Origin of the sequence: Nocardia caishijiensis NBRC 108228 (assembly GCF_001612825.1) — a bacterium.
Classification (GTDB): Bacteria; Actinomycetota; Actinomycetes; order Mycobacteriales; family Mycobacteriaceae; genus Nocardia; species Nocardia caishijiensis.
This window is the reverse complement of the sequence record NZ_BDBE01000007.1, coordinates 1-47322: the sequence shown is the minus strand read 5'-3', so window position 1 is coordinate 47322 and position 47322 is coordinate 1. Positions and strand designations below refer to the sequence as shown.

Below are 47322 nucleotides of genomic sequence, written 5' to 3'. Positions count from 1 at the left end.
AGTGCGGTAGGTGGCGGACTCGAGTGGTGCCACGTGGGCTGGGAGTGCGGTAGGTGGCGGACTCGAGTGGTGCCACGTGGGCTGGGAGTGCGGTAGGTGGCGGACTCGAGTGGTTCGGGGTGGCTGGGAGTGCGGTCGGTGCCGGACTCGAGTGTGCTGTGTGAGCGGGAGGCGGTGGCTCGTGGATTCAGGGTGCGGGTGGGCAGGTGGACGGGGTCGATTGCCGTGGTCAGGGGTGGGGGAGGGCCAGGTGGGTGGGTTTCAGGCGGCCTCGGAGGGTGACTTCTTCGCCGAGGGTCCAGTGGGTGGACTCGGTGGCGGCGGCCTTGGTGAGGGTGGTGCCGGAGGTGAGCAGGCGTTGTTCGTACTGCTTGGACAGTTCGCACAGGCGGGCTGCCTCGTTCACCGCGTCGCCGATGACGGTGAACTCGTAGCGGTTGTGGGTGCCGACGTTGCCCGCGACCACTCGGCCCGCGGCGACGCCGATGCCTGCGTCCAGGTCGGAGCTGTCGCGGAGGCGGCGTTGGATCGCCCGGGCGCACGAAAGGGCTGACCCCGCCGCGTCTTTCAAGGGGGCGGGGGTGCCGAAGATGGCCAGCGCGGCGTCGCCTTCGAACTTGTTGAGCAGGCCGCCGTGGCGTTCCACTTCGTCCACGACGATGTCGAAGAAGCGGTTGAGGATGCCGACGATCTCGGGGGCGGGCAGGGTGGCGGCCATGGTGGTGGAGCCGATGATGTCGATGAACAGGGCGGCGGCCTCGGTTTCGGTGCCGCCGAGGACGGGCTGCGAGGCGATGGCGGCCATGGCGACATCGTGGCCGACGTGTTTTCCGAACAGGTCCTCGATCATGGCGCGTTCGCGCAGGCCGTGCACCATGTGGTTGAAACCGCTCTGCAACTCGCCGAGTTCGGTGCCGTCGTAGAGGGCTATCTCGGCGTCGAGGTCGCCGTTCTCCACCCGGCGCAAGGCCTGGCGCACACCGCGGATCGGCGCGACCGTCGCGGCGACGACCTGGGCCATGAGCACCATCCCGAACAGCAGGGCCGAGCCGCCGAGACTGAGCACACACACCGCAAGCCGTGCCTTGCTCACCTGGGGATCGGCCAGCGCCCAGATGGCGACGACCATCGTCAACGCGACCGGCACACCCACCCCGACCAGCCACGACAGCATGGTCCGGCCGAACACGCCGATGCCGCGACGGCGCTGCGGATCGGCCTGCAGAACCCGCGCGGTGACGGGTCGCAGCGCGAACTCGACGATCAGATAACTGTTGGCGCACACCACGATGGCGGCCGACCCGATGGCGAGGATGAGTTTGGGGATGAGCCCCGGCTCGATCACCCCGTAGACGATGGTGAGCACGACGAGAGCCAGGGTCCACAGCATCGCCTGTTGCAGCACCATCCAGCGCGGCGCCGACGCGGTGACGCGCTGTTCGTGGGGTGTCGGCACACGGTCGTGGTCGGTCGCCCAGCGCATGGTTCGCAGCCCGGCCACGGTTCCCCACACGGTGCCGACGGCCAGTGCCATCAGCGCGCACAAGGGGGTGAACACAGCGTTCACCAGCAACAGTCGACCGCTGAACACACTCGGCCCGGGCAGAACGAAGCCCGCGAGTACGACGGTCATCGCGATACCGATGAGGTTCGCGATGAGTAGGGGCGCGGTGAGCAGCAGCTGCACCCGCACCCGGCGGATGGTCGCCTTTTCCTCGACAGGTCCGAGCAGGGGCGAACCCCAGGGCGAAGACGTCCCGGAGCGTACGTCGCTGATCACTCTCGAACTGTAAACCGAATCTGCCCGATCAGGCGAACCTGTTAGCCGGGTCACTCTCAGTTCGGGTAAGCATAACAACTGCTGAATACAGTTTTTGTCGTCCGCAACCGGAGTTGACCGGTGCGATCGATCACTGGCCATTCCGGTGTACAGATGTCCACTGAACTAGCGGGCAGGTGGCAGCTGACGTTGGTGACCGCCCGGCAGCTCCGGGGCGTCCGACCCGCCGAGCTCGCCCTGACCGGCGGCCGGAAGCGCGGAGCCCTGTCCGGCGGGCAGCGCGGTGTAGCTCGGCTGCCCAGGGTACTGACGCGGATCCGGGTGGTAACTGCGCCCGGGCGCGTCGACCACATTCGCCGCGATCTGCTGCGCGTACGGGTTGTACTGCGGCTGTGGATAACCGGGCGGCAGGTAGCCCTGCTGCCCGGGCGCCAGCTGGTACGGCTGCGGCGCCTGCTGGAACTGCTGCTGCGAGTCCTGGGTGTCGACGGTCACCTTGCGACTGCGCCGCAGCGTGAAGGTCACCTCCTCCACCTCTTCGAACGCCTGCCGCGCGGTCCGCAACGGATGCGTGGCCGAGTCGATGGCATTGGCGACGAAAGAGGGCACGAGCGGCCGGATCCAGCGCGCGGCGGTGTCGGTGAACGGCACGGTCCCGATGATCGGCAACTCCAACCCGCCGCCGGTCGGCGCCTGCGGCGGTGCCTGCTCGGCGGGAACAAGCGCACCGGCCTGGCCGTGCGGCAAGGCCTGCGGGAGGTACCCGGCGGGCAGCTGCTGCTGCGGGGTCGGTTCCAGAGCCACGGACTCGTCCTTTCGCTGCGGCTCGGTGTACCCGAGCTCGAAACCGCCGATCGCGGCGATGATCCTGGTTCGTTGACGTTCTCGATCGATCACACCGTCGGCCTCGATGGCCAGCCGCTGGGAATCGAGTTCCTGCTCGGCGCGCAGCACGGCCGCCTCGGTACGCACCTCGGCCTGTTTCACGGCGATGGCGGCGTCGGCGGCGCGTTCGGCCCGGTCGGCGATCTCCTCGGCGGCGACCTTACGGTCGAGCGCGGTCTCCCCGCGCCACCAGCGCAGCAGCAGGGGGAGCAGCGCCAGCGCGATACCGACCAGCAGCATCGCCAGGCGCAGTGCGGCGCCGCCGAGGTGGTCGGCGCTGTAGCCGTTCATCGCCAGCCAGCGTGCGCCGATCCCGCGATCACCGGCGGCGAAGGCGGCGGTGCGGGCGGCGGCCAGTTCGGTTGTCTCGGCGCGGACGCGCTGGTCGAGGCCGTCGGTGCGGGCCTGCGCGGCGGCGAGCTGCTTGCGCGCGTCGTCGAGCATGTCGTTGGCGGTCTGGGCCTCGGGTCCACGCCCTGGCACTCCGGTGATGCGGGTCTGCGGGCACTCCGGGGTCGGGTTGAACTCGCAGCGCGCGATCACGAGGTTGCGGTCGATATCGGCCTGCGCGGTCGCGATGGCGGTGTCGAGCGCGGCCCGATCGGCGACGGCGAGGTCGTATTCGGCCCGCGCGGTGACGACGGCGGGCGCGGTTTCGGCGGCGGTGTGGGCGCGCACGTCCAGTTCACGGTCGACGGTGCCGCCAAGCAATACGGTGGTGGCGAGCTCGGCGACGACCACCCCCGCCAGCACGCCGACGCCGACGCCGATGCGGGCGGCCGTGCCGCGCCGGTCGTCGGTGGTGTTCCTGGTGGCAAGCGCCCGCCCGATCGCGCCCGCGGCCACGGCGGCGAGCAGGGCGAGCACGGCGACGAAGAAGAACCCGATCCCGTCGGCGGCGGCGAGTGCGACGGCGGTGACCAGCCCCGCGACCACGGCGAACAACGCCACCGCGGCGCCGGTGACGACATACCCGGCGTCGTCGTTGTCGTCGCGCGCGGGCGTGCCGAGGCCGCCGCCGAGCCAGGCGAGTGTGCCGGTCATACCTTCTCCCCGGTTCTTTCGCGTGGCGAAACTGTCATGGATTCGTGGTGTCAGCGTGACAGGCGCGGCGCCGCCACACCGAGCGGCGAGGCGGTATTTGTGGTCAGCCTCACAGATCGGAAGTCACCGCATCGCGGCGGTGGCGCTGCGGGCCGCCGACCTCGGCGTGTCGGCCTCGGCGAGCCGCGGCGGCGCCCTAATCGGGCCGCTCATGTGGCGAACGACACTGCCGCGCAGTAGCTGGATATGTGCTGTGAAGAGTGTCTCACTCGCAGACCGTACGGTCGGCTGGCTGCCAGGGCATGTCGGGGCGCTGTCGGGAATATCTCACCCCCATCGGCCCCGGTTAGCGGGAAACCATAGGTTTGACCTGCGCTTTGCCGGGGAATCCTGCTGCGATGCAGGTGAGTTCGGTCGAAGGTCACGCACCTCCGGCCGGTTCCGGCTCGCTCGTCGACGATGTTCGCGCAGGTCGGCGCCGGTTCTGCGGGATCGATCCGGCCCCGCGCCTGCTTTACACTGGACGACGCGTGTGACGATACGAGCTGCCGTTACAAACCCCAGCTAGAGGGGTTTCTAAGCCCAACCTTAGTTGGTTGGGTCTGCGGTCTGACTTATCGTTTGCTCTTACGCCGAACGCACCCTTGTTCGGCACAACCACCTGTTCGGGGTCCGGTGAAACCGGGCCAAGAGTAGCGGGTGAAACCCCGCACGGAGGTAAGGGACAGGTAAGCGTCCCGTTACCTCTGAGCACCCCCACTACGTCAACGAAGCGGGTGGACAACTGGAGACGTGACTGCACGCCGCAAACCATCATCGCCGCTGGTTTCGGATCGTACGGACGCAGTCTTGACGGAGGCGAAACGACGAAGGGTCCACGCTCAGCTTGCTGGGTGGCCGATCATCGACAGCCGACTTTCTTGAAGGCAGAGGCATGACGCAACTTCCTGGCCACAGGTCACCCGGTGCCACCGGGCTCTACGATCCGGCATTCGAGCACGACGCCTGCGGCGTCGCGTTCGTCGCCGACATGCACGGACGACGCAGTCGAGACATCGTCGACAAGGCCATCACGGCACTGCTGAACCTGGAGCACCGAGGTGCCGCGGGCGCCGAGCCGAACTCCGGCGACGGCGCGGGCATCCTCATCCAGCTCCCGGACAAGTTCTTCCGCGCGGTCGTCGACTTCGAGTTGCCTGCAGCTGGTTCCTACGCCACCGGCATCGCCTTCCTCCCGCAGGCCCGCCGCGAAGCCGCGCGCGCCGCCTACGGCGTCGAGAAGATCGTCGCCGAAGAAGGCCTGGCCGTGCTCGGCTGGCGTGCGGTGCCGATCGACGAGTCCTCGCTCGGCGCGCTGGCCCGCGATGCCATGCCGACCTTCCGTCAGCTGTTCATCGGCTCGCCCAAGAACTCGGCCGAGCAGCTCTCGGGCATGGACCTGGAACGTCGCGCCTACGTGATCCGCAAGCGCATCGAGCACGAGCTCGGCAACGCGGGTCCCGGCGAGGGTGCGGTCGGCAAGGAGTCGGTGTACTTCCCGAGCCTGTCCGGCGAGACCTTCATCTACAAGGGCATGTTCACCACGCCGCAGCTACGCGCGTTCTACCTGGACTTACAGGACGAGCGCGTCGAGTCGGCCATCGGCATCGTGCACTCGCGCTTCTCCACCAACACCTTCCCGTCGTGGCCGCTGGCGCACCCGTTCCGCCGGGTCGCCCACAACGGTGAGATCAACACCGTCACCGGTAACGAGAACTGGATGCGCGCGCGTGAGGCGCTGCTGCGTTCGGACGTGTTCGGCAAGGACGAGGCGGGCAACAACCGCCTGAACAAGATCTTCCCCGTCTGTACCCCCGGCGCGAGCGACACCGCCCGCTTCGACGAGGTGCTCGAACTGCTGCACCTGGGCGGGCGCGACCTGCACCACGCGATCATGATGATGATCCCCGAGGCGTGGGAACGCAACGAGAACATGGACCCCGCGCTGCGGTCGTTCTACGAGTACCACTCGATGCTGATGGAGCCGTGGGACGGCCCGGCCTCGGTGTGCTTCTCCGACGGCAAGAAGATCGGCGCCGTGCTCGACCGCAACGGTCTGCGCCCGGGCCGCATCTGGGTCACCGAGGACGGTCTGGTCGTGCTGGCGTCCGAGGTCGGCGTGCTCGACATCGACCCGTCGACCGTGGTCCAGAAGATCCGCCTGCAGCCGGGCAAGATGTTCCTGGTCGACACCGAGCAGGGCCGCATCGTCACCGACGCCGAGATCAAGTCGGAACTGGCCGCCGCCGAGCCGTACCAGGAATGGCTGGACGCGGGCGTGAGCCGCCTGGCCGACCTGCCCGATCGCCCGCACGTGCACATGTCGCACGACCGCGTGCTCATCCGTCAGCAGATCTTCGGGTACACCACCGAGGACCTGAACCTGCTGATCACCCCGATGGCCAAGACCGGTGGTGAGGCGCTCGGCTCGATGGGCACCGATACACCGATCGCGGTGCTCTCGAACCGGTCGCGCCTGCTGTTCGACTACTTCTCGCAGCTGTTCGCGCAGGTCACCAACCCGCCGCTGGACGCCATCCGCGAGAAGGTCGTCACCAGCCTCAAGCGCAACATCGGTCCCGAGGCCGACCTGCTGCACCCCGGCCCGGAGTCGTGTAAGCAGATCGCGCTCGAGCAGCCGATCCTCGACAACGACGAGCTGGCCAAGCTCGTCCACATCAACGACGACGGCAGCCACCCCGAGCTGCGTTCGGTCGTGGTCCGTGGTCTGTACCCGGTCGCCGAGGGCGGCGCGGGCCTGCGCCGCGCGCTGGAGGCCATCAACATCCAGGTGTCGGCCGCGATCGACGGCGGCGCCCGCATCATCGTGCTGTCCGACCGTGAGTCCAACGAGAAGCTGGCGCCGATCCCGTCGCTGCTGCTCACCTCCTCGGTGCACCACCACCTGGTGCGCGAACGCACCCGCACCATGGTCGGCCTGGTCGTGGAGGCCGGTGACGCCCGCGAGGTGCACCACATGGCCGCCCTCGTCGGCTTCGGCGCCGCCGCGATCAACCCGTACATGGCCTTCGAGTCCATCGAGGACATGCTCGAGCGCGGTTCGCTCGCGCTGCCCGCCAGCACCGGCGACCTGGCCGCCGACTACCGCAAGGCCGTCGCGAACTACTGCACCGCGGCCAGCAACGGCGTGCTCAAGGTGATGTCGAAGATGGGCATCTCCACCCTCGCCTCCTACAACGGCGCCCAGCTGTACCAGGTGATCGGCCTGGCCCAGGATCTGGTCGACGAGTACTTCACCGGCCTGCGCTCGCCGCTGGGCGGTATCGGTCTCGACGAGATCGCCGAAGAGGTGGCCATCCGTCACCGCACCGCGTTCCTGGAGAACCGCAACGAGCGCGCCCACCGCGAGCTCGAGGTGGGCGGTGAGTACCAGTGGCGTCGCGAGGGCGAGTACCACCTGTTCAACCCGGACACGGTGTTCAAGCTGCAGCACGCCACCCGCACCGGCCAGTACTCGATCTTCAAGGAGTACACCAAGCTGGTCGACGACCAGTCCGAGCGTCTGGCCGCGCTGCGTGGTCTGTTCAAGTTCAAGAAGGGCCTGCGCGCGCCGATCTCCATCGACGAGGTCGAGCCCGCCTCCGAGATCGTGAAGCGGTTCTCGACCGGCGCGATGAGCTACGGCTCCATCTCGGCCGAGTCGCACGAGACCCTCGCGATCGCGATGAACCGACTCGGTGCCCGCTCCAACTCCGGTGAGGGTGGCGAGAGCCCCGCTCGCTTCGAGGTGGAGGAGAACGGTGACTGGCGTCGGTCGGCGATCAAGCAGGTCGCGTCGGGTCGCTTCGGTGTCACCGCGCACTACCTGACCAACGCCACCGACATCCAGATCAAGATGGCCCAGGGTGCCAAGCCGGGCGAGGGTGGTCAGCTGCCCGCGCACAAGGTGTACCCGTGGGTCGCCGAGGTGCGGCACTCCACGCCGGGCGTGGGTCTCATCTCCCCGCCGCCGCACCACGACATCTACTCCATCGAGGATCTGGCGCAGCTGATCCACGACCTGAAGAACGCGAACCCGCAGGCTCGGATTCACGTGAAACTTGTCGCGGAGCCGGGTGTCGGCACCGTCGCCACCGGTGTGTCCAAGGCGCACGCCGACGTTGTGCTCATCTCGGGCCACGACGGCGGTACCGGTGCTTCGCCGCTGACCTCGCTCAAGCACGCGGGTGGTCCCTGGGAGCTCGGCCTGGCCGAGACCCAGCAGACGCTGCTGCTCAACGGCCTGCGCGACCGCATCGTCGTCCAGGTCGACGGTCAGATGAAGACCGGCCGCGACGTGATGATCGCCGCCCTGCTCGGCGCCGAGGAGTTCGGTTTCGCGACCGCTCCGCTGGTCGTCTCGGGCTGCATCATGATGCGCGTGTGCCACCTCGACACCTGCCCGGTCGGCATCGCCACCCAGAACCCGGTGCTGCGCGAGCGCTTCTCGGGCAAGCCGGAGTTCGTCGAGAACTTCATGCTCTTCATCGCCGAGGAGGTGCGTGAGCTGCTCGCCGAGCTGGGCTTCCGCTCGCTCGACGAGGCCATCGGCCGGGTCGACCTGCTCGACACCGCCAAGGCCAAGGAGCACTTCAAGGCCGCCAAGCTCGACCTGTCCCCGATCCTGGACATGCCGGAGACGGCGTTCATGAACCAGGACACCCGCTGCACCGGCACCCAGGACCACGGTCTGGACAAGGCGCTGGACAACGAGCTGATCGCCCAGGCCGCGCCCGCCCTCGAGCGTGGCAAGGCCGTGAAGATCGAAACCAAGATCACCAACGTGAACCGCACGGTCGGCACCATGCTCGGCCACGAGGTGACCAAGCTCTACGGTGGCGCGGGCCTGCCCGACGACACCATCGACATCACCTTCAACGGTTCGGCGGGCAACAGCTTCGGCGCGTTCGTCCCGGCCGGTATCACGCTGCGCGTGCAGGGTGACGCCAACGACTATGTCGGCAAGGGTCTTTCGGGTGGCCACATCGTGGTGCGCCCGTCGCTGAACGCGCCCGCCGGTTTCGTCGCCGAGAACAACATCATCGCGGGCAACGTGATCATGTTCGGCGCCACCAGCGGTCGCATCCTGATCAACGGTGTCGCGGGCGAGCGCTTCGGCGTGCGCAACTCCGGCGCCACCGCGGTGGTCGAGGGTGTGGGCGACCACGCGCTCGAGTACATGACCGGTGGCCGGGTGGTCATCCTCGGTGGCACCGGCCGCAACCTCGGTGCCGGTATGTCCGGCGGTGTCGCGTTCGTCTACGACCCCGAGGGCACGCTGCCCAACCGGGTCAACCCGGACCAGGCCGATGCCATCGAGCAGCTCTCCGGTGACGACTTCACCTGGCTGCGCGACATCATCACCACCCACCGCGACGAGACGGGTTCGGCTGTGGCCGAACGCATCCTGAGCGACTGGTCCCAGCAGGTGAACCACTTCGTGAAGGTCATGCCCCGCGAATACAAGAAGGTTCTGCTCGCCATCTCCGAAGCCGAGAAGAGCGGCAAGGACGTTGACGAGGCGATTATGGAGGCGGCTCGTGGCTGACCCACAAGGATTTCTGAAGCACACCTCGCGGGAACTCCCGGCACGTCGACCGGTCGAGCTGCGTCTGCTCGACTGGAAAGAGGTCTACGAGGACAAGTTCTCCCACGAGACCCTGCAGAAGCAGGCCAGCCGCTGCATGGACTGCGGTATCCCCTTCTGCCACAACGGTTGTCCGCTCGGGAACCTGATCCCCGAGTGGAACGACCTGGTGTACAAGGACTCGTGGCGCGAGGGCATCGACCGCCTGCACGCCACCAACAACTTCCCGGAGTTCACCGGGCGGCTGTGCCCGGCGCCGTGTGAGGCGTCGTGCGTGCTCGGCATCAACCAGCAGCCGGTCACCATCAAGCAGGTCGAGGTCGAGCTCATCGAGAACGCTTTCGACGAGGGCTGGGTCACCCCGGTGTACCCGACCCGCCTGACCGGCAAGAAGATCGCCGTCGTCGGTTCGGGCCCGGCCGGTCTGGCCGCCGCCCAGCAGCTCACGCGGGCCGGTCACACCGTCACCGTGTTCGAGCGCGACGACCGCATCGGTGGTCTGATGCGCTACGGCATCCCGGAATTCAAGATGGAGAAGTCGGTCATCGATCGTCGTCTCGCGCAGATGGAAGCCGAAGGCACCATCTTCAAGACCGGTGTGAACGTTGGCGTCGACATCACCGCCGAGCAGCTGCGTGAGCGTTTCGACGCGATCGTGCTCGCCGGTGGCGCCACCATCGCCCGCGACCTGCCGATCCCGGGCCGCGAGCTCGACGGCATCCACCAGGCCATGGAGTTCCTGCCGCTGGCCAACCGCGTGCAGCTCGGCGACGACATCACCGACGAGGACGGCCTGCCGCCCATCCACGCCAAGGGCAAGAAGGTCGTCATCATCGGTGGCGGCGACACCGGTGCCGACTGCCTCGGCACCTCGCACCGCCACGGTGCCGAGTCGGTGCACCAGTTCGAGATCATGCCCCGTCCGCCGGAGGAGCGCGCCGGTTCCACCCCGTGGCCGACCTACCCGCTCATGTACCGGGTCTCCTCGGCGCACGAGGAGGGTGGCGAGCGGGTGTTCTCCGTGAACACCGAGCGTTTCGTCGGCAAGGACGGCAAGGTCACCGGCCTCGAAGCCCACGAGGTCAAGATGGTGAACGGCCGTTTCGAGAAGGTCGAAGGCACCGACTTCACCCTCGAAGCCGACCTGGTCCTGCTGGCCATGGGCTTCGTCGGCCCGCAGAAGCCGGGTCTGCTCACCGACCTGGGTGTCGGCTACGACGGCCGTGGCAACGTCCAGCGCGACAAGAGCTGGGCCACGAACATCCCCGGCGTCTTCGTCGCCGGTGACATGGGCCGAGGCCAGTCCCTGATCGTCTGGGCCATCGCCGAAGGCCGCGCCGCCGCGGCCGCCGTCGACAAGTACCTCGAGGGCGAAACCGCGCTCCCCGCGCCGATCCCCCCGACCGCTGTCGCCCAGCGGTAATCAGTTCGACCCAAAGCGCCCGCAGACTCGTCGAGTCTGCGGGCGCTTTGCGTTGAGCACTTCACGCATGAGCCGATCTGCGGTATCGGGCTCGGCCTGCGTTCTGCTCATGCGCTTCGCATCAACCGATTCTAATCTTTGGAAAACTGCTGCACTTTGTTATCGCACAGGCGTACAGTTGTCTGGAAATCAAGTGAAGGCGGGACAATGAACCACCAGATCAGCGTTGACGACGACGTCTACCAGGCACTTGTGCGCAATCGTCGGGGCTTCGAGCAGCCCAACGACGTGTTGCGGAGGTTGCTCCTGGATGGCGAGCCGCCGAATGCGCAGGGTCTGGTGATGGAGGCGATACCGCGAAGGGGTCGTCTCTCTGCGCTTGTCGACGCACGCTTGGTCGCTGCCGGAGATCAGTTGCGTCATGAGCGCGTTCGCAAGGGGCAGGTGGTCGTTGCCGAAATCGTCGAGGGCGGCTCGATTCGGACCGTGAACGGCCTGTACAGCGCCCCTTCGCCCGCACTCAAGGATCTGGTCGGCACCGATATCGACGGCTGGCACAACTGGATTCACGTGCCGTCGGGGCGGACTTTGCGTGAATTGCGGTCCGAGTTGGCGCTACAGGAGAGCCGGAAATAGAGAACCGACCAGCTACGACAAGCCGTACAAGACGCTGTCGGAGCAAATCGAGCTGCTCCGACAGCAGGGGATGGTGATCGCCGACGAGGATGCGGCGATCTCTCAGCTGCTGGCGATCGGGTACTACCGGCTCAGCGGCTACTGCTATACCTTCCGCGAACACGCCGTGCCCTGCGCATCGTCGTGCGATTGCCCTCGGCGTAGCGACATATTCGTGCCCGGCCCGACTCTGGAGCGAGTTGTCGAACTGTACGAGTTCGATCGCATGCTGCGGTTGCTCGTCTTGGACGGAATCGAACGAGTCGAAGTCGCGTTGCGGATGCGTTTGGGGTACATCGTCGGTGCTGGTGGTGCGTTCGCCCATCTCGATCCGGCAGGCTGGATGCAAAACCTCACCTATATCCGAAACATCTGCGCGCACCACGGCCGCCTTTGGAACAGGAACATTGCGGTGCAGCTCGGTCGGCTGGGCGACACCGCTGAACTCGTTCATGCGTCAGCGCCGCGATCCAAGTCCAGGGTGTACGCGTCGTTGGCAGTCCTCGCGTTCCTGACCACGCAGATCAGTCCGCGGTCGACCTGGCGTACTCGAGTCATCGACTTGATGAGCGGACAATTCGCTGGTCTCGGACTCCCGGTCGAGCAGATGGGTTTCCCGTTTGGCTGGGAGAACGAAACGATCTGGTCGGCGGGCTACCGTGCGAGCGCAGATCCGATACCGCCCGAGCACCGACAGATCCTGCGGCATTTCGAATGGGCGAGCACCGCCGAGGCGGGAAAACTCCTCGATACCAGCAATGTTGCGAAGCGTAGAACCAGTGCCGTGCGGTCGTTGCGCTCACCGACTCGGTCTACCTGTTGGTAGGTCTTTTCGGTTTCCCACCTTTCAGGTCGATGCGAGTCAGCCGGGCGTCTATCCGGAAGTCGCGCTGATCAATACAGCGTTGGACGCAGTTGAGCAGCCTTGGGAATGTGCCCGGTGGTGGGTCGAGGCCAACACTGGGATCGGAGGAGAAGCACCTGCCACGGATCGCAGCCGGGCAAGAGGAACCATTCGGGTGACCCGTCTGTAGAGTTTGCCGGGGGTGTGCGTTGGGAACTCAACAGTACAGGCGCTCAACGGGATTGGGTGCACGAAATCGACGTGGCCGATCTTCCTTGCAGCACATAGACTTTCCGTGACGAGGTGTACGGGAGATCCGAGGGGGAGCTGTGCCGTTGCCGCCGGGAACGTTGGCGTATCTGCGCCGCGCAGCAGAGCGCGGTGACGGTACCGCTATGCACAATCTCGCCCACTTCTACCACAACCACAGTGATTACGAGGGTGCGGAGTACTGGTTTCGGCGGGCGGCGGCGGCGGGGCACACGCGGTCGATGAACAATCTGGCGGTGTTGCTCGACCAGTTCGGGGAGCTGGCGGAGGCCGAGATCTGGTACCGGCGCGCGGCCGCGGGGGGCAACGGTAACGCCATGTACAACCTGGCGACCATGTTGTACCAGAGCGGTGAGATCGCCGAGGCCGAAACCTGGTACCACCACGCGGCACTCGCGGGGCACGTGGACGCCATGTACAACCTCGCGCGGTTGCTCGAGGACGACAACCGGCTCGACGACGCCGAAGCCTGGTACGACGAAGCGGCCGCCGCGGGCGACATCGACTCGATCAACAATCTCGGTCTGCTGCTGCGCCGCCGTGGCGCGATCACCGCGGCCCGGCGCTGCTTCCGGCGCGCCGCCGATCTCGGCCATCCGAAGGCGATGGCCAATCTCGCCGCGCTGCTCGAATCCGAAGGGGCGCACCGGGAAGCCGAATCCTGGTACCGCCGCGCCGCGGGCTGACCAGGTAGCGACTCGCCCGGGCGGCGCCGACTCGCCGACCACCACCCGAATCGGGGGCACCCGTCGGGTGGCGTCGGCGTGCATTCGCACTATGGCGAGTTCTGCGAAGATGAATAAAACGGAAGTTCGCCGCCGGGTCGCTGTACGACGGAAACCGGGAATGACCACGGGCTTCGGAGCATTCCGGCGAACCGGGTCGTTGGTTACCGAAAAGTATTGATACCGAGCGGTTTTCCAGCAACCACCAGCAAACTTTCCTGGCCCAGTGAATTTCCCGCGTTCGGGATGCGGAAATTTGCGGGCGGGTATAGCGTCTCGTGCTGTTGACCAATTTCGAGGACAGACCGGGGGTGCGGGTGAATTCTCTCGACGGCTGCCTGAAACGCATCATGGACATTCCCGGTGCGTGCGGCGTGACGCTGGTGGACGGCGCCAGCGGGCTGGCGGTGGCCGCCGTCGGTGCCCACGACATCGTCGACGAGCACGAGGACGCGGCGGGAACCACCGACGTCATGCGGACGGTGCTCGCGTGCAGTGCCCTCACCAGCGCTGCCGCCGATGACGAGGTCCGCGAACTGATCGTCTGCCGCGACACGGGTTTTCACCTACTGCACCTGCTCGACGGTGATTTCGAGGGCAGGCTTTTCGTCCACGCGGTATTCGACGGTGCGGCGGCGAATCTGGGAATGGCGCGCTACCAGCTCAAGGTCGCCCTGAAAGAATTGGCGGGCCGATGAGCGCGGCCCTCGCCGAAGAACTGCACCGGCTCGAAGAACAGGGTTGCACCGGCATATTGCGGGCGGGCGACGGCGAATTCCATTTGGCCCGTGGCACCATCGCCTCGGTGGTCTGCCGCCGCACGATAGGCCTCGACCGGCTTGCCGTCGAAGCGGGCGTCGCCACCGACGAAGACCTGCGCCGTGCGCGCGCGGGCGAGCCGGGGGCGCTGCTGCGCCGTCCACGCCTGGAAACCCTCGCACGACTCTCGGTCTACGACGCGGCCTACTTCCTGCTCGAATCCGAGGCGGAGTCGGAATTCGTGCCGACGGAGGAACATTGGCTCGCGCCGGTGTGTCGGATCGCCCCGCACGCCCTGGTGAGCGAATGCGCCCGCCGCCGACGCCCCGACGCGGGCCCGTGGACGGCCGACATGGTGTCGACTGTTCCCGTCGCACCCGCCGAACGCGCCCACCGGCAACGCGTGGTCCTGACCGCCGCCCAAGCCGAAGTCCTCGCCGCCGCCGACAACCACCGCACCATCGCCGACATCGCCCGCGAGCTGGGCCGCACCACCTACGGGTGCCTCGTCGCCGTCCGCGACCTGACCAGAGCCGGGCTGATCGCAGTACCGTCCGAGGCCGAACGCCGACGGCGGCAGTGGGTCGCCCGGTCAGTCGGCGACGACGTGGATGTGCCCGCCCCTTCGTCGACACCCCGCCCTGGACGCGGCCGCCACGCGGCCCGGAACCCGCTTCCCCGCCGCGTCCCCGCACCGGTGGCTCCACCGACTTCGGGCAGGCACGCGCTCGTCGAGGAAGCGAGCGCGGCCGCCCGAACTCCCGATGTGACCGATCCGAGTCCGGGCACGTCCGCCCGGACCACGAATCGGAACTCCCGCGGCGCGGACACCTACTCCTGGACACCTCCGGTGGACCGACCATGGCAGCAGGTGGATCGCGCACTCCTGATCCGCATCAAGACGGCGTTGGCGGAGCTGGCATGACCGGGCGCAGGAAGCTGCTCGGCGAGTGGAGGGGAAGGTTGACCAAAGTGCCGCTGCCCGAACGGAACACGACAGTTTCCGAACTCACGGGACCGGTCCCCTACGGGCGGGACCAGGCCACGCAACCACTACCGCAGGGGTATCCGGCCGTCCAGGCCGAACTCACCGGGCTGCGCGACCGCGTCCCCCACCTCACCGGCACGGTCGTCGCCTCCAGCGACGGCCTGCTCATCGAACACGACCTACCAGCCCATATCGAACCGGCCGGGATGGCGGCGCTGGCCGCCGCGCAGCTGTCGCTGTCGTACCGGCTGGCGAGCACCGCGCACGGCGGTGGCTTCAACGAGGTCGTCGTGCACGGCAGCGACGGGCAGGTGGTGATCTACGCCGCCGGGTACACCGCGCTCACCGTGCTCGCGGGCCCGGATGTGAACGTCGGCCGACTCCACCTGGAGTCGCGGCCGGTAGCTCGCGCCATCGCCGCTCATCTGGCGGCGGCGCACGATTGAAAGGTAAGACATGTCGAATATGGATCTGGCCCTCAAGGACATGATGGTGATCGACGGCGCGATCGGCGCCGCGGTCGTCGACTACAGCAGCGGTATGGCGCTCGGCATGCTGAGCAGCAGCAAGTCGCTGGACCTGCAGGTCGCGGCGGCGGGCAACACCGAGGTGGTGCGCGCGAAGCTGCGGACCATCGAACAGCTCGGTCTCAACGAGGAGATCGAGGACATGCTCATCACCCTCTCGGCCCAGTACCACGTGATCCGACCGATGACCGGCCGCAAGTCCAAGGGCCTGTTCCTCTACCTGGCGCTCGACCGTTCCCGCGCCAACCTCGCCCTGGCCCGCCACCGGCTCAAGGGCATCGAGGAGGATCTCGAGGTCTAGGCCGGTGCGGGCCGGGTGAGTCGAGCGCTCACTCGGCCAAGGCGGCGGAGGTGACGGTGTACACGGTGAGTTGCACACCGTTGTCGAGGGTTTCGGTGCTGGTGAGCGCCATGGTCGCCTGGGCGTCGACATCGGTGAACAGTCGTCGGCCCTTGCCGATGAGCACCGGGTAGACGACGAGGCGGTATTCGTCGACGAGGCTGTTGGCGCGCAGGAATTCGACGAAGGCGCCGCTGCCGAACACCAGCAGGTTCTGCTCGGCGCGCAGCTTGGCGACGGTCTCGGCGAGGTCGCCCTCGATGCGGGTGGCGTTCCATTCGAGTTCACCCTCGACCGAGGTGGCAACGAACTTGGGCATGGCGTTCATGCGGTCCTTGTAGTCGCCCTCTTCCGGGTGGTTCGGCCAGGCGGCGGCGAAGCCCTCGTAGGTGGTGCGGCCGAGCAGCAGGGCGTCGGCGTCGAAGATCTCGGGGTTCTTGAACGCGGCGATGTCGTCGTTCCAGTAGGGGAGGGTCCAGGCGGGGTTCTCGATCACGCCGTCGGCCGAAATGAATTCTGTTACAACGATCTTGCCCATGATGTTCTCCTGTTGTCTCGGTCTTTCTCGCCTACTGTCTACTACGACGACACCGCCGAGGCGGATTAATCGGTGCGGTGCCGACAAGATCGACGGCACGACTGTCGGAAATCGGACAAGCTCGCACTACTCGTGTGGCACCGGCGCGCCCGTACCTCTATTGTGATTCGCGGCGAGGTCTGGGAGCCACACACAATCGGGGTTTGCTCTCCAGCGGCGAGCAAGGTGGAACTGGAGCGGTATGCAGGTGAAGAAGGTTGTCGCGGCACTCGGGGCGTCCGCGGCGATGTTGTCCGGAATCGTTGTCGGCAGCGGGAGTGCCAGCGCGGCGCCCGCCTGCCCGAGTCTCTACGTGGTCGCCATTCCCGGCACGTGGGAGACCGGCATCGACAAGCCCCCGGGGCCCGGCATGCTGTCCGGCGTCACCAACGGACTGCCGCGCAGCGTCGACGTCGACTACGTGACGTACGCGGCGACCGCCTTCCCGTGGGAGGGCGATGTCTACGGCAATTCCAAGAAGCAGGCGGTGAATTCCGCGCGCGGCCTCATCTCGGCCAAGCTCGCGCAGTGCGGCGACACCAAGGCCGCGCTCGTCGGCTACAGCCAGGGCGCCGACGCCGCGGGCGATCTCGCGGCCGAGATCGGCACCGGCCTCAGCACCGTTCCGGCCGACCGGGTGGCCGCGGTCGGCCTGATCTCCGATCCGCGCCGCGCACCGGGCGACGTGCAGGTCGGCCCGCACGCTCAGGGCGCGGGCGCCGGCGGCGCGCGCCCGGGTGGCTTCGGCTGGCTCAGCGACCGCACCCGCACCATCTGCGCGGTCGACGACCTGTACTGCGCCACCGCGACCGACGACTTCGTCACCCGGTTCGCGGGCTTCCTCGCGCAGAGCTCGGACGCCAACCCGGCGAACCTGTGGCGCTACCAGATCGAGGCGGGCGCCATCATGCAGGACCTGATGGCCCACGGCGGTATGCCGGTGCTGCAGGCGCAGCTCTCGGACGCGGCGAACCAGAAGCGCGCCAAGGATCTCGAGCAGTTCTACAAGTCGCAGGCCCACCACCTGTACGGCAGCTACTCGGTCGGTGGCGGGCACACCGCCATCACCTGGATGCACAGCTGGATCGCCTCGCACGCCTGAGTCGGCCCAGGTGAAGCCGGGTGCGGATGTTTCCGCACCCGGCTTTCCTATGTCGTGCGGGCGAGATTGCGCGGCAGCAGATCCCAGACGTGACCGGTTTCGTTGATCGTCGCCGCCGTGCGCGTTCCGGTGCGCGAGTACAGGATCCGGGTGATCGAGCAGTAGTCGATCGGGAAGGTGAGCGGGCGGGCCAGGCCGAGGATGTCGGCCAGCAGCACGTTCACGACACCGCCGTGCGCGAACGCGACGACCGTCTCGGTGTGGTCGGCGGCCGCCACCAGCCGGTCGACGGCGGTCAGCACCCGCGCGGTGAAGGCCGGGCCGTCGATCTGTTCGGGCAGCAGGCCCGCTTTGATCCGGGTGTAGGCGTCGGCGAATTCGGTCTTCGCGTCTTCGATGGGAATGTAGGCGGGCAGGTCGCGGTCGTATTCGGCGAGGTCGTCGACGATGTCGACGGGCAGTTCGCGGGCGAGCGCGGTCGGCGCCGCGGTATCGCGGGCGCGCCGTTGCGGGCTCGACACGATGCGCGTGACCTCGTGGGCGGCCAGTGCGGCGGGCACCCGCTCGGCCTGGCGGCGGCCGATGTCGGTGAGACCCGGATCGGCGGCGGTGGTGCTCGCGACGACCTTGTCGGGCTGGGCATGACGTACGAGGATCAGCTGCACGTCACCCACTGTGCCGCACGTCCGCCGATCGTGCCGCTCAGGGCCTGGGTGCGATCTCCTCGCGACCCGTGACATCGGCGGTGTCGACGATGACGATCTCGCGTTCGTCGTCGAGCAGCACCTTCAGATATCCCGGTGGATTCTCGACCACATACCCCCGGACCAGCCCGTTCCTGGTCTGGATCTCCTCGAGCGACACCCACGGTGTCTGCACGGTCGCCGCGAGCACGAGCGCGGCGAGGGTGACGATCAGGGCCGAACTCGACACGAACCAGTGCGCCAACCTCGACCCTTCGGGATCGCGCTTACCCGCCCGCAACAGCATGAACAGGACGACGGCGAGCACCGCGGCCACCACGAGCACCCACCAGGTCCGGTAGGTCCAGATGAGCGCGCCGGTGAAGAGCGCCACGATCAGCAACCAGATCAGGTTGCCCGCGTTGGTCCAACTCGGTCTGCCGAGCCGGATCTGATGGATCAGCGCCTCGGGCAGCAGGATCGCGAGCGCGATGCCGCCGAGCACCGGGCTCGCCATCAGGGTGCCGAGCACCATGACGACCACGTCGTCCAGACCGAGCGTGCCCGCCAGCGAGAACGCGGCGTTCCAGTCGTAGTCGGTGACCGCGAAGACCCGCAGCAGCAGGAACAATGCCGCGACGCTGGTCGCCGACAGGCCCTTGGCGACCAGGTGTTGATCCGAGGACTCGCGGGGATGCCTCGCCATCAGGCGAGAATAGTGCCGCGAGCCCCCGGCTCACGTCACGGCTGGCCGTAAGGCGGCTGACCGTACGGCGGCTGACCACCCTGACCGGGGCCGCCGCCGTAGGGCGGCTGGGTCGGCGGCTGGTCGTTCTTCTTCTTCTTGAGCATGTAGACCAGGCCGACGATGGCGAGCACGACCAACAGGCAGCACACGCCGCCGATGATGAGACCCTTGCTGCCCTTCTTGCCCTTCTTCTTCGCCGCCAGTTCGGTGACCAGGTCCGAGCCCGCGAGCGTGTCGATGCTGCTCGCGAGCACCTGTGGGTCGACCAGTGCGGCCGATGTCAGCAGGTCAAGATACATTTTCTTCCCCATCCGATGGTGTGTTGTCCCGGCATCCTCCCGGTGCCGGAACATCCGAGAGTACTGCTGACGCTGCGAGTTTCGTTCGGAAAACCCGCGCGACGCAGTGGTTCATCGCAGTGGCGCGCAAGATCGTTTACAGCCACCGGCGGGGTACCCGATTTCAGCGCGGTTTCACCAACGGAAACGGCAGAGTCTCGCGAATGCCGCGTCCGGTGATGAACATGACCACCCGATCCACCCCGATGCCGAGGCCACCGGTCGGTGGCATGGCGTGTTCGAGGGCTTGCAGGAAGTCCTCGTCGAGCTCCATCGCCTCGGGGTCGCCCCCGGCGGCGAGCATGGACTGTTCGGTGAGGCGGCGGCGCTGTTCGACGGGGTCGGTGAGTTCGCTGTAGGCGGTGCCGAGCTCGACACCCCAGGCCACCAGATCCCAGCGTTCGGTGACGCCCGCGACGCTGCGGTGTGACCGGGTCAGCGGTGAGACGGAGGTCGGGAAGTCGAGGTAGAAGGTCGGTTCGGTGGTCGTCGCCTCGACCAGGTGCTCGTACATCTCCAGCACCACCTGACCGGTGTCCCACCCGCGTTGGTAGGTGATCCCGGCGGCATCGCACAACTCGCGCAGCCGGGTGAGGTCGGTCGCCGCGGTCACCTCGGTGCCGAGTGCCTCGGACAGGGCGCCGTGCACCGTGCGTACCCGCCATTCGCCGGAGATGTCGACCTCGGTGCCGTCGGGGCGCAGCACCACCTCGGCCCCGTTGGCGGCGACCGCCGCGTCCTGGACGAGGCGGCGGCACAGCTGCATCATCCGCAGGTAGTCGCTGTGCGCCTCGTACGCCTCGAGCATGGTGAATTCGGGATTGTGGCTGTAGTCGACGCCCTCGTTGCGGAAGGTCCGCCCGATCTCGAACACCTTCTCGATGCCGCCGACGCACAGCCGCTTGAGGTACAGCTCGGGGGCGATGCGCAGGTAGAGGTCGAGGTCGTAGGCGTTGATGTGGGTGCGGAACGGGGTGGCGTTGGCGCCGCCGTGTACCTGCTGCAGGATCGGCGTCTCCACCTCGAGGAAACCCCAGTCGTGCAGCGAGGCGCGCAGCGAATGCAGCACGGCGCTGCGTTTGGCGAGCAGCTCGCGACTGTCGGCGTTGACCGCCATGTCGACGTAGCGGCGCCGCACCCTGGCCTCCGGATCGGTGAGGCCACGCCATTTGTCGGGCAGCGGGTGCAGGCATTTACCGTTCATCCGCCAGTCCTGGGCCAGCAGCGACAGCTCGCCGCGCCGACTCGTCCCGATCCGCCCGCTCACCTCGATCAGGTCACCGAGGTCGAAGTCGGCACTGAACTCGGCCGCGCGGGCACCGACTCGTTCGCGGTCGATGAGCAGCTGGATGTCGCCGGTCCAGTCGCGCACCACCGCGAAGATCACCCCGCCGTAGTCGCGGACCCGGGTGATCCGGCCCGCCACCCGGACCGTTGTGCCGTGCGGGCAGCGGCGCGCGTCGGCGATGGCGTGGGTAGGTGGATAGGCGGCGGGGTAGGGGTCGACGCCGCTCGCCGCGAGCCGGTCGAGGGTGGCCAGCCGCACGCGGACCTGCTCGGGGCGGCGGGGCCCGGAATCCTCGTCGGCGTCGAGGTCGTCGGGGGCGCTGCCGTCGGCGTGCAGGCCGGTGACCGTCGCCGGGACGGCGGGGGTGGTTCCGGTGTGGACGGCGGCGTCGGGTCGGGTACCGAGGCGGGGCAGGAAGCCCTCGGCGAGCCCGCTGGCCATCGCCACCCGGGGCAGTTGCCTGCGGTCCTCGTACAGGAAGAACCGTGGTACCCAGCGCGGGTGGTACTTCACATTCGAGCGGTACAGCGCCTCTAGCTGCCACCAGCGGGAGAAGAACAGCAGCACACCGCGCCACGCGCGCAGCACCGGACCGGCGCCGATGCGCCCGCCCTCGGCGAACACCGACCGGAACACCGCGAAGTTCAGCGAGATCCGGGTGATGCCGTACTGATCGGCGTTGAGGGCGAGCTGCGAGATCATCAGCTCCATCACGCCGTTGGGGCTCGCGGGATCGCGACGCATCAATTCCAGCGACACCCCGGTCCGCCCCCACGGTACGAACGACAGCATGGCGTGCACGCGGTCGTCGTGGTCGATCGCCTCGACCAGCAGGCAGTCGCCGTCGAGCGGGTCGCCGAGGCGGCCGAGCGCCATCGAGAATCCGCGTTCGGTCTCGGTGTCGCGCCAGGCGTCGGCGCGCGCGATCACCTCGGCGAATTCGGCGGCCGGGATCTCGCCCGCTCGGCGCACTCTGATGCCGAAGCCGTTCTTGCGCAATCTGTTCGCGGCCTGCCGGACGGGTTTCATGGCTGGACCGGCCAGGGAGAACGCGCGGGTGTCGAGCACGGCTTCGTCACCGAGACGAAGCGCGGCGAGTCCCGCCCGCTGATAGGCGAGCGCGCCCTGCTCGCTGGCGCCCATCACCGCCGGTGCCCAGCCGAACCGGTCGGCCTGCTCGAGCCAGGCCCGAATCGCCTGGGGCCAGCCCTGTTTCGGTCCGATCGGGTCACCGGCCGCCAGACACACGCCGAGCTCGACGCGATAGGTGATGGCCGCCTTGCCGTTCGGCGCGAAGACGACCGCCCGGTCGCGGCGAGTGGCGAAGTAGCCGAGCGAGTCGTCTCCATCACCGGCGGTGAGCAGGCCGCGCAACGCGGATTCGTCGAGCGCGGTCATCGCGTTGTCCGCCCGTTGCGACCGCAGCAGCACGAGCACGGCGGCGATGAGCGCGAGGGCACCGAGCAGCCCGAGCAGGAAATTCACCCAGCCCGGCGGGTGCCCGTCGAAGTGCTCGTTGTCGACCAGAACGGCCGCGGTCACCCGCGAGACCGCCCACAGCGGCCGCTGCGCCCCGCGTGGCAGCGAACCGGGGAACAACTCGACCAGCCCCCACCCGAGCAGGCATCCGAGCGCACACCCGCCGACCAGCACCGCCAGTGCCTTGCGCACCGCACCCGGACGCACCCGGGTGTAGAACTCCGCGCGCGCGGCGATCAGGACCGCGAGCACCACCGCGTGCACCACCGCCGCCACCAGCGGGTCAAGCTCCCGCGTACTCGTGTAGTCGACGACATTGCTGATCGTGAACAGGCACAGATAGCCGACGAGCAACCACCACGCCACCCGTTTGCGGCTCGCCGCCGCACCCGCGAGCAACCCGACCACCAGCGCCCACACCAGACTCGTGTCGGGCGCGTCGAAGTAGAAGGCGTCGACATAGCGGCGCGGCACCTCGGTGAGCTGCCGCAACCCCGGTGACAGGCTCCACAGCGCGCACAGCACCGCGAACACCCCGAGCACCAGCCCGGTGATGTGCGGTACCTCGGCGAACCTGCCGTGCGCGCGATGGGGTACCCGGTCGACAGAGCTGCTGGGGTGTTGCTCGGCCCGCGTGGAAGTCACCGATCCAGTGTGCGTGCCGACGGGCGCCAACCGCGGGGGAGCGCCGACGGCGTGTTCGTCACCGTGGGGCCCGGTGGGCGCCCAGATTTCCCGACGGGGTATGTATTAGCGCATGTCGGAACCAGTGGACGTGCCGATCGATGACGAGGTCATCCGGCTCGGGCAATTCCTCAAACTGGCCAACCTGATCGACTCCGGTTCGGAAGCCAAGACGGTGATCGCCCAGGGCCTGGTCCGGGTCAACGACGAGGTGGAACTGCGCCGAGGCAGGCAACTGCAGGTCGGCGACGTGGTTGTCCTGGCAGGACACAAAGTGCGGGTCAGCGGAATCTGACCCGCACCTCGCGGTGTTTCAGTCCTCTTGGCGGACCACGACGCCGTCGTGGTCGCTGTAGAGCATCTCACCGGGCACGAAGGTGATGCCACCGAACTCCACCGGCACGTCGCGTTCGCCGCTGCCGGTCTGGGTGCTCTTGCGCGGGTTGGTGCCCAGTGCCTTCACCCCGATATCGAGGGTGCGCAGGATGGCCGAGTCGCGCACGGCACCGTTGACGATGACGCCCGCCCAACCGTTGTCGACGCCTCGGCCCGCGATGATGTCGCCGACCAGTGCGGTGTGCACGCTCGCGCCGCCGTCCACGACGAGCACCTTGCCCTCACCCGGTTCGCCGAGGGTCTGCTTGACCAGCAGGTTGTCCTGGAAGCAACGGATCGTGGTGATCCGCCCGGCGAACGCTTGACGGCCACCGAACTGGATGAACTGGGTATCGCAGCTGCGGATCTCGGGGCCGATCTCGTCGGCCAGATCGGCGGTTGCCACTACATTCGCTGATTCGGTCATGAGGCTGATTGTGTCAGGTGGTCGGCCGGTGGGCCTTTTCGATCTCGCTGATGAGCGCCTCGGTGGTGTGTTTCACCGCGATCTTGATGAACGGTTCGATGGTGCGCCCGAGCATCTTGCCCGCGATGCCGCCGGGCACGAAGTACTGGATGTGCGCGTCGATGGTGCTGGTGTCGGCGCCCTTGGGGGTGAAGACGAAGGTCGAGAGGATCTCGAAGCCCTTGATCGATTTGGTGCCGATCACCGTGCCCTCCTCCCAGCGCACCACCTCGATGCGGGAGGTGAGCGAGGCGGGGCCGAGCTTCATCTTCCCGTCGAACTTCGCGCCGACGCCGTCGGTCTGCTCGGTGACCGGGGTGAAGGACTCGATGCCGTACCAGAATTTCGGCAGGTTGCGATAGTCGTTGACAAAGGCGAATGCCGTCTCGGCGGGCGCTGCGCAGTCTTCGACAATCCTCACGTCGCTCATACCGGCAACTGTAGTGCGTTCGTATGGTGTCTAAGCGGTGACGGCCAGTGTGGCGGCCAAGCCGAAGGCCACCGCCATGAGCGTCACCTCGAGCGCCGCGTTGCGAGCCGACACCTCGGCGGTGACCCGGTGTTCGGCGGCCCGGCGCACCCAGGTGCGTCGCCACCACCAGCCGAGCCCGGCGAGCAGACCGAGCGCGACCACCTTGGCCAGCAGGATCCGCCCGTAGCCGGTGGTCACCAGGGCGGGCACCGAGCCGACCCGGACGAGGCCGTCGACGAGCCCGGTCACCGCGAGCACGGCGACCAGCGGTGCGGCGGCGGTCGAGTAGCGCGGCAGCGCGCTCGCCCAGCCGCCGCGGGTGCGCACGACCAGCGCCAACGCGAGCAGCAGGCCGAACCAGGCGGCGGCGGCCAGGGCGTGTACCGCGACGAGCACCGAGCCGAGCACCTGCTGCGACATGTGGCCGGTGATCGGTCGCAGGGCGAGCGCGACCGCCGCGAACACCAGAACCAGGTCGGCCGACGCGTCGTCGGGTCTGCGGAACGCCCAGGCGGCGTAGCAGGCGATGGCGGCGGTGCAGAACAGGATGGCGATCCCGATCTGCCCGCCGCTGAGCCTGCCGAGGAACGTGGCGAACTCACCGGCGCCGAGCGCGCGCACCGGGACGCCGACGATGTCGGCGGCCTCACACACCAGCACGGTGAACTCGGCGGCCAGCCACACGGTGGCCAGCACCGCGACCGGCCGCCAGGCCACCGCGAGCCGGTGGTCGAGACGGGGGAGGGCCGCCAGCCCGAGCACCGTCGCGCCCGCGCCGTCGGCGAGCACCCGCGCCAACGCCGCCGCCGGGAAACCGCTGCTCCAGCGCAATACCCAGGCGAGTACCACCCCGGCGAGGGCGGCGGCGACGACCGGAACCAGCACTCGCCACCGGCGTCCGGTCGTCATCGTCGGCTACTTCTTGCGGCCGGTGCCGAGCAGCGCCACCGCGAGACCGGCGCCGAACAGCACGACGCCACCGGCGACGAACACCCACACGGGCACCCCACCGGACTCCTCGCTGTCCTTGCCCTCGTCCTCGCCGGGTTTGGCGCCCGGTGTGCCGGTGCCTTCCTCGGTGAGGGTGAAGGTCCTCGTCCCGCTGACCGGATGACCGTCGGCGGAGGTGACCCGGAACGCCATGGTGTATTCGCCGACGGGCCCGAGTTCACCCACTTCCACACTCACGGTCCGGCCTTCGACCACCGGCTTGCCCTTGGACCACAGCCGTCCGTCCGGCCCGACCACCGTCAGCGACGGAAAGGTCTGCTGCAGTTCCTCGTTGAAGGTGATGCTCGCCCGCGCCGGGCCCTTCTGGATGGACGAACCGTTCTCGGGAACGCTGCTCACCGCACCGGAGTGCGCGTTCGCGATGCCGGTCGCCCCGAAGATCAGGGCGAACAGCCCGGCGACCACGGTGACGGCGAACCGGCGCGCCAGTCGGCGACGCGCGGAGCGGTTGATCTCGGTCACGATTTCGTTCGGCACCACGACGTCGGGCGCGAGCCGACGGGACCGGCCGGAGACCGCGCGGGTCTGGCAGCGTTGCATCACGACTTCCTCGACCGCGCGACGAGCCCGAGACCGAGCGCGGCGGCGAACAGGCCGAGCGCAAGGCCGATACCGCCGGTCCAGCGAGCCACCGAGTCGGACTCCGCTTCGGCAGGCTCGTCGCCGGCGACATGGTGGTCACCGCCGTCTGAACCACCGGATCCGCTGAGTGTCAGTGTGGGTGCCGGGTATTCGGGCTCGGCGCCGCCTGTGCTCGGCTGATCCCAGGCGACGACCTTGCCGTCGCTGTAGGTCTGCCGCGCGGGGAAAGTCACCTCGTCCTGGGTCGGCAGCGGTCCGAGCGAGAGCACGAAACGCTGGAACTGACCAGGTCCGACGCCGGGGTTGCCCGGCTCGGCCGTCCAGGCGACGGCCACCGCCTCGCCCTTGTCGTTACGTTCGATGTGCGAGGACCAGCCCGGCATCGGTTCGGTGCGAACGCTTTTCAGGTTCGGCACGGTGACGCTCACCGCTGTGGTCGATGCGGTGTCGGATTCGTTGGGCACCTTGAAGGTGGCAACGGTGTACTTGCCCTTGGCGGCACCGGGCGCGTCGACGGTGACGTGCGCCGCCGCCGAACCGCAAGCGGCCAGCACGAGCGCGGCCGCAAGACCGGCCGTGCCCGCGCCACGGGTGATGAAGTTGTGCATGGAATGCCTTCTGTTCGAAGAGTTCTGATGTCGCGTGGGATCAGACGAACAGCGGCGGTGCGCGGGGGGAACGTGCGGGGTCGCGGCGGGTGCCGAGAGCCTGGCCGAATGTGGTCGGCCAGCGGGTGGCGGGTCGACGTGTCGCGGGTGCCGGTGCGGTGAGCACCGACCGGATCACGCCCGACGCAACCAGATACAGCCGCTCGGCAGCGAGAATCAGTGCGGCGCAGGCGATAGCGGCCAGCAGATGCGCCACGACCATCGGCCCATTCGGCAGGTGCGGCACGTCGAGAACGCCGCCGTGATGATCGAGCGTCCCGGTCAGCGCGTAGTGCCCGGCCCATTGACCACCGAGCAACGCCGTGGCCGCCCGCACGGTATCGGCACGGCCTACGGGCGCGCGCAGTGTCCGCGAGAGCGTGCGCCACAGCGCGGTACCGGCCGAAACCGCCGCTGCCCGGGGCGTGCGGCTGCTACCCCGACGCCCGTTCCATGAGTCGACGGTGTCAGTCCGGCTCCCGAGCCGCCGAGAGTCGGCCACACCCCGACTCCTGGGCCGCCGCGTGGTGGTCCCGCCAGCGGCAAACCCGCCCGCCGCGAGCGAAACCAGCAGCAACAGCATGATTTCCGCCGATCGCGGCACCCCACCACCGGCCAGGCCGTGCGCGGCGACGGCGAGCGCGCCGACGAGTACGCCGCAGCCACCACCGCGCAGGCGGGAGGTGAGCTGCGGCGTCGTCACAGGTTCAGCGGACGCCGAGGCGGGCCAGCGCGTCGTTCTCCAGGACCGACAGCTCGGTGGAGATGGAGGTGTGCACGGCCTTGCGCCGCGTGGCGGGCATCTGCTCGGCGGTGCGCACGGCGACGGTGAGGTCGGCCAGCCGCGAGCGGGCCGCCGCGACGAACTTCTCGGTCGCGTCGTCCGGGGCGTCGGCGGCGATCTTGCCCAGCGCGTTCTCGGTGTTGGTGATGCGGGCCTGCAGGCGGGCACCGTGACCGCTGAACTCGCCGAGCTGGTCGAGGCCGATGCCGAGCTGCTGCGCCTTGCGCGCGTCGAGCTGCCCGCGCACCAGGGTGGCGCCGCGGTAGGCCAGCGGCGCGAGCACCGGGATCAGCACCCGCGCCACCCCGATGTACTTGCGGATCTGGGCGGCGCTGAACAGTTCGCGGTCGGCCTTGGCGGCCAGCTTCTGTGCCGCCTTCTCCTCGGCCTGCAGCGCGGCGATCTGCGCCTTGGCCACCTTGGCCTCGGTGCGGGCCTGCGCCTTCATGGCGCGACGGCTGGTCCGCTCGCCCGCCTTGGCCGCCTTGCGCTCGTTCTTGGCGCCGAGTTTCGCCTCGACGGCGGCTTTGTGCTTGAGCGCCTTCGCCTCCGCGCGACGACTTGGCCGCCGCTTACGCTTGCTGAACAACCCCATGAGATCAGGCCCTCCGTCATGCTCGCCAAGTCACGAGGCAGCGCCGTCCGGACCGGCCTGCCGTACTTCGTAGCGTAGTGGGATCAGGGTAGCGATTGGGCAATGTGTCGGGGGTAAGGACCATACTGCTGGTGTGCGTGCAGCCGAGGAGAACTTCGACAGCGGGCCGGTGCTGAGCCCGGCCACTGCTTCCGCTGCGCTCGGCCCCGCGTCGGAAACCCAGCCCGACCCCGACGTCGCGTCGGGAATCGGAGACACCGCGTCGAGCGGTCGCGATGGCGGCGGCCGGGCGTATCTCGACGCTCGCTCGCTCATCGGCTGCCGTCATCGGTTGCGTTTGGACGCCGCCAACCCCGGCATGCTCGCCGCGGTCAGGGAAGACCCGGGTGTGCAACAGCGACGCGAGGCCGCCACCGCGTACCGCACCAGAGTCCGCGACGAACTTGTCGGCGCCGCTCCCGAGGACTGGGTGGTGATCGACCCACAACTGCGCGCGGGTGCGCGCGCCGAGGCCACCATGGCCGCGATGCGAGCGGGCGTGTCCCGGATCTGGGGTGGGCTGCTGCCCCAGGAACCCGACACCGGTCGCCGTGGTGGCGCCGAGTTCCTGCTGCGCGATGCCGATCGCGGCGGATATATCCCGATCATCGTCGTGAACCACAAGGTCACCGACCCGCGCCGCCCCGACCCGGCCGATTTCCACCCGCTCACCTCGGACTTGTTCCGCTGGGAACCGCGCCGCGACAAGCACGTGAAGCTGCGCCCCCAACCGCGCGACCAGCAGCGCCTGGCCCACCTCTACCGGATGTTGCAGCGCCACGGCCTGGCCAGCCCAGCGCTGCTCGGTGGCGCCATCGGTCTCGCGTTCGACCGCATCCTCGTGCACGACCTCACCGGCGTGCTCGCCGACTACGACCTGCGCTACGCCGACCGCATCGCGGTGGTGCGCGGTGAACTGCCGACCCAGCCGTCGAAGGTGCCCGAGTGCAGGCAGTGCCCGTGGTGGGTGCGCGCCCCCGAGTCCGGCGAACCGGGGTGTGAGGGCGCACTCGCGCGGCTGCGGGACGTGAGCCTGGTCGCGCCCGGTTCGCGCGCCGAGGTACTGCGGGTGCACGGCGTGCAGACCATCGACGAACTGGCTGCCTGGGTCGGCGAGGAACCCGACGACTGGCAGCACGGCCCGTTCACCGAGACCGTGGTCACCGCCCGCGCCTGGATCGTCGGCGCACCCCTGGTCCGGCGTTTCGACACCGTGAGCGTGCGCCGGGCCGACGTGGAGATCGACGTCGACCTGGAGAGCTACCAGGAAGACGGCGCCTACCTCTGGGGCACCCTGCTCGACGACGTGTACCGCCCGTTCGTCACCTGGGACCCGCTGCCCACCGAAGACGAGGGCCGTTCCTTCGGCGAGTTCTGGACCTGGCTGATGGCCCGGCGCGCGCAAGCCCACGCGGCGGGCAAGACCTTCGCCGCCTACTGCTATTCGCGCACCGCCGAGGACAAGTGGCTCTACGAGTCGGCCCGGCGCTTCGCGGGCAGGCCCGGTATCCCCACCCACGAGGAGGTGCGCGCCTTCGTCGACTCACCCGAATGGGTCGACATGTTCCAGGCCGTCACCGACCAGTTCATCTGCCCGAACGGCAAGGGACTCAAGAAGATCGCCCCGGTGGCCGGGTTCGGCTGGCGCGATCCCGAAGCCGGTGGTGAGGCGTCGATGGGCTGGTACCGGCGCGCGGTCGGTTACGACGCCGCCAGCGACCTGTCCCAGCGCACCCGGCTGCTCGAGTACAACGAAGACGACGTGCGCGCCACCCAGGTCCTGCGGGAATGGATGACCACTAAGGCTGTAGTTGAGGTTCCCTCGCTCAAGGACTTCGCCCGGTAATAACATTGTCGGCGTGACAGAAGCAGTCGAAACACTCGAGTTCCAGGCCGAGACCCACCAGCTCCTCGAGCTGATGATCCACTCGGTGTACTCCAACAAAGACACGTTCCTGCGGGAGCTGATCTCGAACGCTTCCGACGCACTGGACAAGCTCAAGCTGGCCACGTTCCAGGACAAGGATCTCGTCGCCGACACCGCCGATCTGCACATCGAGCTGGATGTCGACTCCGACGAGCGCGTCCTGACCGTGCGCGACAACGGCATCGGCATGTCCCGTGCCGAGGTGATCGACCTGATCGGCACCCTCGCCAAGTCCGGCACCGCGGAGCTGCGGCGCAAACTCACCGAGGCCAAGTCCGACGCGGCGGCCGAGGAGCTGATCGGCCAGTTCGGCATCGGCTTCTACTCGACGTTCATGGTCGCCGACAAGGTCACCCTCACCACCCGCAAGGCGGGCGAGTCCGAGGGCACCCGCTGGAGCGCGGCCGCGGGCAGTTCCACCTACGAGATCGACACGGTCGCCGACGCACCGCAGGGCACCTCGGTGACCCTCGCGCTCAAGGCCGCCGACGAGGACGACCACCTCTTCGATTACACGCAGGAATGGAAGCTGCGCGAGATCGTCCGCAAGTACTCCGACTTCATCGCCTGGCCGATCCGCATGCGGGTCGAGCGCACTGTGATGGAGGGCGAGGGCGAGGACACGGTCGAGAAGACCGTCGTCGAGGACCAGACGCTGAACTCGCAGAAGGCGCTGTGGACGCGCCCGCGCGGCGAGGTCACCGACGAGGAGTACAAGGAGTTCTACCACCACGTCAGCCACGCCTGGGACGATCCGCTCGAGATCATCCCGATGAAGGCCGAGGGCACCTTCGAATACCAGGCGCTGCTGTTCATTCCGTCGACCGCGCCGTTCGACCTGTTCACCCGCGAGCACAAGCGCGGTGTGCAGCTCTACGTGCGTCGCGTGTTCATCATGGACAACTGCGAAGAGCTGATGCCGGAGTACCTGCGCTTCGTCAAGGGTGTGGTCGACGCGCAGGACCTCTCGCTCAACGTGTCGCGCGAGATCCTGCAGCAGGACCGCCAGATCCAGATGATCCGCAAGCGCCTGGTGAAGAAGGTGCTGTCGACGGTCAAGGACCTGCAGTCGGCCGAGGACCAGACCAGGTACCAGACCTTCTGGACCCAGTTCGGCCGGGTGCTCAAGGAGGGCTTGCTCGCCGACACCGACAACCGCGAAACCCTGCTCACCGTCTCGTCTTTCGCCTCGACGGCCTCGGATTCCGAGCTCACCACGCTGAAGCAGTACGTGGAGCGGATGAAGGACGGCCAGGACGCGATCTACTACATGACCGGCGAAAGCCGTGCGCAGGTGGAGAATTCGCCGCACCTGGAGGCCTTCAAGGCCAAGGGGCTCGAGGTGCTCGTGCTCACCGACCCGGTCGACGAGATGTGGGTCGGCTCGGTGCCGGAGTTCGACGGCAAGAAGTTCCAGTCCATCGCCAAGGGCGAGGTCGACCTGGAGACCGAGGAGGAGAAGAAGGAGACCGAGGCCCTGCGCGAGCAGCAGGACAAGGACTACGCCGAACTGCTCACCTGGCTCGGCACCACCCTGTCCGAGGTCGCCAAGGAGGTGCGCCTCACCAACCGGCTCACCACCTCGCCCGCCTGCCTGGTCGGCGACGTCTTCGACTTCACCCCGATGCTCGAGCGCATGTACCGCGCGTCGGGCCAGGCGCTGCCGGAGTCCAAGCGCATCCTCGAGCTCAACCCGACCCACCCGCTGGTCACCGGCCTGCGCGATGCCTACGACGCACGCAAGTCCGACGCCGACGAGGGCAAGGTGCCCGAGCTCACCGAGACGGCCGAATTGTTGTACGGCACGGCTGTTCTCGCCGAAGGTGGCGAGCTCAAGGATCCGGCCCGCTTCGCCCACCTGCTCACCGAGCGGCTGACTCGCACGGTGTGACCCGACGCCGCCTCGGCGGGACCGTTGTGCCGCGGCACAACGCGTCTCGCCGGGTGCGGTCCTGTGGTCGAGGTCGCGGGGTCGGCCGCGCGGCGGTGTTGTGACGTTTACCAGCCCCGGCGGCGCCGTCCTGTGTCCTGTGGCAACGACGTACGAGCCCGGTTCGGAAGTGGGACTCGGCTCCTAGGCTCGCGACAATGGTGGACGTGAACACCCATTACGACGTGTTGATCGTCGGATCGGGTTTCGGCGGCAGCGTCACGGCGCTGCGGCTGGTGGAGAAGGGATACCGGGTCGGTGTGCTCGAGGCGGGCCGCCGGTTCGCCGACGCCGATTTCGCCGCGACCAACTGGGACCTGCGCCGTTATCTGTGGGCGCCACGACTCGGCTGCTACGGCATTCAGCGCGTCCATCGCCTGCGCGACTGTTTCATCCTGGCCGGAGCCGGTGTCGGCGGCGGGTCGCTCAACTACGCCAACACGCTGTACAAGCCGGGGAAGGCGTTCTTCGGCGACAAGCAGTGGGCGGGCATCACCGACTGGGAAGCCGAACTGTCCCCGCACTACGAGCAGGCCACCCGCATGCTTGGGGTGGTGCGCAATCCGCTGCACACCCTGGCCGACACCGTCATCAAGGCGGTGGCCGAGGAGATGGGCGTCGGGCACACCTTCGTGCCGACTCCCGTCGCGGTGTACTTCGGCGAACCGGGCCGCACCGACGCCGACCCGTACTTCGGCGGTGTCGGCCCCGACCGCACCGGGTGCGTGAAGTGCGGCGAATGCATGACCGGCTGCCGACACGGCGCCAAGAACACGCTGGTCAAGAACTATCTCGGGCTGGCCGAACAGGCCGGGGCCACGGTGCTGCCGATGACCACCGTGACGGCCCTGCGCCCGCGAACCGACGGCACCTGGCTCGTCGACACCGAGCGCACCGGCAGCTGGATCCGCAAGCAGCGCACCACCTTCTCCGCCGACCGGGTGGTGCTCGCCGCGGGCACGTGGGGCACCCAGCGACTGCTGTTCCGCATGCGCGACCGGGCCGTCCTGCCCGCGCTCTCGCCGCGCCTGGGTGTGCTCACCCGCACCAACTCCGAGGCCATCCTCGGCGCGGGTCGCACCACCGTGAATCCCGACATCGAGGTCACCACCGGGGTGGCGATCACCTCCTCGTTCCACCCGACGCCCGACACCCACGTGGAACCGGTGCGCTACGGCCGGGGTTCCAACGCGATGGGTCTGCTGAACACCTACCTCGTCGACGGCGACCAGCGCACACCGCGCTGGCTGCGGGTGCTCGGCATCGCGGGCCGTCACCCGATCCGGACCGTGCGCCTGCTGCGCACCACCCGCTGGAGCGAGCGGACCCTGATCCTGCTGGTGATGCAGAGCCTGGACAACTCCATCACCACCTACACCAAGCGTGGGCTGTTCGGCCGCCGCTACACCAGCAAGCAGGGGTACGGCCACCCCAATCCGTCCTGGATTCCGGCCGGGCACGAGGTCACCCGAAGGGTCGCCGAGAAATTCGGCGCCACCGCGGGCACCACCTGGCCCGATGTCTTCGGCGTTCCGATGACGGCGCACTTCATCGGCGGATGCGCCATCGGCGCGGACTCGGCCACCGGCGTGATCGACCCCTACCAGCGGGTGCACGGCTACCCGGGACTGAGCATCGTCGACGGCTCGGCCATCTCGGCGAACCTGGGCGTCAACCCGTCGCTGACCATCGCCGCGCAGGCCGAACGCGCGGCGGCGCTGTGGCCGAACCGGGGCGAGGCCGATCCTCGGCCGCCGATGGGGGAGCCGTACCGTCGGGTCGCGCCGGTCCCACCGCGTGCTCCCGTTGTGCCCGCCGGTGCCCCCGCGGCCCTGCGGCTGCCCATCGAACCGGTGGACCGGTCGGCCGTCGGCGCGTGATCCGGATCGAACACCGTGCCGAATAAGCGATTTCGGTCCACCATGGAGGGATGGGTGGGCACGAGATTCGGCGGGCACGTCCCGATGACTACGACGAATTGATCGGGCTGGTCGATGATTGGTGGGGGCGGGCCGTGACACACAACCTGCCGCGCATGTTCCTCGACCACTTCCATCGCACCAGCCTGATCGCCGCCGACGACGCCGGAATCTCCGGATTCCTCATCGGTTTCGGCTCGCCCGCCGACGCCGACGCCGCCTACATCCACTTCGTCGCCGTTCGCCCCGATGCCCGCAAATCCGGGCTCGGACGCGGTCTCTACGACGAGTTCTTCGCGATCGTGCGCGCCGACGGGCGAAAGCTGGTGTCGGCCACCACGTCTCCGTCGAACTACACCTCGATCGACTTCCACCGCAGTCTCGGCTTCACCGTGACGGGCCCGGTCCCCGACTACAACGGGCCGGGGCGCGCGCTGATCACCTTCGAACGCACGCTCTGAAACGTCGAACGGCGCCTCCCCGAAAGGGAAGGCGCCGTTCGGCATTCGCGCTGATTAACGCGGCGCCATGCGCAGGGCACCGTCCATGCGGATGGTCTCACCGTTGAGGTAGTCGTGGCGGGCGATGTACTCGACCAGCTGCGCGTACTCGTCCGGGCGGCCGAGGCGCGACGGGAACGGGACGCCTGCCTCGAGGCCCTTGCGGTACTCCTCGGTGACACCGGCCAGCATCGGGGTGTCGATGATGCCGGGGGCGATGGTGTTCACGCGGATACCGAACTGGGCCAGGTCGCGCGCGGCGGGCACGGTCATGCCGTGCACGCCACCCTTGGACGCCGAGTACGCGATCTGACCGATCTGGCCCTCGAACGCCGCCACCGACGCGGTGTTCACGACCACGCCACGCTGGCCGTACTCGTCGACCGGCTCGGTCTTGGCGATGGCGTCGGCCGCCAGGCGCATCACATTGAAGGTGCCGAGCAGGTTCACGGTGATGACGGTGCGGAACAGCTCCAGATCGTGCGGGCCGTTCTTGGACAGGATGCGTCCCGCCCAGCCGACACCGGCACAGTTCACCACGATGCGCAACGGCGCCGGGCCCTCGGCCACCTGGGCGACGGCGGCGGCGACCTCGTCGTTGCTGGTGACGTCGGCCGCGATCAGGGTGACACCCTCGGGCACGCTGTCGCCCGCGCGCTCGATCGACTGCGGGATGTCGAGACCGAAGACGGTGGCGCCCGCTTCGGCCAGACGCTTGGCGGTGGCGGCACCGAGACCGGACGCACCTCCGGTGACAATTGCGGCGGAACCAGAAATCTCCACAGTGATCCTCTCTGTATGTTCGGCTTTCCGGCCTTATCGGCCGCGTGCCAACAATGGCACCTTAACCGGGATCGGTGTGGTGTGGCACACCCCTACCTCGCCGTAGCCCGAAATCGTCGCGAACAGCGGTGTTTGCCGGTGGTAGCGTGCCGTCATGAGATCGTTCGCCGGTCCGAGCGTGGCCGGGCGCAGGGTCCTGATCACCGGCGCCGCGCGTGGGATCGGTGCCGCGCTGGCGCGTCGGTTGTCGGTCGAGGGCGCGCGCGTGGCGCTGCTCGGCATCGAACCGGAACTGCTCGCCGAGGTGGCCGCCGAGTGCGGCGACGTGCCGTGGCGCTACTGCGACGTGGCCGACCCGGCCCAGGTGGGGCGGGTGATCCCGGCGCTGGTCACCGAACTCGGCGGGCTCGACGTGCTGGTGGCCAACGCGGGGATCGCCAAGCAGATGGCGATGGTCGGCGGCGACGCGTCGGTGCTCGAGGAGACCCTCGCGGTGAACGTGCTCGGGGTCGCCTACGCGGTGCAGGCGGCGGGGCCGTATATCGCGCACGCGGATGGGTACGTCCTGATGATGTCGTCCATCTCGAGCGCGGTGCAGCTGCCGCTCGGCGGCGCCTACAGCGCGTCGGCGGCCGCGGTATCCGCGCTCGCCGAAACCCTGCGCTTCGAATTGTGTTCCACCGGAGCCAGAGTGGGCGTCACCTACTTCGCGGGGATCGACACCGACATGACCGTACGCGGCTTCGACACCGCCGCCGCCCACACCATCCTCGGCGGCACGAGCCTGGCGGGGATCTCGCCGATCGGCCCGGCCGTCGACGCCATGGAACGGGCCATCGCCCGCCGCAAGGCCACGGTGTACGCGCCGTGGTGGGTGGCGATGGCCCGCCCGCTTCGCCCCTTCGCCCAGCTGGTCGTGCAACGGCTACACGGAAACCGGGTGGCGCGCGCCGTCGAGATCGCCCGCAGCGAGGACGCACCGTTCACCACCGAGCAACCCGCCCGCCCGCGCAGAATGGAACGGCAATGAGTGACGAATCGACATCGACCCTGCGCCAGCTCCCGCGCGGGCGCCATCGGCTCTCGCGCGAGGAAGTGGTCGCGTCCCAGCGCGAACGCATCCTCGTCGCGATGGGAGAGGCGATGTGCGAGAGCGGTTACGTCGGCACGCCGGTCGCGGCGGTGCTCAAACGCGCCGGGGTCTCCCGGGAGACGTTCTACGAGCAGTTCCGTTCCAAGGAGGACTGCTTCCGGGCCGCGTTCGACCGCGCCTCCCAGCTGCTCTCGGACCGGTTGCAGGCCACCATCGCCGAACTCGCCGACGCCGACGCACCGACCCGGATGGACCGCATCCTCACCGCCTACTTCCAGCACCTGATCGACGATCCCGCCGCGGCCCGGCTGTTCCTCGTCGAGGTGTACGCGGCCGGACCGGCGGCCATCGCGGCGCGGATGGACCTGCAGCACCGGTTCGTCACGGTGGTCGCGGCCATGCTCGGCGCCGAAACCGACGAGCAACGCTTCGCCTGCGCCACCTTGGCCGCGGCGATCGGTGCGATGGTCACCGGCAAGATCTCCGGCGGTCAGCTCGACAGTCTGTGGGAGCTCAAAGACCAGCTCATCGCGTTGGCACAGCGATCGGGCACGGTCTACGGCAACGCCTTCGCGGGCTGATCCACCCGCTCCCGCCGCGACCGGCGCCAGGCCAGCACTCCGGCGCCGGTGAGCACGGGCGCGAGCAGGGCGAGCGCGATCGACGCCACGCCGGTGACGCCGGGTACGAAGGCGTCGAGCAGGGTTTTCCCGGCGAAGAAGAGGAACAGCAGGCCGGAGGCGATGGCGATCCCACGCTCGGGCAGATGCTTACCCGCGAACTTGCCGACCAGGATCGCCAGCCCACCGGCGGCGACCATGCCGGCCACCGAGCCGATCCACACCGCGAGCCAGCTGTTGTTCGAGGCCAGCGCGGCAGCGGCGAACATGGTCCGGTCGCCGAGTTCGGCGAGCATGAAGGCCGAGATCACCACCAGGAAGGCGTTGCGGGTGCTCGGCGGTTCCGGGGCGGCCTCGGTGTCGTCGGCTCCGCCGAGCGCGTCGCGCAGGGTCCACACACCGACCGCGAGCAGGGTGAGCGCGGTGACGACCGCGATCGCGCCCGCGGGCAAGGCAGTGCCGAGGAAATGACCGACACCGGCGGCGATGAGGTTCACCGCGAGGCTGGCGACACTGATGCCGGCCAGCACCACCCACCAGCGGTAGCGCAGCGCGAAGGTCAGCGCCATCAGCTGCGATTTGTCGCCCAGCTCGGCGAGGAAGATCACACCGAAACTCAGCAGGATCGTGGCGATCAATGAATTCAGCTCCCAGGTGACAACTTCCGGCCTGCGGCTGAGACGGGTACGCCTTCAGCCACACCGGTCGAATGATCGGTTCGTGGCCGAAGGTCTCGCCCACCGGTGGTCACCGGTTCGCACAGCCGGACCGCGCCGGATCGGCGGCGATCAGTATGTCGACTGAGCGATTGCGGGCTACTCCCCTTCGCTGTCACCCACCATAGCGCGGTTGCTACCCGGATGCCAACATCGCGTCATTGAAAGGGCAACGGACACAATAAGTTTGGGTGAGCGGCTCGGATAGTTCGGTTCGCCTGATTTTCGGATCGGGCGCGCCTGTAGCCAGCGGTTCGCTCGGCCGGTTCGGTGAAAGGTTCAGGCCGCCAACAGCATTGCCAGGACAGCAGTATCCGGGTCGCTGATCAGATCCATGCCGACCCGGCTCACCAGGGAGGTGACGGTGCCGTCGAGCTCGGCCTCGGCCCAGGCGGCGCGGTGCTCCAGACCGAGATGCGGCACACCGGGCAGCAGGACACACCCCGACGCGGCGCCCACACACTCGGGCAGCGACGGCCGGGTCTGCGACGGCGGGTGCAGCATCAGCAGGGCGGGCGGCACATGCTCGGCGAAACGCCCGGGCTCGATCGCCTCCTCGCCGACCACCGGGCCCTCGGCGAGGACGAGGCCGACGGTGTCGGGTTCGGGATCGTCGGGCAGCTCCTCGCGTACCCCGAACACCGTGCTGGTGACCAACAGTCCCGGTAGCGAGGCCACCCGCACGGCGAGCACGAGCACCTGCGCCCATTCCTTGGTGGTATCCGGCCACCGCCCCGACACCACGAATCCCCGCAAACGACCATCCGCCTGAAACGGCGTGAACCCGATCGGCCCCTGCACAGTCATGACGACCTCCCGACTTACGAGATAAGTCAGGAATAGCCCGCAACCCTATTGGCACACAAGTACCACTGAGTGCTAGGAACGGTCATTCCACGCAAAAGACCCCCGGCAAACACCGGGGGTCTTTCACGCAACACCTGATTTCGACCGAACATGGGTAACTCGTCGGGCACGCCCAGAAATCGAGCGTGCCTGACCGCAGGCCCGGTCAAGGACCTGGTGAGCTACCCACGACCGGCAGAATTCGCGGGGAGGCGGATCAGAAGATGAGGCCCTTGCCCTGGTTGACGGCGCGGGCGAAGCGGTCCTGCACGTCGGCCCAGTTGACGACGTTCCAGAACGCGGTCACGTAGTCGGCCTTGACGTTCTTGTACTGCAGGTAGAAGGCGTGCTCCCACATGTCGACCTGCAGCAGCGGGATGATGCCGAGCGGCACGTTCGCCTGCTGGTCGTACAGCTGGAAGGTCAGCAGCTTCTGGCCGAGGGTGTCGTAACCCAGCACGGCCCAGCCGGAACCCTGCAGGCCGTTGGCGGCCGCGGTGAACTGCGCGCGGAACTTGTCGAACGAACCGAACTGGTCGTCGATGGCCGCGGCCAGGTCGCCTTCCGGCTTGTCACCACCGTTGGGGGAGAGGTTCTTCCACCAGATCGAGTGGTTGGCGTGACCACCGAGGTGGAAGGCCAGGTTCTTCTCGTGCAGGAAGATGGCGCTGTGATCGCCCGCCTCGCGCGCGGCTTCCAGCTTCTCGAGCGCGGTGTTCGCGCCCGCGACGTAGGCGGCGTGGTGCTTGGAGTGGTGGATCTCGTTGATCTGCCCCGAGATGTGGGGCTCCAGTGCGCTGTAGTCGTAATCCAGATCCGGCAGCGTGTACTCGGCCACGTTGTCCCTTTCCTGTGTCGGGCTGTGTGCGCCCATCCGATCGAGCACACCAACCATCATTCGTACACCCGATTCGTGCAACCGACGACGCGCGGGCTGTATTTCTGATGGGCCAGCCGATTACAGCGGGGGCGCGACGTCTGCCTTGCTTGCGCGGGCGTCGCCCGAGTCGTGGGCGGCCCACCAGCGGCGACCGCCCTCGACGAACTCGGCCATCGGGATCTCGCGGCCGTCGAGGTCGGTAATTGTGATCTTGTCGAACCATACTCGGACGTCGAGTTCGCGCGGGTCGATGCCCTCCTCCTGGGAGAACTCGATGACATGCGCGGCGATGCGCTGGTCGAGCACCGTGTCGAAGCTGAGCAGCTCGCTCCACAGCGTCCAGCCGCTGTCGTCGACATCGATGAACTCCCAGCCGTGCAGGCCGCCACCGCCGAAGCTCTCGATGGCCTCGTCGAGCTGGTCGATGGTGAGGGGCAGGACGCGGGCGTCGATGTCGTCCCAGCGCTGTATGCGCAGCGACGCGGCGACCCGGGTGACGCCGGTGAAGGTGAGCAGCACTTTTCGCTCACCGGGTTCGGCCCCGTCGGCGGACTGGGTGAGCACCGAGAGGGAGAGTCGCAGCCTGTGCGCGTCGGCGTCCACCTCCATGCCGAGACAGGTGGATTCGGACAAAGCGGTATTCAGGCCGTTGCGGTCGAAACTGTCGAGTAGCCCCCTGCTCTGGTTCATGCGCTCAGGCTACCGATCCGGCCGCCCAGATCCCACGAAATGGGATTTTCACTAGTGATGTCGTTTTTATGGAACCGAAACGGTCCGGCGTGCGTCCAAGTAGATGTCGGGATCAGTGCGGACGCGAAATCCCGACGTCAGCGGCGAACGACCGCTCCGGGATGTCAGGAGGGGAGTCCCGGATCGGTCGTTCCCATGCCGCGCCAACCAGCCGTAACCCGCCTCGGCGGGGCGACACGCCCGATTGTGTGCTGATCGATTGCTGGGACCTGGGGATCGAGCTGTGGATTCTGTGGATAACCGAGATCGGCCCGAAGACCGCGCACACGCCGCCCGGCACCGCTTCGGACATGGCAGGATCGAGGCGTGACGAGCTCCGATGTCCCCACGGTGCCGGTGGGCGAGGTGCCCGCCGGGTTCGACCGCGCGGCACCGGTCCCCGGTGCCCAGCTGCTCGACGTGCGCGAACCCGACGAATGGGAGCTCGGGCACGCACCGGGCGCCATCCACATCCCGATGGTCGACGTCCCCGCCCGCCTCGACGACCTCGACATCGACGCCGAGGTCTACGTGGTGTGCAGGCAGGGCGGACGCTCCATCGAGGTGGTCAGATACCTGACCCACATCGGGTACGAGGCGTGTCATGTGGCGGGGGGCATGGTCGCCTGGCAGCAGACCGGCCGTCCGGTGGTCGCCGACGGCGACCACGAAGCCAAGATCTACTAGTCCGGAACGGGGTGCGCGGGTGAGTTCGGTGGTGCAACCATGTGCACGCTGTGGCGCGCGGTGGGCCGTGCAGGGCGCGCCGATGCACTGGTGCCCGCGCTGCCGTGGCGTGCTGCTGTCACCGGGCAGGGTCGATTCGCCGCCGGAGAAACGCAACTACCGCTGGGTGGCGCGTCGACCGGATCATCGTGACCGCCGCGTCAGCGCCCGCACGGTGCGCGCCGACCCGGGCCCGACGCCCCGCTACACCGAGGTACCGCGCTGGGGTCTGCTCGATGCCCCACCCGCCGAGCCTCGCCCCGCTCGCCGACCACTGCGCGGCCTCGCCGACCGACGGGACCGGTTGCTCGTCATGACCACGGCGGCGTTCGTGCTCGCCGGTCTCGCCGAATACGGCCGGTACCTCATCCTGCTGTGGAACCGCACCCGACTGATCCCGGGCTGGCTGCTCTGGATCTCGGACGCCACCGTGTGGCTGTTCGGGACGCTCGCCCCGATCCTCGCGCTGGTGACTGCCCTGTCCCTGGTCGCCTGGCTGATCGAGGCGCGTCGCACGGCCTACGCCGGGTACGGCAGCCGCGACCCGCGCAGACCGTGGACGCTGATCGCCGGATGTGTGATTCCGGGTGTGAACCTCGTGTGGCCGGGTGTCTTCCTCACCGAACTCGCCGGTGCGCACCGCGATCCGCGCGCACTGCGCGCGGTCCGCATCTGGTGGGCCGCCTGGGCCGCGAGCGGGGTGCTGTTCATCGCCGCGACCCTGTGGCGCAATGCCTCGACCCTGCAAGCCGAGGCCGACGGTGTCTCGTTCACCGGTTTCACCGACCTGTGCGCGGCCGGATTCGCGGTACTCACCCTGTGGACGGTTCGGCTGCTCGAGGGTCGTGACCTGCGCGGCACACCGCGAACGGCACACCGCCTGCTGATCGCCGCCGACCCGGCGCACGAGGTCATCGCCCCGGTGGAACCGGGTGGTGCGGGCGAGGAGACAGAGAGCGCGGAACCCGCCGAGCCGGGCGAGAATGCGCACAAGGAGGTTGTGGCCAAGTGAGTCAGGGCAATCGCGCGCCGTTCGTCGTCGCGCATCGTGGTGCGTCGGGGGAGCTGCCCGAGCACACTCTCGCCGCCTACGAACTCGCCCTGACCGAGGGCGCCGACGGGGTGGAATGCGATGTCCGGCTCACCCGCGACGGCCACCTGGTCTGCGTGCACGACCGCACCGTCGACCGGACCGCCGACGCGACGGGCCTGGTCAGCGAGCTGACCCTGGACGAACTGCGCGACATGAACTTCGGCACCGAGGACGCACCGGCGGGCGTGCTCGCGCTCAGCGACCTCATCGGCCTGGTGCTGGATTGGCGCAGCCGCCCGACCAAACTCTTCATCGAGACCAAACACCCCGTGCGCTACGGCGCCCTGGTGGAGAACAAGGTGCTCGCCGAACTGCAACGGTTCGGCATCGCCACCCCCGCCTCCGCAGACCACTCCCGCGCGGTCGTGATGTCGTTCGCCGCCACCGCCGTCTGGCGTATCCGGCGCGCGGCACCGCTGCTGCCGACGGTGCTGCTCGGTGAGTCCTCGCGGTTCCTCGGCGGCGGCGCGGCGACGACCGTCGGCGCGACGGCGGTCGGTCCGTCGGTGAAAACCCTGCGTGAGCACCCGGAACTCGTCGACAAGGCGGCCGCGGCGGGCCGGGCCACCTACTGCTGGACCGTCGACGACCCCGAGGATGTGCAGCTGTGCGCCGACCTCGGCGTGAGCTGGGTGGCGACCAATCACCCCGGTCGCACCAAAGCGCTGCTCGCCACGCTGTGATATCGGCGGCCGGGGCCGCGGTTCTCGGCGCTTGACTCCGCCTCTTCCCTCCCTCCGGGCACTCCTTCGTCGCACCCTCCGGTCAGTCCAGAGGCGGAGGCGCGCCGAGAACGGGGGCGCGGGGCCGCGACGTGATCGGCGGCCATAAACTCCGTGCCGTGGGTAAAAGCAAGCGGAACAGTCCTAAGCCCGACAGTAATCGGGCTCAGCGTCTCGCCGAGCGGCGTGCGGCGCAGGAGCAGGCATCGGCGGTCGTGACGCGACCGTTCGAAGGTCTTGCTGCCGAATGTGATCTGGTGGCGCTGCGGGAGTTCGTGCCGTCGGCGACCGCGACCTTGAAGCTCGCGCCCGGTGTGGCCGCGCAGCGCGAGGTCACCCTGGCGACGGTGCTGCCCGGCGCGGTCGCCGCGCTGGTGCGCGCCGGTGACGAGCCGGTCGGCTTCGTCGGCACGCAGATGCAGTTCCGGGGCGCCGACCCGTCGGCCGATATCGCCGCCGCGATCCTGTGGACGCAGTCGGCCGAGCCCGGCGAGTCGCTCACGGCCCCGGAGGCCGTCGAGGGCGGGCCGCGGCTGGCCGATGTCATCGATCCCGGTGCCGATCTCGAGCTGACCGTGCACCAGGACTTCGACTGGTGGGTGCCCGAGGGTGTCACCCCCGACCCGCAGGTCGCCGCGACGATCGAGCAGGCCAAGCAGGCGATCATGCCCTCGGCCCGCCTGGATCTCGGTGCCGATGGTGTCGGCGCGGCGTGGTGGGTCGACGCGGGCGAGAAGGCGCACGTGCGCTGGGTGCGTCCGGAAGACGAGGACGCCCTGATGCTGGCGCTGGCGCGGGTGCACGCGGGCGGTGGCCTGCACATGGGCGAGGGTTCGCGGTTCGCCGGTTCCTTCCGCACCCACGGCGTGCTCGTCCCGGTGTTCGACCTCGATCCGGAGCGTCACCCGACCGAATGGGAGGCGCCCGCCCGCGAATTCGGCGCGCGCCTGGCCGAGGCGCTGGCCTCGGACGCCCCGATGACGAGCGAGGAGCGGCGTTCGCGCGACGGTCTGCGTTCGCGGCAGGTCACCCTGCGCTGAACATTTCCGTGCGGATGAAATTAATGAAACATTCCACTTTCACACCGTTCGGTCGGTTAGGTTGACCCCAACGTCGACGCTCGGCGCCAGTGAAAGTCGGAGGACATCATGGAATTTCTCGGCTCTGTTGCCGGTCTCGCACAGATGGTGATCGGCACCATCCTCGCCAACACCGGCTCGGGCGGTTCCGGCTCCGGCTGGTGAAACGACGAAAGGATCGGCCCGGTACGCCCGTGCCGATCCCTTCACCAGCTGCGGGTCAGACGCTGCCACCAGCGACCGACGGCGCGCCCGAGGCGTCCTTCGGAGTGCTCAGCTCACGCCACATGAAGGCCTCCAGGTCGAACAGGTTCGACCCGGCGCGCTCGGCGATGTTGAGCAGCGTCGTCATGGCCGCGACCTCTTCGACCTGTTCCTTCAGGAACCACTGCATGAACTGCTCGCCGAGGTAATCGCCCTCTTCCCGAGCGGTGCTCGCCAGGCGCACGATCTGGTCGGTGACCGTCTTCTCCTGGGCCAGCGCCAGCTCGATCGGCTCGCGCGCGGATTCGAAGGTCGACTTCGCCGCATCGATGCCAGCGATTTCGATGCTGATGTCGCGGTCGAGGAAATACTGCACGATCATCATCGCGTGATTTCGCTCTTCCACCGACTGTGCGTAGAAGCGCTTGGCCAGCTGCGGCAGGTCGTTGTTGTCGAACCACACCGCAATAGCGATGTACTGATGTTCGGCGTTGAACTCATGCCGGATCTGATCTTGGAGCAGGCTGTGGAATTTGCTGCGGGGGGGTTCCGGATGAATCGACATGTCGGCCACATTAGCGCTGGTCAGAAGGCTTGTCATCCAAGTGCAGCCTTATTGAGGACAGTATTTCCTAACCAAGTATTTCCTAACTAAGCACGGCCTTCGCCCGCCATTTTCGGAGCCGCCGCGTCCGTTTTCGCAGTTCCCGGCAGTTCGCGCCGAACGAATTCTTCCACATCGAACAAATTGCCGTCGCGGTCGAGCACCGCGAGCAAGGTGGTGAGCGCGGCGACCTCGTCGACCTGTTCCCGCAGGAACCACTGCGTGAACTGCTCGCCGAGATAGTCACCGGCCGCGCGAGCGGTCGCCGCGAGCGCGCTGATCTGGGTGGTGATCGTCTCCTCGCGCGCGAGCAGGAAGGCGATCGCCTCGCGGGGGTCGTCGAAATCGGGACGGACCTCGTCGAGCCCGCCGACTCGCACCGCGACGTCGCGGTCGAGCAGGTACTGCACCATGCGCAGCGCGTGGCCGCGATGCCGGGTGGCATGGGCATAGGTCTGGTCGGCGAGCTGCGGCAAGCGCTGCGCGTCGAAGTAGACGGCCGCGGCCAGGTACTGCTGGGCCGCGGTGAGTCCGTGCCGGATCTGCTCACGCAGGAGTTCGGTGAAGTCGGCCATGATTCGACGTTACCGGGTGAGCAGATCCTCCGGAATCTGCTGATCCTTGGCGAGCGCGTCGAAGAAGCCGGGCGCCTTGGCCTTGTCCCAGAGCAACACATTGCCCACGTCGGTGTCGGTGAAGCCGCCGATCGGCACGCTGGTCGTCACCGTGTCGCCGCGCATCGCCCAGCCGAGGGCGCCGAGGTTCCAGATGTGGTCGCCGTCGTCGACCTTCAACGAACCGGCGACTCCGGTCGCCATCGGCCACAGCGCGAACGGGTTGGCGAGCGTGCCCATGCTCGTCGCCTTCTTCAGCAGCGCCGACATGAACATGCGCTGATGATTCATCCGGTCCACGTCGGCGTTCGGGGTCGCGCGGGTGCGCACGAAACCGAGCGCCTGCGGGCCGCTGAGTTCCTGACAACCCGCGGGCAGGTCGAGCCCGGCCAGCGGATCCACGATCGGCTGGTCAAGACACATCTCGATGCCGCCGAGCGCGTCGACGACACTGGCGAACCCGCCGAAACCGATCTGCGCGTAATGGTCGATGCGCACCCCGGTCGCCACCTCGACGGTCTGCACCAGCAGCGGTGCGCCACCGAGCGCGAACGAGGCGTTGAGCTTGTCCTTGCCGTGGCCGGGGATGCTCACATACGAGTCGCGCGGCAGGCTCACCATGGTCGTCGGGCCCGACGACGGGATGTGCACCAGCATGATCGTGTCGGTGCGCTCGGGTCCGGTGTCACCGCCGGTGGCCAGCTCGGCCTCCTGGTCCTCGGACAGGTCGCCACGCCCGTCGGAACCGACGAGCAGCCAGTTCGTGCCGGGTGTGTCGCTCACCCGGTCGCTGTAGGAGGCGAGGGCGGGGATGCGGGTCAGCGAGTTGTCCAGGTACACGACACCGGCGATCATGCCCGCGATCAGCGCGACGACCAGCACCGTGAACCAGCGGAACGGGTGCCGCCTGCGGCGCGGGCGCGGTGGGCGCGGTGCGCGGCCCGCGTCCACCGGCGGAGGGGTCCGTCTGCGCGGCGGCACCGCGTCGTGATGGGGGACCGGTCGTTGCGTCGGCGCGTGCTGGATCGGTTCGCGCCTCGGTCGGCGCGGCTTTTGATCGGCCGGGGCCTGGGTCGCCTGCGAGTACGCGAGGGGTTGGTTGTCGCGGCCGTCGCGGTGCATGACCTGGGTGGGTTCGATGTGCGAGGCGGGGCGACGTTCGTGTGGGGTGTGGCGGACGGTCGGGCCGTCGGCCTGCGCGGTGCGGCCCGCGTCGGGCGGTGGGACCGGTCGCCGGGCGTCGGGTGCCGGTCCGGGGGACGGAGCTCGGCGGGCGTCGGCGGGCGAGCCGAGGCGCCTCGTATCCTGGCTCGGGTCTGCCGGTCGACCTGCGGCCGGATTCGCGTGCGGTGGCCGGGGGTTCGCGTGGGGCGGACGTCCGGCGCCTGGCGCCGGGTTCGCGTGGGGTGCGCGGCCGCGTCCGGCATCCGGGCGCTGGTCGGGGCGACGAATCGTCGGCCTGTCGTCCGGCGGGGTGCGGCGACCCTGGCCGGGTGGTGGCACAGGTGGGCCACCGGGGCGGCCGGTCGGCGGCGGCACCCGGCGCCTGCGCGGATCATCGCGGGGGTTGTCGCCGTTCATCACTGTCGAACTCTACTGATCGTGCGGTGCGCGGGGCGGGTTTGCGTGCGCGGTCACTACTGCATACCCACGACGGCCGTACCCGTTAGCGCGCCGCGCGCGGACACGCCGTCACGGCAGCCAACCGACGCGTCCGCGCAGCACGTTGTAGCCGAGATAGGCGACGGCATCGATCAGTGCGTGGGCCAGGATCAGCGGCCACAACCGGTTCGTTCGCTGCCAGTACCGACCGAAGATGAGACCCATCACGATATTGCCCAGGCCACCACCGAGGCCCTGATACAGGTGGTAACTGCCGCGCAGTAGCGCCGAGGCGAGCAGCGATTTGTTGTCCGACCAGCCGAGTTTGCGCAGCCTGGTGATGAGGTACGCGACGACGATCACCTCCTCGGCCACCGAATTCGCACACGCCGACGCGAGCAGTACCGGCAGTCGCCACCAGTGCTCGTCGATCGAGTTCGGCACGATCGTCACGCTCACCCCGAGCGCGTGCGCGAGCAGATACAGCCCGAGCCCCGGTATCCCGATCACTGCCGCGAGTACCACGCCCGCCACGGCGTCGGTGCGCCCGAACCGTGCCAACCCCACGAGCCGGGGCCCGATCCCGCTGCGCCACAACAGATAGAGACCCAGCGCCGCCCAGGCCAGCAGCCGCGTCACCCCGACCAACTGGAACAGCAGGTCGAGGAACGAGTTGTTCGAGCGCGAGGCGTTCAACGCGACCGTGCGCCCACCGACACCGCCCGGCGCGAGCGCCGAATCGAGCAGCGAGAGACCGGCGCTGATCCCGCTGAGGCCGAACGTCACCAGGAGTACGACGGCGATCTCGATTCGGATCCCGAACCGCTCGCGTCGGCTGAGCTGGGTTTCGGGAGGTTCGAGGCGCATGCCGCGCAGTGTAAGCAGGGCGGGGTGGTCGGGTGTGGGGTGGTGGTGGCGGTCGGGTTGGTTGGGGCGCTTGGTGTTTTGTGCACCACGGAGGTATTGGGCTGTGTTGGTT

Annotated in this window: 44 protein-coding genes; 21 read left to right on the top strand and 23 right to left on the bottom strand. The window is 68.3% G+C overall.

What is annotated here, in order from left to right; all coding sequences use genetic code 11:
• Nucleotides 1–229 precede the first annotated feature (229 nt).
• Together NC7_RS01895 and NC7_RS01890 are read right to left on the bottom strand one after the other, a co-directional pair.
• Nucleotides 230–1780, bottom strand: coding sequence for an adenylate/guanylate cyclase domain-containing protein (locus NC7_RS01895; protein ID WP_236573176.1), 1551 nt, complete (start codon nt 1778–1780; stop codon nt 230–232).
• A gap of 165 nt (nt 1781–1945) precedes the next feature.
• Nucleotides 1946–3709, bottom strand: coding sequence for a DUF4407 domain-containing protein (locus NC7_RS01890; RefSeq protein ID WP_067977989.1), 1764 nt, complete (start codon nt 3707–3709; stop codon nt 1946–1948).
• A 934-nt stretch (nt 3710–4643) separates the two neighbouring features.
• On the opposite strand from NC7_RS01890, the gene gltB reads away from it, so the two are divergent.
• The 9 genes from gltB (at nt 4644) to NC7_RS01845 (ending at nt 15847) form a co-directional block, all read left to right on the top strand.
• On the top strand, nt 4644–9296 hold the full coding sequence (gltB, locus tag NC7_RS01885; RefSeq protein WP_067977988.1) for a glutamate synthase large subunit: 4653 nt from the start codon (nt 4644–4646) through the stop codon (nt 9294–9296).
• The gene (locus NC7_RS01880) at nt 9289–10758 is read left to right on the top strand and encodes a glutamate synthase subunit beta (RefSeq protein WP_067977986.1); all 1470 of its coding nucleotides are present in this window, start codon (nt 9289–9291) and stop codon (nt 10756–10758) included. Before gltB ends, NC7_RS01880 begins: the two co-directional genes overlap by 8 nt.
• Before the next feature lie 207 nt (nt 10759–10965).
• Complete coding sequence (locus NC7_RS01875) at nt 10966–11394, top strand: restriction system modified-DNA reader domain-containing protein (RefSeq protein WP_067977984.1); 429 nt, start codon at nt 10966–10968, stop codon at nt 11392–11394.
• 70 nt (nt 11395–11464) lie between these two features.
• Nucleotides 11465–12259 (top strand): Abi family protein, encoded by a 795-nt coding sequence (locus tag NC7_RS01870; RefSeq protein ID WP_067977982.1) that lies wholly within the window; start codon nt 11465–11467, stop codon nt 12257–12259.
• Between the two features lie 413 nt (nt 12260–12672).
• Nucleotides 12673–13233, top strand: a complete 561-nt coding sequence (locus tag NC7_RS01865) for a tetratricopeptide repeat protein (protein WP_067977980.1) — start codon at nt 12673–12675, stop codon at nt 13231–13233.
• 323 nt (nt 13234–13556) lie between these two features.
• On the top strand, nt 13557–13970 hold the full coding sequence (locus NC7_RS01860) for a hypothetical protein (protein ID WP_236573177.1): 414 nt from the start codon (nt 13557–13559) through the stop codon (nt 13968–13970).
• On the top strand, nt 13967–14956 hold the full coding sequence (locus tag NC7_RS01855; protein WP_067977978.1) for a hypothetical protein: 990 nt from the start codon (nt 13967–13969) through the stop codon (nt 14954–14956). The genes NC7_RS01860 and NC7_RS01855 overlap by 4 nt, the downstream gene beginning before the upstream one ends.
• On the top strand, nt 14953–15465 hold the full coding sequence (locus NC7_RS01850; RefSeq protein WP_084457807.1) for a roadblock/LC7 domain-containing protein: 513 nt from the start codon (nt 14953–14955) through the stop codon (nt 15463–15465). The genes NC7_RS01855 and NC7_RS01850 overlap by 4 nt, the downstream gene beginning before the upstream one ends.
• A gap of 10 nt (nt 15466–15475) precedes the next feature.
• Nucleotides 15476–15847 carry a hypothetical protein gene (locus tag NC7_RS01845; RefSeq protein ID WP_067977976.1) on the top strand — a complete coding sequence of 124 codons (372 nt, stop codon included), beginning with the start codon at nt 15476–15478 and terminating at the stop codon, nt 15845–15847.
• A 28-nt stretch (nt 15848–15875) separates the two neighbouring features.
• On the opposite strand, the gene NC7_RS01840 is transcribed toward NC7_RS01845, so the two are convergent.
• On the bottom strand, nt 15876–16424 hold the full coding sequence (locus tag NC7_RS01840; RefSeq protein ID WP_067977974.1) for a dihydrofolate reductase family protein: 549 nt from the start codon (nt 16422–16424) through the stop codon (nt 15876–15878).
• Between the two features lie 241 nt (nt 16425–16665).
• Here NC7_RS01840 and NC7_RS01835 point away from each other — a divergent pair, with 241 nt between their 5' ends.
• Complete coding sequence (locus NC7_RS01835; protein ID WP_084457806.1) at nt 16666–17565, top strand: cutinase family protein; 900 nt, start codon at nt 16666–16668, stop codon at nt 17563–17565.
• A gap of 47 nt (nt 17566–17612) precedes the next feature.
• Here the strand turns inward: NC7_RS01835 and NC7_RS01830 are convergent, their stop codons facing one another.
• From NC7_RS01830 to lysX, 4 genes are all read right to left on the bottom strand, one after another.
• The gene (locus NC7_RS01830) at nt 17613–18230 is read right to left on the bottom strand and encodes a histidine phosphatase family protein (RefSeq protein ID WP_067978003.1); all 618 of its coding nucleotides are present in this window, start codon (nt 18228–18230) and stop codon (nt 17613–17615) included.
• A gap of 37 nt (nt 18231–18267) precedes the next feature.
• Complete coding sequence (locus NC7_RS01825) at nt 18268–18954, bottom strand: hypothetical protein (RefSeq protein ID WP_067977972.1); 687 nt, start codon at nt 18952–18954, stop codon at nt 18268–18270.
• A gap of 35 nt (nt 18955–18989) precedes the next feature.
• Nucleotides 18990–19295: a hypothetical protein gene (locus tag NC7_RS01820; protein ID WP_067977970.1), complete on the bottom strand. Its 306-nt coding sequence runs from the start codon at nt 19293–19295 to the stop codon at nt 18990–18992.
• Between the two features lie 163 nt (nt 19296–19458).
• Nucleotides 19459–22746: a bifunctional lysylphosphatidylglycerol synthetase/lysine--tRNA ligase LysX gene (gene lysX / locus NC7_RS01815; protein WP_067978001.1), complete on the bottom strand. Its 3288-nt coding sequence runs from the start codon at nt 22744–22746 to the stop codon at nt 19459–19461.
• Nucleotides 22747–22858: 112 nt separating this feature from the next.
• On the opposite strand from lysX, the gene NC7_RS01810 reads away from it, so the two are divergent.
• Nucleotides 22859–23080, top strand: a complete 222-nt coding sequence (locus tag NC7_RS01810) for an RNA-binding S4 domain-containing protein (RefSeq protein WP_067977969.1) — start codon at nt 22859–22861, stop codon at nt 23078–23080.
• An 18-nt stretch (nt 23081–23098) separates the two neighbouring features.
• Here the strand turns inward: NC7_RS01810 and rraA are convergent, their stop codons facing one another.
• Genes rraA through NC7_RS01775 form a run of 7 tightly spaced genes read right to left on the bottom strand, consistent with a single transcriptional unit; the run spans nt 23099 to nt 27717 of the window.
• Nucleotides 23099–23587, bottom strand: a complete 489-nt coding sequence (gene rraA, locus NC7_RS01805) for a ribonuclease E activity regulator RraA (RefSeq protein WP_067977967.1) — start codon at nt 23585–23587, stop codon at nt 23099–23101.
• Nucleotides 23588–23600: 13 nt separating this feature from the next.
• Complete coding sequence (locus tag NC7_RS01800; protein ID WP_067977966.1) at nt 23601–24056, bottom strand: SRPBCC family protein; 456 nt, start codon at nt 24054–24056, stop codon at nt 23601–23603.
• Nucleotides 24057–24086: 30 nt separating this feature from the next.
• The gene (locus NC7_RS01795) at nt 24087–25007 is read right to left on the bottom strand and encodes a CopD family protein (protein ID WP_067977964.1); all 921 of its coding nucleotides are present in this window, start codon (nt 25005–25007) and stop codon (nt 24087–24089) included.
• Between the two features lie 6 nt (nt 25008–25013).
• Entirely contained in the window at nt 25014–25649 is a 636-nt protein-coding gene (locus tag NC7_RS01790) for a copper resistance CopC family protein (RefSeq protein ID WP_084457804.1), read from the bottom strand.
• Complete coding sequence (locus tag NC7_RS01785; RefSeq protein ID WP_067977963.1) at nt 25649–26299, bottom strand: YcnI family copper-binding membrane protein; 651 nt, start codon at nt 26297–26299, stop codon at nt 25649–25651. The genes NC7_RS01790 and NC7_RS01785 overlap by 1 nt, the downstream gene beginning before the upstream one ends.
• 40 nt (nt 26300–26339) lie before the next feature.
• Nucleotides 26340–27041: a hypothetical protein gene (locus tag NC7_RS01780; RefSeq protein WP_067977962.1), complete on the bottom strand. Its 702-nt coding sequence runs from the start codon at nt 27039–27041 to the stop codon at nt 26340–26342.
• Nucleotides 27042–27045: 4 nt separating this feature from the next.
• Nucleotides 27046–27717, bottom strand: coding sequence for a DUF6474 family protein (locus NC7_RS01775; RefSeq protein WP_067977960.1), 672 nt, complete (start codon nt 27715–27717; stop codon nt 27046–27048).
• Nucleotides 27718–27964: 247 nt separating this feature from the next.
• On the opposite strand from NC7_RS01775, the gene NC7_RS01770 reads away from it, so the two are divergent.
• From NC7_RS01770 to NC7_RS01755, 4 genes are all read left to right on the top strand, one after another.
• A complete protein-coding gene (locus NC7_RS01770) occupies nt 27965–29602 on the top strand; it encodes a TM0106 family RecB-like putative nuclease (protein ID WP_067977997.1) in 1638 nt (545 codons plus the stop codon).
• A gap of 13 nt (nt 29603–29615) precedes the next feature.
• Nucleotides 29616–31574: a molecular chaperone HtpG gene (htpG, locus tag NC7_RS01765; protein WP_067977958.1), complete on the top strand. Its 1959-nt coding sequence runs from the start codon at nt 29616–29618 to the stop codon at nt 31572–31574.
• A 197-nt stretch (nt 31575–31771) separates the two neighbouring features.
• On the top strand, nt 31772–33493 hold the full coding sequence (locus NC7_RS01760) for an FAD-dependent oxidoreductase (RefSeq protein WP_067977956.1): 1722 nt from the start codon (nt 31772–31774) through the stop codon (nt 33491–33493).
• 50 nt (nt 33494–33543) lie between these two features.
• Nucleotides 33544–33993 (top strand): GNAT family N-acetyltransferase, encoded by a 450-nt coding sequence (locus tag NC7_RS01755; protein ID WP_067977955.1) that lies wholly within the window; start codon nt 33544–33546, stop codon nt 33991–33993.
• Between the two features lie 54 nt (nt 33994–34047).
• Here the strand turns inward: NC7_RS01755 and NC7_RS01750 are convergent, their stop codons facing one another.
• Nucleotides 34048–34815 (bottom strand): SDR family NAD(P)-dependent oxidoreductase, encoded by a 768-nt coding sequence (locus NC7_RS01750; protein ID WP_067977953.1) that lies wholly within the window; start codon nt 34813–34815, stop codon nt 34048–34050.
• A gap of 154 nt (nt 34816–34969) precedes the next feature.
• Here NC7_RS01750 and NC7_RS01745 point away from each other — a divergent pair, with 154 nt between their 5' ends.
• Together NC7_RS01745 and NC7_RS01740 are read left to right on the top strand one after the other, a co-directional pair.
• Nucleotides 34970–35845 (top strand): SDR family NAD(P)-dependent oxidoreductase, encoded by an 876-nt coding sequence (locus NC7_RS01745; protein WP_067977952.1) that lies wholly within the window; start codon nt 34970–34972, stop codon nt 35843–35845.
• The gene (locus NC7_RS01740) at nt 35842–36489 is read left to right on the top strand and encodes a TetR/AcrR family transcriptional regulator (protein ID WP_067977950.1); all 648 of its coding nucleotides are present in this window, start codon (nt 35842–35844) and stop codon (nt 36487–36489) included. The genes NC7_RS01745 and NC7_RS01740 overlap by 4 nt, the downstream gene beginning before the upstream one ends.
• Here NC7_RS01740 and NC7_RS01735 read toward each other — a convergent pair.
• From NC7_RS01735 to NC7_RS01720, 4 genes are all read right to left on the bottom strand, one after another.
• Nucleotides 36465–37166 (bottom strand): TMEM165/GDT1 family protein, encoded by a 702-nt coding sequence (locus tag NC7_RS01735; protein WP_067977948.1) that lies wholly within the window; start codon nt 37164–37166, stop codon nt 36465–36467. The genes NC7_RS01740 and NC7_RS01735 overlap by 25 nt on opposite strands.
• A 357-nt stretch (nt 37167–37523) precedes the next feature.
• Complete coding sequence (locus NC7_RS01730; protein ID WP_067977947.1) at nt 37524–38051, bottom strand: peptidase; 528 nt, start codon at nt 38049–38051, stop codon at nt 37524–37526.
• 256 nt (nt 38052–38307) lie between these two features.
• Entirely contained in the window at nt 38308–38928 is a 621-nt protein-coding gene (locus NC7_RS01725) for a superoxide dismutase (protein WP_067977996.1), read from the bottom strand.
• 120 nt (nt 38929–39048) lie between these two features.
• A complete protein-coding gene (locus NC7_RS01720) occupies nt 39049–39660 on the bottom strand; it encodes a hypothetical protein (RefSeq protein WP_067977945.1) in 612 nt (203 codons plus the stop codon).
• Between the two features lie 366 nt (nt 39661–40026).
• On the opposite strand from NC7_RS01720, the gene NC7_RS01715 reads away from it, so the two are divergent.
• The 4 genes from NC7_RS01715 (at nt 40027) to NC7_RS01700 (ending at nt 43280) form a co-directional block, all read left to right on the top strand.
• Nucleotides 40027–40386 carry a rhodanese-like domain-containing protein gene (locus NC7_RS01715; RefSeq protein ID WP_084457800.1) on the top strand — a complete coding sequence of 120 codons (360 nt, stop codon included), beginning with the start codon at nt 40027–40029 and terminating at the stop codon, nt 40384–40386.
• A gap of 28 nt (nt 40387–40414) precedes the next feature.
• The gene (locus NC7_RS01710) at nt 40415–41437 is read left to right on the top strand and encodes a DUF4328 domain-containing protein (protein WP_236573178.1); all 1023 of its coding nucleotides are present in this window, start codon (nt 40415–40417) and stop codon (nt 41435–41437) included.
• Nucleotides 41434–42201, top strand: a complete 768-nt coding sequence (locus tag NC7_RS01705) for a glycerophosphodiester phosphodiesterase (RefSeq protein WP_067495278.1) — start codon at nt 41434–41436, stop codon at nt 42199–42201. The genes NC7_RS01710 and NC7_RS01705 overlap by 4 nt, the downstream gene beginning before the upstream one ends.
• A 158-nt stretch (nt 42202–42359) precedes the next feature.
• A complete protein-coding gene (locus NC7_RS01700) occupies nt 42360–43280 on the top strand; it encodes a DUF5926 family protein (RefSeq protein WP_067644351.1) in 921 nt (306 codons plus the stop codon).
• A 259-nt stretch (nt 43281–43539) separates the two neighbouring features.
• Here NC7_RS01700 and NC7_RS01695 read toward each other — a convergent pair whose 3' ends face one another.
• The 4 genes from NC7_RS01695 to NC7_RS01680 form a co-directional block, all read right to left on the bottom strand.
• The gene (locus NC7_RS01695) at nt 43540–44088 is read right to left on the bottom strand and encodes a ferritin (RefSeq protein WP_067977942.1); all 549 of its coding nucleotides are present in this window, start codon (nt 44086–44088) and stop codon (nt 43540–43542) included.
• An 86-nt stretch (nt 44089–44174) separates the two neighbouring features.
• Nucleotides 44175–44702, bottom strand: a complete 528-nt coding sequence (locus NC7_RS01690) for a ferritin (RefSeq protein WP_067977941.1) — start codon at nt 44700–44702, stop codon at nt 44175–44177.
• A 9-nt stretch (nt 44703–44711) separates the two neighbouring features.
• On the bottom strand, nt 44712–46322 hold the full coding sequence (locus tag NC7_RS01685; RefSeq protein WP_236573179.1) for an LCP family protein: 1611 nt from the start codon (nt 46320–46322) through the stop codon (nt 44712–44714).
• A gap of 111 nt (nt 46323–46433) precedes the next feature.
• Complete coding sequence (locus NC7_RS01680; RefSeq protein ID WP_067977991.1) at nt 46434–47210, bottom strand: CPBP family intramembrane glutamic endopeptidase; 777 nt, start codon at nt 47208–47210, stop codon at nt 46434–46436.
• Between the last annotated feature and the right edge of the window lie 112 nt (nt 47211–47322).

Bases quoted from the DNA above. Each gene is read 5' to 3' on its own strand.
- NC7_RS01870 (WP_067977982.1), top strand. From the start codon at position 11,465: ATGGTGATCGCCGACGAGGATGCGGCGATCTCTCAGCTGCTGGCGATC.
- NC7_RS01685 (WP_236573179.1), bottom strand. From the start codon at position 46,322: ATGAACGGCGACAACCCCCGCGATGATCCGCGCAGGCGCCGGGTGCCG.
- NC7_RS01795 (WP_067977964.1), bottom strand. From the start codon at position 25,007: ATGACGACCGGACGCCGGTGGCGAGTGCTGGTTCCGGTCGTCGCCGCC.
- rraA (WP_067977967.1), bottom strand. From the start codon at position 23,587: ATGACCGAATCAGCGAATGTAGTGGCAACCGCCGATCTGGCCGACGAG.
- NC7_RS01800 (WP_067977966.1), bottom strand. From the start codon at position 24,056: ATGAGCGACGTGAGGATTGTCGAAGACTGCGCAGCGCCCGCCGAGACG.
- NC7_RS01785 (WP_067977963.1), bottom strand. From the start codon at position 26,299: ATGCACAACTTCATCACCCGTGGCGCGGGCACGGCCGGTCTTGCGGCC.
- NC7_RS01720 (WP_067977945.1), bottom strand. From the start codon at position 39,660: ATGAACCAGAGCAGGGGGCTACTCGACAGTTTCGACCGCAACGGCCTG.
- NC7_RS01690 (WP_067977941.1), bottom strand. From the start codon at position 44,702: ATGGCCGACTTCACCGAACTCCTGCGTGAGCAGATCCGGCACGGACTC.
- NC7_RS01740 (WP_067977950.1), top strand. From the start codon at position 35,842: ATGAGTGACGAATCGACATCGACCCTGCGCCAGCTCCCGCGCGGGCGC.
- NC7_RS01845 (WP_067977976.1), top strand. From the start codon at position 15,476: ATGTCGAATATGGATCTGGCCCTCAAGGACATGATGGTGATCGACGGC.
- NC7_RS01875 (WP_067977984.1), top strand. From the start codon at position 10,966: ATGAACCACCAGATCAGCGTTGACGACGACGTCTACCAGGCACTTGTG.
- NC7_RS01840 (WP_067977974.1), bottom strand. From the start codon at position 16,424: ATGGGCAAGATCGTTGTAACAGAATTCATTTCGGCCGACGGCGTGATC.
- NC7_RS01760 (WP_067977956.1), top strand. From the start codon at position 31,772: ATGGTGGACGTGAACACCCATTACGACGTGTTGATCGTCGGATCGGGT.
- NC7_RS01755 (WP_067977955.1), top strand. From the start codon at position 33,544: ATGGGTGGGCACGAGATTCGGCGGGCACGTCCCGATGACTACGACGAA.
- NC7_RS01865 (WP_067977980.1), top strand. From the start codon at position 12,673: ATGCACAATCTCGCCCACTTCTACCACAACCACAGTGATTACGAGGGT.
- NC7_RS01775 (WP_067977960.1), bottom strand. From the start codon at position 27,717: ATGGGGTTGTTCAGCAAGCGTAAGCGGCGGCCAAGTCGTCGCGCGGAG.
- NC7_RS01825 (WP_067977972.1), bottom strand. From the start codon at position 18,954: ATGGCGAGGCATCCCCGCGAGTCCTCGGATCAACACCTGGTCGCCAAG.
- NC7_RS01855 (WP_067977978.1), top strand. From the start codon at position 13,967: ATGAGCGCGGCCCTCGCCGAAGAACTGCACCGGCTCGAAGAACAGGGT.
- NC7_RS01850 (WP_084457807.1), top strand. From the start codon at position 14,953: ATGACCGGGCGCAGGAAGCTGCTCGGCGAGTGGAGGGGAAGGTTGACC.
- NC7_RS01745 (WP_067977952.1), top strand. From the start codon at position 34,970: ATGAGATCGTTCGCCGGTCCGAGCGTGGCCGGGCGCAGGGTCCTGATC.
- NC7_RS01890 (WP_067977989.1), bottom strand. From the start codon at position 3,709: ATGACCGGCACACTCGCCTGGCTCGGCGGCGGCCTCGGCACGCCCGCG.
- NC7_RS01820 (WP_067977970.1), bottom strand. From the start codon at position 19,295: ATGTATCTTGACCTGCTGACATCGGCCGCACTGGTCGACCCACAGGTG.
- NC7_RS01835 (WP_084457806.1), top strand. From the start codon at position 16,666: ATGCAGGTGAAGAAGGTTGTCGCGGCACTCGGGGCGTCCGCGGCGATG.
- gltB (WP_067977988.1), top strand. From the start codon at position 4,644: ATGACGCAACTTCCTGGCCACAGGTCACCCGGTGCCACCGGGCTCTAC.
- NC7_RS01730 (WP_067977947.1), bottom strand. From the start codon at position 38,051: ATGACTGTGCAGGGGCCGATCGGGTTCACGCCGTTTCAGGCGGATGGT.
- NC7_RS01680 (WP_067977991.1), bottom strand. From the start codon at position 47,210: ATGCGCCTCGAACCTCCCGAAACCCAGCTCAGCCGACGCGAGCGGTTC.
- NC7_RS01790 (WP_084457804.1), bottom strand. From the start codon at position 25,649: ATGCAACGCTGCCAGACCCGCGCGGTCTCCGGCCGGTCCCGTCGGCTC.
- NC7_RS01810 (WP_067977969.1), top strand. From the start codon at position 22,859: ATGTCGGAACCAGTGGACGTGCCGATCGATGACGAGGTCATCCGGCTC.
- NC7_RS01695 (WP_067977942.1), bottom strand. From the start codon at position 44,088: ATGTCGATTCATCCGGAACCCCCCCGCAGCAAATTCCACAGCCTGCTC.